General features: G+C 68.9%; 56 protein-coding genes (1 of these 56 only partly in view). 26 read left to right on the top strand and 30 right to left on the bottom strand.

Annotated features, from left to right (window positions below; translation table 11 throughout):
- Together E6A26_RS02160 and sigE are read right to left on the bottom strand one after the other, a co-directional pair.
- A protein-coding gene (locus E6A26_RS02160; RefSeq protein WP_136609555.1) for an anti-sigma factor crosses the window boundary here: on the bottom strand, positions 1-250 show its 5' portion. It extends 500 nt beyond the left edge of the window; only the first 250 of its 750 coding nucleotides appear in the window; it begins with the start codon at positions 248-250; the stop codon falls past the left edge of the window.
- A gap of 8 nt (positions 251-258) precedes the next feature.
- On the bottom strand, positions 259-876 hold the full coding sequence (gene sigE, locus E6A26_RS02155; RefSeq protein ID WP_407695356.1) for an RNA polymerase sigma factor SigE: 618 nt from the start codon (positions 874-876) through the stop codon (positions 259-261).
- Positions 877-1,074: 198 nt separating this feature from the next.
- Between sigE and E6A26_RS02150 the strand changes: the two genes are divergently transcribed.
- On the top strand, positions 1,075-1,704 hold the full coding sequence (locus E6A26_RS02150) for an O-methyltransferase (RefSeq protein ID WP_136609554.1): 630 nt from the start codon (positions 1,075-1,077) through the stop codon (positions 1,702-1,704).
- Positions 1,705-1,795: 91 nt separating this feature from the next.
- Here the strand turns inward: E6A26_RS02150 and E6A26_RS02145 are convergent, their stop codons facing one another.
- The 4 genes from E6A26_RS02145 to E6A26_RS02130 form a co-directional block, all read right to left on the bottom strand.
- On the bottom strand, positions 1,796-1,963 hold the full coding sequence (locus E6A26_RS02145; protein WP_136609553.1) for a DUF3117 domain-containing protein: 168 nt from the start codon (positions 1,961-1,963) through the stop codon (positions 1,796-1,798).
- A 146-nt stretch (positions 1,964-2,109) separates the two neighbouring features.
- Positions 2,110-3,303, bottom strand: a complete 1,194-nt coding sequence (locus E6A26_RS02140) for a hypothetical protein (RefSeq protein ID WP_136609781.1) — start codon at positions 3,301-3,303, stop codon at positions 2,110-2,112.
- Positions 3,304-3,374: 71 nt separating this feature from the next.
- Positions 3,375-3,821, bottom strand: a complete 447-nt coding sequence (locus E6A26_RS02135; RefSeq protein WP_136609552.1) for a DivIVA domain-containing protein — start codon at positions 3,819-3,821, stop codon at positions 3,375-3,377.
- Entirely contained in the window at positions 3,818-4,681 is an 864-nt protein-coding gene (locus E6A26_RS02130; protein WP_136609551.1) for an LOG family protein, read from the bottom strand. The genes E6A26_RS02135 and E6A26_RS02130 overlap by 4 nt, the downstream gene beginning before the upstream one ends.
- 94 nt (positions 4,682-4,775) lie before the next feature.
- Here E6A26_RS02130 and E6A26_RS02125 point away from each other — a divergent pair, with 94 nt between their 5' ends.
- From E6A26_RS02125 to E6A26_RS02110, 4 genes are all read left to right on the top strand, one after another.
- Positions 4,776-5,531 carry an amino acid ABC transporter ATP-binding protein gene (locus E6A26_RS02125; RefSeq protein WP_136609550.1) on the top strand — a complete coding sequence of 252 codons (756 nt, stop codon included), beginning with the start codon at positions 4,776-4,778 and terminating at the stop codon, positions 5,529-5,531.
- A 58-nt stretch (positions 5,532-5,589) separates the two neighbouring features.
- A complete protein-coding gene (locus tag E6A26_RS02120; RefSeq protein WP_136609549.1) occupies positions 5,590-6,492 on the top strand; it encodes a glutamate ABC transporter substrate-binding protein in 903 nt (300 codons plus the stop codon).
- A 69-nt stretch (positions 6,493-6,561) separates the two neighbouring features.
- Entirely contained in the window at positions 6,562-7,209 is a 648-nt protein-coding gene (locus E6A26_RS02115; protein ID WP_136609548.1) for an amino acid ABC transporter permease, read from the top strand.
- Entirely contained in the window at positions 7,206-8,081 is an 876-nt protein-coding gene (locus tag E6A26_RS02110) for an amino acid ABC transporter permease (protein WP_136609547.1), read from the top strand. The genes E6A26_RS02115 and E6A26_RS02110 overlap by 4 nt, the downstream gene beginning before the upstream one ends.
- Before the next feature lie 1,041 nt (positions 8,082-9,122).
- Here the strand turns inward: E6A26_RS02110 and dapE are convergent.
- Positions 9,123-10,247, bottom strand: coding sequence for a succinyl-diaminopimelate desuccinylase (dapE, locus tag E6A26_RS02105; RefSeq protein ID WP_407695350.1), 1,125 nt, complete (start codon positions 10,245-10,247; stop codon positions 9,123-9,125).
- Between the two features lie 67 nt (positions 10,248-10,314).
- Here dapE and dapD point away from each other — a divergent pair, with 67 nt between their 5' ends.
- Both dapD and E6A26_RS02095 read left to right on the top strand, forming a co-directional pair.
- Positions 10,315-11,334, top strand: coding sequence for a 2,3,4,5-tetrahydropyridine-2,6-dicarboxylate N-succinyltransferase (gene dapD, locus E6A26_RS02100; protein ID WP_136609545.1), 1,020 nt, complete (start codon positions 10,315-10,317; stop codon positions 11,332-11,334).
- Positions 11,335-11,415: 81 nt separating this feature from the next.
- On the top strand, positions 11,416-12,267 hold the full coding sequence (locus E6A26_RS02095; RefSeq protein ID WP_136609544.1) for a hypothetical protein: 852 nt from the start codon (positions 11,416-11,418) through the stop codon (positions 12,265-12,267).
- Positions 12,268-12,303: 36 nt separating this feature from the next.
- On the opposite strand, the gene E6A26_RS02090 is transcribed toward E6A26_RS02095, so the two are convergent.
- Positions 12,304-12,915: a hypothetical protein gene (locus tag E6A26_RS02090; RefSeq protein WP_136609543.1), complete on the bottom strand. Its 612-nt coding sequence runs from the start codon at positions 12,913-12,915 to the stop codon at positions 12,304-12,306.
- 61 nt (positions 12,916-12,976) lie between these two features.
- Complete coding sequence (locus E6A26_RS02085) at positions 12,977-13,549, bottom strand: TetR/AcrR family transcriptional regulator (RefSeq protein WP_136609542.1); 573 nt, start codon at positions 13,547-13,549, stop codon at positions 12,977-12,979.
- A 148-nt stretch (positions 13,550-13,697) separates the two neighbouring features.
- On the opposite strand from E6A26_RS02085, the gene galE reads away from it, so the two are divergent.
- Entirely contained in the window at positions 13,698-14,714 is a 1,017-nt protein-coding gene (galE, locus tag E6A26_RS02080) for a UDP-glucose 4-epimerase GalE (RefSeq protein WP_136609541.1), read from the top strand.
- A gap of 326 nt (positions 14,715-15,040) precedes the next feature.
- Here galE and E6A26_RS02075 read toward each other — a convergent pair whose 3' ends face one another.
- The 3 genes from E6A26_RS02075 to fdxA form a co-directional block, all read right to left on the bottom strand.
- A complete protein-coding gene (locus E6A26_RS02075) occupies positions 15,041-16,324 on the bottom strand; it encodes a citrate synthase (RefSeq protein WP_136609540.1) in 1,284 nt (427 codons plus the stop codon).
- Between the two features lie 146 nt (positions 16,325-16,470).
- Positions 16,471-17,583, bottom strand: coding sequence for a succinyldiaminopimelate transaminase (gene dapC, locus E6A26_RS02070; RefSeq protein ID WP_268815202.1), 1,113 nt, complete (start codon positions 17,581-17,583; stop codon positions 16,471-16,473).
- Between the two features lie 80 nt (positions 17,584-17,663).
- A complete protein-coding gene (gene fdxA / locus E6A26_RS17720) occupies positions 17,664-17,987 on the bottom strand; it encodes a ferredoxin (RefSeq protein ID WP_211128904.1) in 324 nt (107 codons plus the stop codon).
- A 178-nt stretch (positions 17,988-18,165) separates the two neighbouring features.
- On the opposite strand from fdxA, the gene E6A26_RS17820 reads away from it, so the two are divergent.
- Positions 18,166-18,483, top strand: coding sequence for a putative acetyltransferase (locus E6A26_RS17820; RefSeq protein ID WP_234864909.1), 318 nt, complete (start codon positions 18,166-18,168; stop codon positions 18,481-18,483).
- A 215-nt stretch (positions 18,484-18,698) separates the two neighbouring features.
- On the top strand, positions 18,699-19,310 hold the full coding sequence (locus E6A26_RS02060) for a hypothetical protein (RefSeq protein WP_136609538.1): 612 nt from the start codon (positions 18,699-18,701) through the stop codon (positions 19,308-19,310).
- A 24-nt stretch (positions 19,311-19,334) separates the two neighbouring features.
- On the opposite strand, the gene E6A26_RS02055 is transcribed toward E6A26_RS02060, so the two are convergent.
- Positions 19,335-20,609: an MFS transporter gene (locus tag E6A26_RS02055; RefSeq protein WP_136609537.1), complete on the bottom strand. Its 1,275-nt coding sequence runs from the start codon at positions 20,607-20,609 to the stop codon at positions 19,335-19,337.
- 58 nt (positions 20,610-20,667) lie between these two features.
- Here E6A26_RS02055 and E6A26_RS02050 point away from each other — a divergent pair, with 58 nt between their 5' ends.
- Positions 20,668-21,159: a helix-turn-helix domain-containing protein gene (locus E6A26_RS02050; protein ID WP_136609536.1), complete on the top strand. Its 492-nt coding sequence runs from the start codon at positions 20,668-20,670 to the stop codon at positions 21,157-21,159.
- 304 nt (positions 21,160-21,463) lie between these two features.
- Here the strand turns inward: E6A26_RS02050 and typA are convergent, their stop codons facing one another.
- On the bottom strand, positions 21,464-23,389 hold the full coding sequence (gene typA / locus E6A26_RS02045) for a translational GTPase TypA (RefSeq protein ID WP_136609535.1): 1,926 nt from the start codon (positions 23,387-23,389) through the stop codon (positions 21,464-21,466).
- Between the two features lie 123 nt (positions 23,390-23,512).
- Between typA and E6A26_RS02040 the strand changes: the two genes are divergently transcribed.
- Positions 23,513-24,427 (top strand): SGNH/GDSL hydrolase family protein, encoded by a 915-nt coding sequence (locus tag E6A26_RS02040; protein WP_168928650.1) that lies wholly within the window; start codon positions 23,513-23,515, stop codon positions 24,425-24,427.
- Positions 24,428-24,567: 140 nt separating this feature from the next.
- Here the strand turns inward: E6A26_RS02040 and E6A26_RS02035 are convergent, their stop codons facing one another.
- Positions 24,568-26,340, bottom strand: coding sequence for an ABC transporter ATP-binding protein (locus E6A26_RS02035; protein WP_234864963.1), 1,773 nt, complete (start codon positions 26,338-26,340; stop codon positions 24,568-24,570).
- Positions 26,341-26,500: 160 nt separating this feature from the next.
- Here E6A26_RS02035 and E6A26_RS02030 point away from each other — a divergent pair, with 160 nt between their 5' ends.
- Positions 26,501-27,127, top strand: a complete 627-nt coding sequence (locus E6A26_RS02030) for a PH domain-containing protein (protein WP_136609533.1) — start codon at positions 26,501-26,503, stop codon at positions 27,125-27,127.
- Positions 27,128-27,158: 31 nt separating this feature from the next.
- Here E6A26_RS02030 and E6A26_RS02025 read toward each other — a convergent pair whose 3' ends face one another.
- The 3 genes from E6A26_RS02025 to E6A26_RS02015 all read right to left on the bottom strand — a co-directional run bounded on the left by E6A26_RS02025 (position 27,159) and on the right by E6A26_RS02015 (position 31,877).
- Positions 27,159-28,376 carry an ABC transporter permease gene (locus E6A26_RS02025; RefSeq protein ID WP_136609532.1) on the bottom strand — a complete coding sequence of 406 codons (1,218 nt, stop codon included), beginning with the start codon at positions 28,374-28,376 and terminating at the stop codon, positions 27,159-27,161.
- 1 nt (position 28,377) lies between these two features.
- A complete protein-coding gene (locus tag E6A26_RS02020) occupies positions 28,378-29,907 on the bottom strand; it encodes an ABC transporter permease (protein WP_136609531.1) in 1,530 nt (509 codons plus the stop codon).
- A gap of 185 nt (positions 29,908-30,092) precedes the next feature.
- On the bottom strand, positions 30,093-31,877 hold the full coding sequence (locus E6A26_RS02015; RefSeq protein ID WP_136609530.1) for an ABC transporter family substrate-binding protein: 1,785 nt from the start codon (positions 31,875-31,877) through the stop codon (positions 30,093-30,095).
- Positions 31,878-32,288: 411 nt separating this feature from the next.
- On the opposite strand from E6A26_RS02015, the gene E6A26_RS02010 reads away from it, so the two are divergent.
- The gene (locus E6A26_RS02010) at positions 32,289-32,504 is read left to right on the top strand and encodes a hypothetical protein (RefSeq protein ID WP_136609529.1); all 216 of its coding nucleotides are present in this window, start codon (positions 32,289-32,291) and stop codon (positions 32,502-32,504) included.
- 55 nt (positions 32,505-32,559) lie between these two features.
- Here the strand turns inward: E6A26_RS02010 and E6A26_RS02005 are convergent, their stop codons facing one another.
- A complete protein-coding gene (locus tag E6A26_RS02005) occupies positions 32,560-33,456 on the bottom strand; it encodes an SDR family oxidoreductase (protein ID WP_136609528.1) in 897 nt (298 codons plus the stop codon).
- A 78-nt stretch (positions 33,457-33,534) separates the two neighbouring features.
- On the opposite strand from E6A26_RS02005, the gene E6A26_RS02000 reads away from it, so the two are divergent.
- Positions 33,535-34,101, top strand: a complete 567-nt coding sequence (locus E6A26_RS02000) for a TetR/AcrR family transcriptional regulator (RefSeq protein ID WP_136609527.1) — start codon at positions 33,535-33,537, stop codon at positions 34,099-34,101.
- 36 nt (positions 34,102-34,137) lie between these two features.
- On the opposite strand, the gene E6A26_RS01995 is transcribed toward E6A26_RS02000, so the two are convergent.
- Complete coding sequence (locus E6A26_RS01995) at positions 34,138-34,353, bottom strand: hypothetical protein (protein ID WP_136609526.1); 216 nt, start codon at positions 34,351-34,353, stop codon at positions 34,138-34,140.
- Between the two features lie 534 nt (positions 34,354-34,887).
- On the opposite strand from E6A26_RS01995, the gene E6A26_RS01990 reads away from it, so the two are divergent.
- The 3 genes from E6A26_RS01990 to E6A26_RS01980 are packed head-to-tail and all read left to right on the top strand — an operon-like array spanning position 34,888 to position 38,120.
- The gene (locus E6A26_RS01990) at positions 34,888-36,240 is read left to right on the top strand and encodes an extracellular solute-binding protein (RefSeq protein ID WP_136609525.1); all 1,353 of its coding nucleotides are present in this window, start codon (positions 34,888-34,890) and stop codon (positions 36,238-36,240) included.
- A 25-nt stretch (positions 36,241-36,265) separates the two neighbouring features.
- Complete coding sequence (locus tag E6A26_RS01985; protein ID WP_136609524.1) at positions 36,266-37,210, top strand: carbohydrate ABC transporter permease; 945 nt, start codon at positions 36,266-36,268, stop codon at positions 37,208-37,210.
- A 1-nt stretch (position 37,211) separates the two neighbouring features.
- Positions 37,212-38,120, top strand: coding sequence for a carbohydrate ABC transporter permease (locus E6A26_RS01980; protein ID WP_136609523.1), 909 nt, complete (start codon positions 37,212-37,214; stop codon positions 38,118-38,120).
- Positions 38,121-38,225: 105 nt separating this feature from the next.
- On the opposite strand, the gene E6A26_RS01975 is transcribed toward E6A26_RS01980, so the two are convergent.
- Positions 38,226-39,230, bottom strand: coding sequence for a LacI family DNA-binding transcriptional regulator (locus tag E6A26_RS01975; protein WP_136609522.1), 1,005 nt, complete (start codon positions 39,228-39,230; stop codon positions 38,226-38,228).
- A 278-nt stretch (positions 39,231-39,508) separates the two neighbouring features.
- Here E6A26_RS01975 and katG point away from each other — a divergent pair, with 278 nt between their 5' ends.
- Positions 39,509-41,686, top strand: coding sequence for a catalase/peroxidase HPI (gene katG, locus E6A26_RS01970; RefSeq protein ID WP_136609521.1), 2,178 nt, complete (start codon positions 39,509-39,511; stop codon positions 41,684-41,686).
- 106 nt (positions 41,687-41,792) lie between these two features.
- Here the strand turns inward: katG and E6A26_RS01965 are convergent, their stop codons facing one another.
- Genes E6A26_RS01965 through E6A26_RS01955 form a run of 3 tightly spaced genes read right to left on the bottom strand, consistent with a single transcriptional unit; the run spans position 41,793 to position 43,602 of the window.
- Positions 41,793-42,551: a hypothetical protein gene (locus E6A26_RS01965; protein ID WP_136609520.1), complete on the bottom strand. Its 759-nt coding sequence runs from the start codon at positions 42,549-42,551 to the stop codon at positions 41,793-41,795.
- Positions 42,548-42,955, bottom strand: coding sequence for a DUF6114 domain-containing protein (locus tag E6A26_RS01960; protein ID WP_234864907.1), 408 nt, complete (start codon positions 42,953-42,955; stop codon positions 42,548-42,550). The genes E6A26_RS01965 and E6A26_RS01960 overlap by 4 nt, the downstream gene beginning before the upstream one ends.
- A gap of 32 nt (positions 42,956-42,987) precedes the next feature.
- Positions 42,988-43,602: a DUF6230 family protein gene (locus E6A26_RS01955; protein WP_136609519.1), complete on the bottom strand. Its 615-nt coding sequence runs from the start codon at positions 43,600-43,602 to the stop codon at positions 42,988-42,990.
- A gap of 121 nt (positions 43,603-43,723) precedes the next feature.
- Here E6A26_RS01955 and E6A26_RS01950 point away from each other — a divergent pair, with 121 nt between their 5' ends.
- Together E6A26_RS01950 and E6A26_RS01945 are read left to right on the top strand one after the other, a co-directional pair.
- Complete coding sequence (locus E6A26_RS01950; protein ID WP_136609518.1) at positions 43,724-44,323, top strand: TetR/AcrR family transcriptional regulator; 600 nt, start codon at positions 43,724-43,726, stop codon at positions 44,321-44,323.
- 318 nt (positions 44,324-44,641) lie between these two features.
- Complete coding sequence (locus E6A26_RS01945; RefSeq protein ID WP_136609517.1) at positions 44,642-44,860, top strand: nuclear transport factor 2 family protein; 219 nt, start codon at positions 44,642-44,644, stop codon at positions 44,858-44,860.
- A gap of 341 nt (positions 44,861-45,201) precedes the next feature.
- Here the strand turns inward: E6A26_RS01945 and E6A26_RS01940 are convergent, their stop codons facing one another.
- From E6A26_RS01940 to E6A26_RS01915, 6 genes are all read right to left on the bottom strand, one after another.
- On the bottom strand, positions 45,202-45,924 hold the full coding sequence (locus E6A26_RS01940) for a mycothiol-dependent nitroreductase Rv2466c family protein (protein WP_136609516.1): 723 nt from the start codon (positions 45,922-45,924) through the stop codon (positions 45,202-45,204).
- Between the two features lie 290 nt (positions 45,925-46,214).
- The gene (locus E6A26_RS01935) at positions 46,215-46,706 is read right to left on the bottom strand and encodes a CDP-alcohol phosphatidyltransferase family protein (protein ID WP_136609515.1); all 492 of its coding nucleotides are present in this window, start codon (positions 46,704-46,706) and stop codon (positions 46,215-46,217) included.
- A gap of 294 nt (positions 46,707-47,000) precedes the next feature.
- Entirely contained in the window at positions 47,001-48,053 is a 1,053-nt protein-coding gene (gene lgt / locus E6A26_RS01930) for a prolipoprotein diacylglyceryl transferase (protein ID WP_136609514.1), read from the bottom strand.
- The gene (locus tag E6A26_RS01925) at positions 48,050-49,402 is read right to left on the bottom strand and encodes a dihydrolipoyl dehydrogenase family protein (RefSeq protein ID WP_136609513.1); all 1,353 of its coding nucleotides are present in this window, start codon (positions 49,400-49,402) and stop codon (positions 48,050-48,052) included. The genes lgt and E6A26_RS01925 overlap by 4 nt, the downstream gene beginning before the upstream one ends.
- Positions 49,403-49,404: 2 nt before the next feature.
- Positions 49,405-49,806, bottom strand: a complete 402-nt coding sequence (locus tag E6A26_RS01920) for a DUF427 domain-containing protein (RefSeq protein WP_136609512.1) — start codon at positions 49,804-49,806, stop codon at positions 49,405-49,407.
- Positions 49,807-49,958: 152 nt separating this feature from the next.
- A complete protein-coding gene (locus E6A26_RS01915; RefSeq protein WP_211128902.1) occupies positions 49,959-50,615 on the bottom strand; it encodes a class I SAM-dependent methyltransferase in 657 nt (218 codons plus the stop codon).
- Between the two features lie 86 nt (positions 50,616-50,701).
- Here E6A26_RS01915 and E6A26_RS01910 point away from each other — a divergent pair, with 86 nt between their 5' ends.
- The 5 genes from E6A26_RS01910 to E6A26_RS01890 all read left to right on the top strand — a co-directional run.
- Positions 50,702-52,060 (top strand): dihydrolipoyl dehydrogenase family protein, encoded by a 1,359-nt coding sequence (locus E6A26_RS01910; protein ID WP_136609510.1) that lies wholly within the window; start codon positions 50,702-50,704, stop codon positions 52,058-52,060.
- A gap of 113 nt (positions 52,061-52,173) precedes the next feature.
- A complete protein-coding gene (locus E6A26_RS01905) occupies positions 52,174-52,632 on the top strand; it encodes a hypothetical protein (protein WP_234864905.1) in 459 nt (152 codons plus the stop codon).
- Positions 52,629-53,420, top strand: a complete 792-nt coding sequence (locus E6A26_RS01900; RefSeq protein ID WP_234864903.1) for a Crp/Fnr family transcriptional regulator — start codon at positions 52,629-52,631, stop codon at positions 53,418-53,420. Before E6A26_RS01905 ends, E6A26_RS01900 begins: the two co-directional genes overlap by 4 nt.
- Before the next feature lie 14 nt (positions 53,421-53,434).
- Positions 53,435-53,770 (top strand): DUF427 domain-containing protein, encoded by a 336-nt coding sequence (locus E6A26_RS01895; protein ID WP_136609509.1) that lies wholly within the window; start codon positions 53,435-53,437, stop codon positions 53,768-53,770.
- Between the two features lie 67 nt (positions 53,771-53,837).
- Positions 53,838-55,404, top strand: a 1,567-nt coding sequence (locus tag E6A26_RS01890) for a radical SAM protein (protein WP_136609508.1), incomplete at its 3' end; no start/stop codon positions are given.

The raw sequence follows: 55,404 nt of genomic DNA, 5'->3' as shown, positions 1-55,404 counted from the left end.
TGAGCACGCGGGTACGGGGCGACTCAGCCTCTGCCAGCTCCGCCTCGAACGCGAGCTGGCGGGTCTGCTCGACGAGCCGCTGCGTGAGAGACGAGCTGGCTGTGGGCACCGGGGCGCCGCGGAGCGCGGCGAGATAGCGGCGTTCGGACTCGAGGGCACCACGGCACTCGGGGCACCCGGCGAGGTGCGCTGCGTCGCGCGAATGGGCCCCGGCGCCTCCGAAACCGCCCGGCCGCCGTCGTTCGTCCATGGGGCGCCTCAGCGCAGGCCCGCGACGCGGGGCAGGGACAGCCGCGGCTTGCCGGCTCCCCTCCGAGGATCGCGGTGGGCGAGCTTTTCACGCAGGAGGGTCCGTCCGCGGTGGATGCGCGAGCGCACGGTGCCGAGCTTGACTCCGAGGGCTGCCGCGACCTCGTCGTACGAGAGCCCCTCGAGATCACAGAGGACGACGGCGGCGCGGAAGTCGGGAGGAAGCTCCTCGAGCGCGGCCTGGACGTCGAGATCGAGGTTGTTCATCTCGTAGCTGCGCTCGGGGCCGGGCTCGCGGCCGGGAATGCGCGACTCGGCGTCCTCGGCGAACGCGTCGAAGCGGATCCGGTTCTTGCGGCGGGCCTGATCGAGGAAGAGGTTCGTCGTGATGCGGTGGAGCCAGCCGTCGAGCGTTCCGGGCTTGAAGTTGTCGAGCGAGCGGAAGACGCGGACGAAGACTTCCTGCGTGAGGTCTTCGGCGTCGTGCTGGTTGCCCGTCAGGCGGTAGGCGAGTCGGTAGACCTTGGCAGAGTGCTGCGCGACGACCTCTTCCCACGTCGGGGGGGTCCAGTCGGCGGGGATCGGCTCAGCTGGGATCTGGGTGGCCGCAGCGCGTTGCGAAAGCACGTCCACGCACCTCACCTTCACTGCATCGGCGGCCGCACTGTGCCGCGGGCGTCTTGCCCACCATGCAACCGCTGCGGAACCCCAGTCTGACAGGGGATTCTGGACGTTAGCTGTCATTCCGCCCACAGCGTAGCGCGGCGCGTGGCCCGTGAGGCGATAGGCTGGACGAGCACCCCGAGCCGAAAGCGTTGCACAACCATGACCGACAAGTCCACCAGCTGGGCTTATGCCGAGGGGCTTGCCGACGAGGACCGCGCAGTGGTCCGCGCGCGCGAGCGCTCCCTCGAGCTTGGCGTCTCCCCCGTCACCCCCGGCGTCGGCGCCGTGCTCACGGTGCTCGCCGCGACGTCGAAGGCCCAGGCGGTCGTGGAGGTGGGCACGGGCGCCGGGGTCTCAGGCGTGTGCCTTCTGCGCGGGCTTCCCGCCGCGTGCACGTTCACCACGATCGACACCGACATCGAGCATCTCAAGGCGGCCCGCCAGGCGTATTCGGAGGCCGGCATTCTCGCAAGCCGCGTCCGGACCATCCCTGGCCGCGCCGGCGCCGTGCTCCCCCGCCTCAATGACGCCGCGTACGATCTCGTGTTCATCGACGCGGACAAGCCCAGCACTCCCGCCTACGCGGACGAGGCGGTGCGGCTCCTGCGGCCGGGCGGCCTGCTCGTGATCAACGACGCCCTGGACCGCGATCGCGTGGCCAACCCGGCCCACCGCGAGCTCGCCACCGTGCGCCTCCGCGATCTGCATCGCCGCCTCCGCGAAGACGAAAGGCTTTCGACCGCGCTGCTGCCCACGGGCGACGGGCTCTTCCTGGCCTCCCGGCGCTGAGACGGGCTCTCCACGCGAGCAGACAAAAAAAGAAGGCCGCCCCAACGGGCAGGCCTTCTTTGTTCCGCGTGCGCTGTGGCGCCGACCGGAGCTATTCGGTCACGCCGACAAGGCATTCCTTCAGCTCGGCAGCCTCTGCGGCGTTGAGCTCGACCACGAGGCGACCGCCACCTTCGAGGGGAACCCGCATGATCAGGCTGCGACCCTCCTTGGTGACCTCCATCGGGCCGTCGCCGGTACGCGGTTTCATGGCTGCCATCAGAACATCCCCTCCAGTTGTGTGCCCGCACGAGTCTGCGGGCTGTCGGACGCACCTTTGCTCACCGAGATGATGCGAAGACCCGCCACCTTGTCCTTGCCTTTACATTATCAGCCGGGATACCGCGGGGTAGCTAAGCTGGCCGATCACGGCGGCCAGTCACCGCCGCCCGGCAGCTCCGTCCAGCCCCAGAGCCATTGGACCCACACGATCTGCAGGAGCACGAACATCGCCAGCACCGCTCCGCGATAGGCGCGCGATCTGGACAGCGCCGCCCCGGCGAGCGCAAGCGGGAAGAACGGGAGCATCAGGCGGAACGTGCTCGTCTGCGGGTACAGGAACGCGAGGAGATAGAGCGCGTAGGCCGCGCACCAGAGCCGCAGCTCCACGCCGATGAGCCTGACGTGCGCGCTCGTCAGGTAGAGGACGACGGCGGCGACGAGCACGAACGGCGCGATCGCCCCGATGACCGGCCCGAAGAGGTATCGGCCTGTGTCAAACCACGGCATGAACGGTATGAGGTCCGTGCCACGCCACACCGCCTCGGTGTCGGTGTACGCGGTCATGACCCCCGTCCCGGCCCACGCGATGGCAGGCCAGGCGAGGGCCGACGCGACCGTGGCGACCGTCAGCACGGCGAGGCGCGGAAGCTCGCCGCGCTCGGGCGGACGACGGCGGCGGGCCAGCCAGCGCACCGCGAAGAGGACCGCGAGCATCACCGCGAGCGGCACCCCGACCGGACGGGTGAGAGACGCGACGGCGACGACGGGGATCGCGAGGAGGTACCGGCGCTCGACGATCCACAGCAGGGCCCACGCGAGGAAGACGAGGCTGAGGGACTCCGCATACGGGACCTGCAGGACGGCGGATACCGGGAAGAACGCGAAGAACGCCATGCCCCACATCGACGTGCCGTGGCCCGCGAAGTGCCGGAACAGGCGGTACACCACGAGGGCGGCAGCGAAGCCCGCGGCCATCGCGACGATCTGGGCCACGAGCTGCCACTGCAGGGTCGTGACCGTCGAGAGGGCTCGGACCAGATACGGGAAAACGGGGTAGAAGGCCCACGCGTTCTCGGTGACCGTACCTGACGGCGAGCGCGGAAGGACGTGCGGGTACCCGTTGACGACGATCCGGCCGTACCACTCCGAATCCCAGATCTGGAGGAACCTGAAGTAGTCAGGCTGTGGGTCGAACCACGGGTTGGTGCCCTGCTGGAGCGCGGCCGCGGCGAAGATCGCGAACGAGACGAGGCGGGATACGCCGAAGACGAGCAGCACCTGCACCCACCACGGGCGCTGCCCGAGCCACCGGGCGAACCAGAGAGCGCCGGTCCGCATCGCTGCATGGACGCCCGACGGCGCCGCCTTGCCGGCTGGGCGGGTCACCGCGCGATCGTCGAGGCCGCCGCTCACTCAGTCGCCTCGGCCTCAGCGGCCTCGGCTTCGGTGGCCTCGGCGCTCGGCACTTCGGCTTCGGCCGCTTCGGTCTTGGGCACTTCGGCCTCGGCTTCGGCGGCCTCGGGGGCCGAGCTCCCCGGTGCGCTGGGCTCGGCCCGCGATGCCGTGCGAAGACGCGAGATCTCGGCGTCCTGCGCCGCAATCCGGTCGCGGAGCAACGCGAGCACCTCGTCGACCTGGTCCATCCGGTAGCCCCGCAGCCCGAGGGAGAAGCGGACCCGATCCACGTCCCCCGCCGTAGGGTGCTCCGGCAGGAAGACGGGCGGGAGCCCGGGTTCGGGCTCCTCGAGGCCGCCGTCGAGCGCCTCAGGCAGCGAGCGCCCGCGGTACGCCACGAGGCCGGCCCAGACCAGGCCCGCCGCGACGACGATGGCGAGGAAGACGAGGAAGAAGCTCACTCGCCGTCGGCCTTCTCGGGCGACCACACCGCTTCGGGCTCCTCGACCGCTTCCTCTTCCTCCTCCTCGGCCGAACCGAACATCCCCCCGCGCCGGTCCTGAGTGTTGGCCCGAAGCCCACTGAGCACGAGGTCCACGGCGTCCTCGGCGGTATCGGTGACCTGGATGAGGTCCATGTCTTCCGGGGAGATCATTCCCTCCGTGACGAGCGTCTCGCGGAGCCAGTCGATGAGGGGGCCCCAGAAGCTCGTGCCGACGAGCACGATCGGGAACGAGGTGACCTTCCCCGTCTGGACGAGGACCATGGCCTCGAAGAGCTCGTCGAGCGTCCCGAGGCCGCCGGGCAGCACCACGAAACCGTGGGCGTACTTGACGAACATCGTCTTGCGCGCGAAGAAGTAGCGGAAGTTGATGCCCAAATCGACCCACGGGTTGAAGCCCGTCTCGAACGGAAGCTCGATGCCGAGCCCCACGGACGTGCCCGCGCCGTCGACCGCGCCGCGGTTTGCCGCCTCCATCGAGCCGGGGCCGCCACCCGTGATGACCGCGACGCCCTCCTGGGCCAGGAGCCTTCCGATGGCGAGACCCATGTCGTAGTACCCGCTGCCCTGCTTCGTGCGGGCAGAGCCGAAGATGCTGATCGCCGGGCCGAGCTCGGCGAGCGCGCCGAAGCCCTCCACGAACTCGCTCTGAATCCTCATGACGCGCCACGGATCGGTGTGGACGAACCTGCCGGCGCCGTGCGTGTCGAGGAGGTGCTGGTCCGAAGTCCCTTGGAGCGCCTGGCGTCGGCGCAGCTCGATCGGGCCCTTCCGCCGGGAGGGGACAGGACCGTCGCGGCGCGGTGATTCCGTGGTCATGCTCATAGGCTAGCGGTCTCGCTTGAATCACGATTGTCCGGAGGCTGCTCCGACCCCCGGCCCGGGGAGCGTAATCTCCGTTACATTGGTGGGCATGACATCCGAAGCACCCTCGGGTTCACTCGTCTCTGTCCAGAGCGTGAACAAGCACTACGGCCAGCTGCACGTGCTGCAGGACATCAATCTCGACGTTCGCAAGGGCGAGGTCGTCGTCGTCATCGGCCCATCGGGGTCGGGCAAGTCGACCCTGTGCCGAGCCATCAACCGCCTCGAGACGATCGAGTCCGGCGAGATCTTCATCGATGGCAGGAAACTGCCCGAAGAGGGCTCCGAGCTCGCGCGGCTCCGCGCTGACGTCGGCATGGTCTTCCAGTCGTTCAACCTCTTCGCGCACAAGACCATCCTCGAGAACGTGACCCTCGGCCCGATCAAGGTCAAAGGCGTCGACAAGAAGACCGCGGAGAAGGACGCCATGGCGCTCCTCGAGCGCGTCGGCGTCAGCCAGCAGGCACCCAAGCTGCCGGCCCAGCTCTCGGGCGGCCAGCAGCAGCGCGTCGCGATCGCCCGCGCGCTCGCGATGAAGCCCAAGGTCATGCTCTTCGACGAGCCCACCTCGGCTCTCGACCCCGAGATGATCAACGAGGTCCTCGACGTCATGGTCGAACTCGCTCGCGACGGCATGACGATGATCGTCGTGACCCACGAGATGGGCTTCGCCCGCAAGGCCGCGGACCGCGTGGTCTTCATGGCCGACGGCCAGATTGTCGAGCAGGCGTCGCCGGAGGCGTTCTTCACGAACCCGCAGAGCAGTCGAGCCAAGGACTTCCTGTCCAAGCTGCTCACCCACTGACCCCAGCACCGACTCCCCAGGCAGGGCCTCGAGCCCTACGAGAAAGGAAATGCTGAACATGGCACTCTTCTGCACCAAGAAGGCCGCCATCACCGCCGCAACCGCGGTGCTAGCCCTCGCGCTGAGCGCGTGCGGGGGCTCTGGAGGTGGCAGTTCGTCGTCCGAGGGCACGGGGGCCTCGGCGCCGTACACCGTCGCGAGCAACGTCTCGCTCACCGGCAGCCCGACGTTCGACAAGATCAAGTCGGCCGGCAAGGTCCGCATCGGCGTCAAGCAGGACCAGCCGGGCCTTGGCTTCATGGACGCTGCGACGGGCCAGTACAGCGGCTTCGACATCGAGATCGCCAAGTGGACCGCGGCCTCCCTCGGCCTCAGTGCGGACAAGATCGAGTTCAAGCCGATCCCGTCCGCCAACCGTGAGTCGGCGATCCAGAACGGCGACATCGACTTCTACGTGGGTACGTACTCGATCACGGACTCGCGCAAGAAGCAGGTCGACTTCGCCGGCCCGTACTTCATCACTGGGCAGGGTCTGCTCGTGAAGAAGAGCAACACCACGATCAACAGCGAGAAGGACCTCGCGGGCAAGACCGTCTGCTCCGCGACGGGTTCCACCCCGCTGCAGAACATCCAGAAGAACTTCCCGCAGACCCAGACTCGACCTTTTGACACGTACTCGCAGTGCGTCGACGCCCTCAAGAACGGCCAGGTCGACGCCGTGACGACCGACCAGGCCATCCTCCTCGGCTACGCCGCGCAGGACCCGGACAACCTCAAGGTGGTCGGCCAGCCGTTCACCACGGAGAAGTACGGTGTGGGTCTCGCCAAGGGTGACACCGCGCTGCGGAAGTTCATCAACGACATGTTCACGAACGGCAAGGACACCTGGCAGAAGATCTACGATTCGACGCTCGGCAAGTCGGGCACGAAGGTCCAGCAGCCCGCCGTCGACAACTACTGACAGGCGAACGGTGGGCGGAGCGCGCGGCGCCCCGCCCACCGTGCTTTTACCTCGAAAGAAAAGGTTGAAGTGGGCACTCTCCTCAACAATCTGGACATCTTCACCATCGGGTTCAGGAACACCGTCATCCTGTTTCTCGTCTCCGGGTTCTTTTCCCTCATCTTGGGCACGCTCGTCGGTGCCATGCGCGTCTCCCCGATTCCTGCGCTCCGCACGTTCGGCACCCTGTACGTGAATGTGGTCCGCAATACGCCGCTCACTCTCGTGATGTTCTTCTTCGCGTTCGGCTATCCGAAGCTCGGCCTTCCGGAGATCGACTTCACCGTGTCGGCCATCGTGGCCCTGAGCATCTACACCGCGACCTACGTCGCCGAGGTCTTGCGGGCCGGCATCAACACGGTTCCCGTGGGGCAGGCGGAGGCCGCACGCGCGATCGGGCTTCCATTCACCCAGACCCTCACGCTCATCGTCCTCCCGCAGGCGTTCCGCTCCGTGCTCCCTCCGCTCTTCAGCGTGCTCATAGCGCTCCTCAAGAACACGACGGTCGCCGCGGGCTTCTCGGTCACCGAGGCCGGCGCGATCCGCGCCTACCTCGCTGAGCGCGGCGAGCCCGCGCTCGTCGTCCTGCTGTGGGTCGCGTTCTTCTTCGTGATCCTCGTCCTCATCCTCGCGCAGCTCCAGCGCTACTTCGAGAAGAAGTGGAAGGTGGCCCGATGAGCTCGGTTCTCTATGACGCACCTGGCGCAAAAGCCCGCGCACGGCACCGTATCTTCGGGGTGATCTCCGTTGTCGTGATCGCGGCGATCATCGGGTTCGTCGTGTGGCGCTTCGCCGAGACGGGGCAGTTCAGCGCTGCGAAGTGGCAGATCTTCACGTTTGCGCGCGTCCAGCAGACGCTGCTCCAGGCCACTGGCGCCACACTCTCGGCGTTCGGCGTCGCGGCCGTGGGCAGCCTCGCGCTCGGCCTGTTCCTCGCGGTCGGGCGCCTTTCGGACCGGCCGTGGGTGTCGACTCCGTTCCATTGGTTCACGGAGTTGTTCCGGGCGATCCCGGTCCTGATCCTCATGATGCTGCTGTACTACGGGCTGCCCCCGGCGCTCGGCGTGAAGTGGCCACCGTATACCGCCGTTGTTGTCGCCCTCATCCTCTACAACGGCTCCGTGCTCGCCGAGGTCTTCCGCGCCGGGATCGAAGCGCTCCCGAAGGGGCAGCGCGAGGCCGGCATGGCGATCGGCCTGCGGAAGTCACAGGTCATGGCGAGCATTCTGCTCCCGCAGGCGGTCCGCTCGATGCTGCCCGTAATCATCTCGCAGCTCGTCGTGACGCTCAAGGACACCGCGCTCGGCTTCATCGTGACGTACAACGAGATCCTGTTCCAGGCGAAGTTCTTCGGCTCACAGGTCCAGTACGGGACGCCGATCATTCCGTCCTCGATCGTCGCGGGCGTGCTGTACGTAGGGATGTGCCTCATCCTGTCCGGCCTCGCGAAGCTCGCGGAGCGCCAGCTCCGCCGCAGCCAACGCGTGGCTGGTCCCAGGCGAGGGGCGCCGGCACTCAGCGCGGCGCAGGGTGCCGCGGACAAGATCTAGTCTGGCCCGCCTCGTGCGGGTGCCCGTCCTTTCTGAACTTGTCCCCGAAAGGTGCACCCGAGCGGAGAAATCCTAGGCCGTGGGGCTTGGGCCCGGTTTTTCGACCGGGCCCAAGCCCTTCAGTTTTGCGGAAATTTGTTCGCTGCTTCCGCCAGTAGATGGGGTCATCGAGCGCTGGCCACGTGACTCATTCCAGGCAAGATGCCGCGACAGAACGTCTCGTCAGGGAGGTGTAGGACTTCAGGGAGGTGTAGGAAGAAAATCCTTGGCTAGGACGCTGCTCAGGCAGGCCGCTTTGCCTAGCTTTAATCCCCATGCGTTAGCCTTTTGGATAATCCTGCGCGGGCCCGAAGCGCGAGACCTTGATCGGACAACGACATCAGCGCCCATTGCCTGAGCGCGGGGACCACAGAATTTAGCGGGCATCTTTGGCTAAGATACCCGCCGAATCCACACGGCTAATTTGAGTAATTTATCCCGGCATAATCGACCAGGAGATACGGGCAGGTCGCCTGGGAAATCTGCCCAATGGCGACCCAAGGTCCGTATTCATAGGTCCGGCCGCCAAACATCTGCTGCCACACGCTCTGCTGACAGACGGCAATCGCTTGGTACGATCCCGTCCCAGAATAGCAGACTGAGTAGGCATTATTTCCGTCAACCCACGTTGAGCACGCATCTGGATACGCGTTCGCTGGGACCGCCGCAATTCCCAAGGGCAGGATTGCGAGAGCACCGATCAAGCCGACGCGCCGAAGAATTTTCATTATCCCTCCGCAACTGAGTAGTAACCGACACGGCAAATACCGAGACCGTCGAAGCGGCCTGAGTCGAGACCGGAATGTTCGCCGATGCGGCAAGGTTAACTTTAATGACCATGTCTGTCAATCGATTGGAAAATCCAATAATCATGCATGACATATATGTCAAATTTTGATTGACGTGTCTAAGAATTGCAGGTGAAGATACGTAGCCAAGGACCCGGGTGAAAGGCAGGGCCAAGGGGCCGGCCGCAGACCTGTAACCCCTGCGAGCGCTCCGCTAGTGTGCGCCCGTGAGCCAGTCGCGCATCGCGCGGAAGCACTCGCGCACGTCATCCGCTGCCACGCGCTCGTCGTCCTTGTGGGCGAGCAGAGCATCGCCGGGACCGAAGTTCACAGCAGGCACTCCGAGCTCGCTGAAGCGCGCGACGTCGGTCCAGCCGTACTTGGGCTTGGGCTCCCGGCCGACGACGGCGACGAAGGCCGCCGCAGCGGGGTGGGTGAGGCCTGGCCGCGCGCCCGAAGCGCCATCCGTGCGCACGACGTCGAATCCCTCGAGCAGGGCGCGGACGTGGGCGTCGGCCTGGTCGAGCGTCTTGTCGGGAGCGAAACGGTAGTTGATCTCAACCGTGCAGCGGTCCGGGATCACGTTCCCGGCGGTGCCGCCGTTGATCTTCACGGCGTTGAGGCTCTCTCGGTAGTGCAGCCCGTCCACCTCGACGGTGGCTGGCTCGTACTCCGCGAGGCGGGCGAGGATCGGGGCAGCCGCGTGAATCGCGTTCTTCCCCATCCAGGCCCGCGCGGAATGGGCGGCCTCCCCGGCGGTGGTCGCCTCGACGCGAAGCGTGCCGTTGCAGCCGCCCTCGACCGTGCCGTCCGTCGGCTCGAGCAGGATCGCAAAATCGCCCGCGAGGAGTTCCGGGCTCGTCCGCGCGAGCCGGCCCAGCCCGCTCTTCTCGGCCTCGACCTCCTCGTGGTCGTAGAACACGAAGGTGACGTCTCGCGTCGGGAGGGCGGCGCCGTCGTCCGCTCCGAAGAGCGCGGCGGCCAACGCGAGCTGGACGGCGACGCCGCCCTTCATGTCGGTCGCGCCGCGGCCCCACAGCGTCCCCTCCCCTGGTTCGCCGTCCCAGGACGAGGGCACCGTGCCGCGCGCGCCGGCCGTGGTGGGCAGCGGGACCGTGTCCAAGTGCCCCGCGAGGATCACGCGTTCGGCGAGGCCGAGCTCGGAGCGGGCCACGACGGCGTCGCCGTCGCGGAAGACGGCCAGGCCCGGCAGCGCTCGGAGCGCCGACTCGACGGCGTCCGCGATGGCCTGCTCCGCACCCGAGACGCTCGGGATGTCGAGCAGATCGGCGGTGAGGAGTGCCACGTCCTGGGCAATGTCGAGCGTCACGGAAGTCACCTCAGCAGCATAGTCCGGGACATGACGCCGTTCGGCTCGTGGTCGGGCCCCTCGATAGACTTGCAGCATGACTGAATCCCCCGCCGCATCCCGCTCTGCCCACGGCTTCGGCCTCGCCACGATCGCCGTCGCGCCCGGCGGCGACGGGGCCGCCGAGGCGACGGTGCTCGACGTCTGGTTCCCCGCGCCCGCGCTCGGCACCGCGGCGGAGCACCTGAGCGACGAGTCGGTCGTGGATGCTGCCCCGGGCGAGCTCGTCGCGGCCGCCCAAGCCGGCGAGGACGCCGCGCGCGGCACGCAGCTCAAGGTCGTCTTCGTGCAGATCGATCTCGATCAGGCACCGGCGGACACCGCGGACGCGTATCTGCGCCTCCACCTGCTCTCGCACCGCCTCGTGAAGCCGAACACGATCAACCTCGACGGGATCTTCGGCAAGCTCCCCAACGTGGTCTGGACGAATTTCGGTCCGTGCCTGCCTGCCGGCTTCGAGTCCACGCGCGCGCGGCTCCGCGCCCGCGGTCCCGTGACGGTGTACGGCGTCGACAAGTTCCCCCGCATGGTCGACTACGTCATCCCGTCCGGCGTGCGCATCGCGGACGCCGACCGGGTGCGCCTCGGCGCGCACCTCGCGGAGGGCACGACCGTGATGCACGAAGGATTCGTGAACTACAACGCGGGCACCCTCGGCACGTCGATGGTTGAGGGCCGCATCTCGGCGGGCGTCGTGGTGGGCGACGGTTCGGACGTAGGCGGCGGCGCGTCGATCATGGGCACGCTCTCGGGCGGCGGCAAGGAGCGCATCACGCTCGGCGAGCGCGTGCTGCTCGGCGCGAACTCGGGCGTGGGCATCTCGATCGGGGACGACTCGGTGGTCGAGGCAGGCCTCTACGTCACGGCCGGAACGCGCGTGCGGATCAGCGGCTTCAAGGACGCGTTCGGCGAGAACGCCGAGAAGGTGGTCAAGGCTGCCGAACTCTCGGGGCAGCCGAACCTCCTCTTCCGCCGCAACTCCACGAACGGCCAGGTCGAGGCGCTCCCGCGCAATGGACAGACGGTCGCGCTCAACGAGGCCCTGCACGCCAACTGACCTCTCGGACCACGACTCTCCAATCCCCGACGCCGCGCCGGGCCCGCCTCGGGTCCGGCGCGACCAGCTAGGAGCTTCCTGATGGCCAAGGCCCGCGCTGTGCGCCGGACGCTCACCCTCGTGGTGGCGCTCGTGCTCGCCGGCGTCGGTGTCTACATTGCCTCGCTCGTGATGAACCGCGGCGACGCGCCGGTCGTCGAGGGCTGCACGGCGATCGTGAACGGCACCAAGGAGAGCCTCGCGACGGACCAGACCGCGAACGCCTCGCTCATCACGGCGGTCGCCGTACGGCGGGGGCTGCCCGCCCGCGCAGCGACCATCGCGATCGCGACGGCGATGCAGGAGGCCAAGCTCCGCAACATCAACTATGGGGACCACGCAGGGCCGGATTCGCGCGGGCTCTTCCAGCAGCGGCCCTCGCAGGGCTGGGGCACCGAAGAACAGCTCATGGACCCCGTCTACGCCACGAATGCCTTCTACGACGCGCTCGTGAAGATCCCGAACTACGAGTCGCTGACCATCACGGAGGCCGCGCAGAAGGTCCAGCGCTCCGCGTACCCGGAGGCGTACTCGCAGCACGAGGACCTCGGGCGCGCGTACGCGTCCGCGCTCACGGGCAATTCTCATGCCTCCCTGGACTGCGCCCTCCGCAAGCCCGAGGCGGCAGGCGATCCCGGTGCGCTGCGCTCGGCCCTGAGCCAGGCTTACGGCGCCACCCCGGCGAGCGTGGCAGCGGGGCAGACTGTCACTGTCCGGGCGGACAACTCGCTCGCATGGTCGGTCGCCCAGTGGGCCGTCGCGAACGCGAAGGGGCTCTCGGTGGCGCGGGTCGACGTCGACGGCCAGGCCTGGGTCCGGGACGGCAACAAGGGTTGGACCGATGCCCAGACCCAGCCCGGCGTCGTCGTCATCACCCTCGCGGCGGCGCCGTAGGATCCTCGGGTCGCTCGCCGGCCCGCCCGCGCGCCGTCAGACGATCATCTCGATGACGGGCGTGAGGTAGCTCCGCAGCACCTCGGGGTCGTCCATGAGCGACTGGCTCATGATCACCTTGTCCGTGGTCACGAGCCATGCCCGCTCCTCGGCGAGAGGCAGCTCGATGATGGTGAGGCTGAAGTCCTTCGCGTCCGGGCCGACCTCGAGCTGGCAGTCGACGACAATCTCCCGCAGCACGCGCAGGTCGCCGCGCGCCCGGCGCTGTGCCTCGAGGCGCTCGTAGTCGGAGCGTCGCTCGCGCGCCCAGGTGAGGGCGGCGCCGAAGTGCGCCTGGAGGGATCGCTGGAGGGCTGGCGCCTCGCTGAACGCCTCGAAGCCGGGGGGCGAGGCCTCGGGGACCATTTCGGGGTGGTTCTCCACGAGCCCCGACCACCAGACCTCCCACTCACGCCGCAGGGCGCCAAGGCCTCCGACGTGCTGGGTCAGCTGGTGATGGTCCGACTCCCTGATCCTCGGCTGGGCGGGGGCCAGAGGAGGGAGCCCGGCTCCCACAAGCCCGGCGCTGTCCTTGAGATACAGGGCAAGCAGCATCGGGCCGGAGGTGTCCATCGTGATGCGCCACCCCGGCCCATCTGTCTGGTGCATGGTTCGACTCCTCGCGTCCAGTCGCGTCCCGCGACAGTTCGCAATCCCAGTGTATTCCGGGTCACAAAGTCGGGCTCGGCCCAATTGTCGCGGCTTGGGCGCGGACGACGGCGAGACACAGGTCCGCGTCGAGCCACCGCCCGTGCACGAGGGCATGGAGGGCGAGCCCGTCCGCGGTCGCGAGCAGGCGCTCGGCCTCGGCGACGAGCTGCTCGCGGTCCGCGCCCGGCATCGCATCGAGGACCGAGCCGCCGATGGCCGAGGCGACGCGAGCGTGCGCGGCGTCCGCGACCGGCAGCAGGGCCGGGTCCGTGCGGGCCGCGAGGCGGAACGCCGTGAAGACGCAGAGGTCGACCGCGCGCTCTTCATCGAGCGGAAGGAGTTGGCACAGCTGGGCTACGACGTCGTCCTGGGTCTCGACCCGCTCCGCCACGGCCTCGGCGACCGCGGAGAACGCGTAGACTCGCAGCTCTTCCGCGGTCTCGAAGTAGTGGCGGACTGAGCCGACCACGAGTCCGGCCTCGCCGGCCACCTCGCGGAGGGACACTCGCGCAAGCCCGTCTGCGGCCACGATCCGCTTGACGGCCTCGACGATCTCACGACGGCGCGCGGCCGCGTCGACGAATCTGGGCACCCATACTGTCTAGCACAGCTTTGCGGCCAGCCCGTGACAGCACGGCCGTGCTTCCACGTGGTGGCCCAGCCCGGAGGCCAGCGCCGGAGACCGCCCGACGAGCCCGACCGACCGCGAGGCGCGGGAGGCGCCCCCGTAGGATGGACCCATGCGAATCCTCGTGACCGGCGGCACCGGCTACATCGGCTCCCACACCGTCCTGACACTCCTCGAAGCGGGGCATGACGTCGTGGTGGTGGACAACCTGGCGAACTCGAGCCAGGAGGCTCTGCTGCGCGTGGGCGAACTCGCAGGCCGCGAGGCCGCATTCGTCAAGGCGGACATCACCGACGAGCAGGCGCTCGACGCCGTCTTCGACGAGCACTCCCCCGAGGCCGTGATCCACTTCGCGGGCCTGAAGGCCGTCGGCGAGTCCGTGACCATCCCGCTCGACTACTACTACAACAACGTGGCCGGCACGATCGCGCTCCTGCGGTCGATGGACCGCCACGATGTCCGCTCGATCGTCTTCTCCTCCTCCGCGACCGTCTACGGGGAGCACAACCCGTACCCGTACGTGGAGAAGATGGAGATCGGGGCGATGAACCCCTACGGCCGCACGAAGGAGCAGATCGAGGACATCCTGAGCGACCTCGGTGCCTCGGACAGCCGATGGCATATCGCACTCCTGCGCTACTTCAACCCGGTGGGCGCCCACCCGTCGGGCCGCATCGGCGAGGACCCGCAGGGCATCCCGAACAACCTCATGCCGTTCATCGCGCAGGTCGCCGTGGGTCGGCGCGAGAAGCTCATGGTCTTCGGCGGCGACTACGAAACGCCGGACGGGACCTGCCAGCGCGACTTCATCCACGTCGTCGACCTCGCGGAGGGCCATGCTGCCGCGCTGCGGTACCTCGAGGACCACGCCGGCGTGTTCCGGTGGAACCTCGGCTCGGGTCAGGGCACGTCGGTCCTCGAGATGCTGCGGGCCTTCGAGGCTGCCGTCGGCTCGCCGATCCCGTTCGAGATCGTGGCACGCCGCGCGGGCGATCTGCCCGCGTTCTGGGCCGACCCCTCCTCCGCTCTGGCCGACCTCGGCTGGTCCACCACGAGGACCGTGGCACAGATGTGCGAGGACCACTGGCGGTGGCAGAAGAACAACCCGATGGGCTACGCAACCGCCTAGCCCGTCTCGGGTACAGATAACCCCGCCCATCACCATCTCGGGTACAGATAACCCCGCCCATCACCATCTCGGGTACAGATAACCCCGCCCATCACCATCTCGGGTACAGATAATCGCGTCCCGCACCATCTCGGGTACGCGAATTCTTCTGCACAAGACGAACGACGCCGGCCCTCACCTTCATCGCGAAGGCGAGGGCCGGCGTCGTCGTACCCGGAATGATCTCAGGTGAGATTATCCGTACCCGAAACCATCAGGGAGGCGATTATCTGTACCCGAAACGCTCAGGGAGGGGATTATCTGTACCCGAGACGGATGGGGGTGGGCTAGCGGACCGGGTAGTCCCGCTCCGGCTCGCCGATGTAGAGCTGCCGCGGGCGGCCGATCTTGGTCTGCGGGTCCTTGATCATCTCGCGCCACTGGGCGATCCAGCCGGGGAGCCGGCCGATCGCGAAGAGGACCGTGAACATCTTCTCGGGGAAGCCCATCGCCTTGTAGATGAGGCCCGTGTAGAAGTCCACGTTCGGGTACAGCTTGCGCTGGATGAAGTAGTCGTCCGCAAGGGCCTTCTCCTCGAGCCGCATTGCGATGTCGAGGAGCTCGTCGTTGCCGCCGAGCTTGCCGAGGATCTCGTGCGCCGTCGCCTTGATGATCTTGGCGCGCGGATCGTAGTTCTTGTAGACGCGGTGCCCAAAGCCCATGAGCCGGACGCCGTCTTCCTTGTTCTTGACCTTCTCCATGTAGTCCTCGGGCTTGATGCCTTCGGCCTGGATGCGGCGGAGCATGTTGAGCACGGCCTCGTTCGCGCCGCCGTGGAGAGGGCCGAACAGCGCGTTGATGCCCGCGGAGACGGACGCGAACATGTTCGCGTTCGCGGAGCCCACGAGGCGCACGGTCGAGGTCGAGCAGTTCTGCTCGTGGTCCGCGTGGAGGACGAGCAGAAGGTCAAGCGCCTTGACCACCAGCGGGTCCATCTCGTACGGCTCGGCCGGCAGGCCGAAGCAAAGCCGCAGGAAGTTCTCCACGAGGTTCATGGAGTTGTCCGGGTACAGCAGCGCCTGCCCGATGGACTTCTTGTGCGCGTACGCCGCGATCACGGGAAGCTTCGCCATGAGGCGAATCGTCGAGAGCTCGACCTGCTCCTCGTTGAACGGGTCCAACGAGTCCTGGTAGAAGGTCGAGAGGGCGGACACCGCAGAGGACAGCACCGGCATCGGGTGCGCGTCCCGCGGGAAGCCCGCGAAGAAGCTCTTGAGTTCCTCGTGGAGCAGCGTGTGGCGCCGGATCTTCTGGTCGAACTCGTCGAGCTGGGTGGGCGTCGGCAGGTTGCCGTAGATGAGGAGGTAGGAGACCTCCAGGAAGCTCGAGTGCTGGGCCAGCTGCTCGATCGGGTAGCCGCGGTAGCGGAGGATGCCCTCGTCGCCGTCGATGAATGTGATGGACGAGGTGGTCGCCGCCGTGTTCATGAAGCCGGGGTCGAACGTGACCGCCCCCGTCGCCTTCAGAAGCTTCGACACGTCGTAGCCGTCGTTGCCTTCGACCGCGGCAATGCGGGGAAGGGTCAGCTCCCCGCCGTCATGGCGCAGGGTGGCACCGTTCTTCTCAGTCATGGTTCCCCTTACATGGGTAAGCTCGCAACAGTCCAAAACTACTCCCGAGGGCGCGCCGCCGACTAATCGGTACGCCCCGTCCCGCCGATCCCGGCGGACCTGAGAGGCCGCCGCGCCGGAGCGCGGCGGCCCGTGCGCGCGGCGCGCTAGGACTGCGTGAGGCGTTCGACGGCGGCGTCCACACGCTCGTCGGTGCCGGTGAGGGCCACGCGGACGAAGCCCTTGCCATCGTCGCCGTAGAACACGCCGGGGCCCACGACGATGCCCCGCTCGGCTAGGCGCCCCACCGTATCCCAGGTGTCCTCACCCGCGGTCGACCACAGGTAGAGGCCCGCCTCCGAGTGGCTGATCCGCAGACCGAACTCCTCGAGCGCGGGCACGAGCCGTTCCCGCCGGGAGCGGTAGCGGTCCTTCTGCGCCTCGACGTGGGTGTCGTCGCCGAGGGCCACTCGCATGGCCTCCTGCACGGGGTACGGCATGATCATGCCCGCGTGCTTGCGGCTGTTGACGAGGTTCGGCATGAGCTCGGGCGCGCCCGCCACGAACGCGGCGCGGTATCCCGCGAGGTTGGACTGCTTGCTGAGCGAGTACACGCTCAGGAGCCGCGTGAAGTCGCCGCCGCTCACGCGCGGGTCGAGGACGGACGGCACGGCGTCGCCGCCCCGCTGCACGTCCCAGTCGCCCCAGCCCAGCTCTGCGTAGCACTCGTCGGACGCGACGAGGGCGCCCAAGCCGCGGGCGTCGTCGACGACGGTGCGCAGCTCCTCGACGCCGCGGACGGCGCCGGTCGGGTTCGCGGGCGAGTTGAGCCAGACGAGGCGGACGCGCGCGCGGGTTGCGGCGTCGAGCTCCTCGAGGCTGTCCGCCGCGACGGCCGTCGCGCCGGAGAGCCGCGCGCCGATGTCGTAGGTGGGGTAAGCGACGCGCGGGCGGACTACAACGTCCCCCGGGCCGAGGCCCAACAGGAACGGAAGCCAGGCCACGAGTTCCTTCGAGCCGATTGTCGGCATGACGGCCTGCTCATCGAGGCCCTCGACCCCGCGGCGCCGGGCGAACCAGTCGACCACGGCCTGCCGGACGCCCGGCGTGCCGTGCACGGTGGGGTAGCCCGGAGCGTCCGCGGCGGCGCGGAGCGCGTCCTGGACGAGCTCCGGGGTGGGGTCGACGGGGGTCCCGATCGAGAGGTTGACGACTCCCCCGGGGTGCTGCCTTGCCCTCTCGAGGTACGGCGCCATCGCCTCCCACGGGTAGTCGGGCAGATCGAGGCCGAACGCGCGCTCCGTGTCGAGGCCGGCCCAGGTCTCGCGGGCCTCCGCCGCGCCGCTGCCGCTCTGCACGCTCAGTCTTGGTTCTGCGGCGGCAGGGCGGACACAAGGGGGTGGTCCTTGCCCGTATTGCCCAGCTTCGCAGCGCCACCCGGCGAGCCGAGGTCGTCGAAGAACTCGACGTTGGCCTTGTAGTAGTCGGACCACTCGTCGGGGACGTCGTCCTCGTAGTAGATCGCCTCGACGGGGCAGACCGGCTCGCACGCGCCGCAGTCGACGCATTCGTCGGGGTGGATGTAGAGGGACCGCTCGCCTTCGTAGATGCAGTCGACCGGGCACTCCTCGACGCAGGCCTTGTCCTTCACATCCACGCACGGCTGCGCGATCACGTATGTCACTGCTGCACACCTTCTGACGAATTTCGCTGATAGACCTGTCCGCCCTGAGTCGTGCCGGCCGGACGAACCCATTATCGCCCCGCTCGCACACGCCAATCCACACGGCCCGACCTGGGGCGCGTCGCATAGCACCCGGGTTCGTCATACGGCGTAGCATCGGCCGACCTACCATGGACGCGTGCCCATTCCGGATCAGCCCCTCACGCCCGGCACCCCTGGAGGCCCCGCGGAGGCCGCGGGCCAAGCAGAGTCCGCAGCCGGCACCAATCCCGCAGCGGCTGCCCTCGCCTCGCTCGCGGTGGGCACCCGCGTCGTCGTGCGCCACCGCATCGACGGCGGGTTCACCGACGCACTCGGGGAACTCGTCGCGCTGACCGACGCGGAGGCAACCATCCGCACCCGGCGCGGAGACGCCGTCGTCCGTCTCGAGGCGATCGTCGCCGCCAAGCCGGTACCCCCGCCGCCGGCGCGCCGTCACACGGTGTCAGGGAAGTAGGAGCACGCTTCGCTTGTGTGATTAACATCGCTCGGGCTAGGATTTATCCATCGAGATGATTTATTGGCACTCGGGGCAGCTTTGCCCCGGCGTGCCAGGCAGCGGAAGCCCTCGAGGTGCCCCGCGTGCGCTGCTGCTGGGAGGCAGGCAACGACATCGAAGTCAGACGCCCGACGTCAAGAGTCCCACCCCACACACCAAAGCAGAGCCCAGCCATGTCCATCAGAGAGCGGCTCGTGGCGTTAAGCCCGGCCACCAAGCACCAGTCCCCCGTCCATCAGGCCCCTGTCCAGCCGGCGCTTGTCCAGCCGGCGCCGCCTGTCCAGCCGATCCCGTCCTACACAGTCCGGGAGATCCTGCCCCAGGATCGGCGACAGCGAGTCCCGCGCTTCTCGGCCCTCGCCGCATCGCTCGTCGAGCGTGGCCTGCTCGTCGAGGCGACCGAGGACTTCCTCGGGCGCGCCGGCGCGACCGCCATCCACGCCGGCGCGCGTTTCGGCGCCGTCCTCGAACTCGTCGTGCGGACAGCCGACGGCGCCCTCCAGCGCGGCCGCCAGACGCTCTGGACCGTCCAGTCCGCCGAATGCCAGATCCTCGCCGACCGCACGGGCCGCGCCGCCGCGGCCCTCACGCTCACAGCTCCCCCGCTCTCGCTCATCCTCGGCCTCATTCCCGCGGATCCGGGGACGGAGATCGCGCTCGTGCGCGCCTCGTGGTCCGAACTCCTGGTGAGCGACGTCGAGCACGGCGTCACGAATCGTGTCCCCGGCTCGTGGACGGTCTTCGAGGCACCCGCAGGCCGCGGGCCCGCCCCGGCCGTGGCCTGACAGCCAATCAGCGCGGGCGTGGCCTCATTCCCCCTCCGCGTCCGGCAGCCTCCGGAGGCGGAAGAACGGGCCGACGGCCACCGGGACGCAGGAGAGCACCGCGCCCGCGACGCCGACCCACAGCGTCGGGGCCACCCCGATCCGCTCGCCGAGCCAGCCGCCCAGCAGGCTCCCGATCGGCATGACGCCCCACACGACGCACCGGATCGACGCGTTCATGCGGCCGAGCAGGCGCGGCGGGCACACGCGCTGCCGCATGCTCACCTGCATGACGTTGTAGACGATGACACCGAAGCTCATCAGGAACTCGCCCGCGCTCAGCAGGACGAGCGCGAGCGGGCCCGGCCCGGCGGCGAGCGCGAGCGGAAAGAGGACGACGGCGGCGCTGCCCACCAGGAGCCCGAGCGGCAGGAGTGGGCCCTCGCCGATCCACGCCGCGAGGCGTGGGCTCGCGAGCGCCCCGATGATCCCGCCCACCGACCCGATGGAGAGGATGACGCCGAGGCCCACCGGCCCGAAGTCGAGCTCGCGCAGGATGACGATCGGCATGAGCACGTACGTGATCGCAGAGAAGAGGTTGGCCGTCGCCGTGCTCGCGACGATGCGGCGAATGAGCGAGTGGTGGATCACGAAGCCCGCCCCGTCGCGGATCTCGCGGAGAAGGCTGCTCCCCTCGACGCGCTCCGGCCTCGTCTCGGAGTCCCGCACGCGGGTGAGGCACAGCGCCGAGACGAGGTAGCCGCCGGCCTCCCCCGCGAAGAGCACGGGCGCGCTCACGAGCGTCAGCAGGAAGCCGCCCAGGGCAGGGCCACCGAGCCGCGAGACTTGGGCGGTGGCCTCGAGCTTGCCGTTCGCGTCCGCGACGAGCTCGCGGTCCACGAGCAGCGGGATGTAACTCTGATACGCGACATCGAAGAACACCGTGGCCACCCCGACCACTGCCGCCACGAGGAACAGGTGCCACATCTCGAGCCGGCCGGACCACCACAGGACCGGGACGGCGAGCATCGCCGCCATGCGCACGAGGTCCGCGCGGATCATGGTGCGGCGCTTGAGCCACCGGTCCACCCAGGCCCCCGCGGGAAGCCCCACCACGAGGAACGCGGCCATCGACGCCGCGTTGAGCACGCCGAGGTCCATCTCCCCCGCGCCGAGCAGGCTCACGGCGAGGACCGGGAGCGCGAGCTGGCCGAGCTGGACACCCACCTGGCTCACTCCCTGGCCGGTCCAGAACGCGAGGAACGAGGGGCGCCGGATGAGCGGTGTCACCGTGCTGCGCTCCGCGGAGGGAAGTGGCATGCCGTCAGTGTGCGCGAGTGATTGGGAACTGTCAATCACTCGCGGGTACAGTGGTTCCATGTCCGAGTCCGACGAGGCCGCCAAGGGCCGTGCGCTCAGCTCTCCCCTGCGGCTGCGCATCCTGCGGCTGTGCCTCCATCACGCGCGCAGCAACAAGGAAATCGCGGACCTCCTCGGGCTCAATCCCGCGTCGACGCTGCACCACGTGAGGACGCTCGTGGCCACCGGCTTCCTCGAGCCGCAGGCCGAGCGGCGCGGACGGCGCGGCTCGCGCGAGGTCCCTTACCTCGCAACCCGTCGCTCGTGGGGCCAGCACGTCGACGACGTCGCCCCGATCCTCATCGAGACCTTCGTCCAGGAGACCGCTGCGCTCCCGCCCGAGGACATCGAGGTGTGGCGCCTTGGCCTCAAGCTCAACGAGGACCATCGTCAGGCCATGATCGCCAAGCTCCGCGCGGTCATCGACGAGTACGCCGCGCTGCCGAGCGACCCGGACGGCCGCGCGACCTCGCTCATGATCGCCCATCACCAGGACCCGAGCGCCGACTGACAGGGGTGGGCACCCGCCGTCGTCCGTTCTCTTCTGGCGCTCTCTGCTGCCGGAGCGTTGCGCGGTGCTCAGGATCGGGCGCGCGGCCGGCTGGCGCCACCGCTGTGCCATCGCGACCTCGTTTCGGCCTCCTCAGTCGCGACATGCCGCGCGACGCGCCGCCGTGGGCCGGGTCGTGCGCCGAAACAAGGTCGGGACGGGACGCGCGACAACGGGAAGAGCGGACGACGGCGGGTGGGCACCCGCCGTCGTCCGCTCTCCTGGGAGTCGCTGTTTTGGCTCAGCGACCCCCAGCTATTGCGTCCTAGGAGCGCGAGCGCGACCGGCTGGCCTTGAGGCGCTCGTTGGCGTCGAGGATCACCTTGCGGATGCGGATGTCCTCCGGCGTGATCTCCACGCACTCGTCCTCGCGCGCGAACTCGAGGGACTCCTCGAGCGTGAGGGTGCGCGGCGGCGTGAGGCCCTCGAAGTTGTCCGCGGTCGAAGAGCGCATGTTGGTGAGCTTCTTCTCCTTGGTGATGTTCACGTCCATGTCGTCCGCGCGCGAGTTCTCGCCCACGATCATGCCCTCGTAGACCTCGGCGGTGGGCTGGACGAAGAACGTCCCGCGCTCCTGGAGGTTGATCATGGCGAACGGCGTCGCCACGCCCGCGCGGTCAGCGATGAGCGAGCCGTTGGTGCGGTACTCGATCTCGCCGGCCCACGGCTCGTAGCCCTCGGAGATCGAGGACGCGATGCCCGCGCCGCGGGTGTCCGTGAGGAACTTCGTGCGGAAGCCGATGAGTCCGCGCGACGGGACGATGAACTCCATGCGGACCCAGCCGGTGCCATGGTTCGACATGTTGGTCATGCGGCCCTTGCGGGCGGCGAGCAGCTGCGTCACGGCGCCGAGGTACTCCTCGGGGACGTCGATCGTCATGTGCTCCATGGGCTCGTGCACGTGTCCGTCGACGCGCTTGGTGACGACCTGCGGCTTGCCGACCGTGAGCTCGAAGCCCTCGCGGCGCATCTGCTCGACGAGGATGGCGAGCGCGAGCTCACCGCGGCCCTGGACCTCCCAGGCGTCGGGGCGCTCGGTCGGAAGGACGCGGATCGAGACGTTGCCGATGAGCTCCTTGTCGAGGCGGTCCTTGACCTGGCGCGCGGTGACCTTCGCGCCCTTCACGCGGCCCGCGAGCGGGGACGTGTTGATGCCGATGGTCATGGAGATGGCCGGGTCGTCGACCGTGATGAGCGGGAGCGGCTGCGGGTTGTCGACGTCCGTGAGCGTCTCACCGATCGTGATGTCCTCGATGCCGGCGACGGCGACGATCTCGCCCGGGCCGGCGGACTCGGCGGTCACGCGCTCGAGCGCCTTCGTGGCGAGGAGCTCGGTGATCTTGACCGTCTTGATCGAGCCGTCGTGGCGGGCCCACGCGACCTGCTGGCCCTTGCGGAGCGTGCCGTTGTAGATGCGCAGGAGCGCGAGGCGACCAAGGAACGGCGACGCGTCGAGGTTCGTCACGTGGGCCTGGAGGACGCCCGCGGGGTCGTACGTCGGCGCGGGGATGTGCTTGATGATCGTCTCGAAGAGCGGCTCGAGGTTCTCATTCTCCGGCACGGTCCCGTCCGCGGGCTGCTCGAGCGACGACGCGCCCGCGCGGGCGGCGGCGTACACGACCGGGACGTCGAGGACCTTGTCGAGGTCGAGGTCGGGAACTTCATCCGCGAGGTCCGAGGCGAGGCCCAGGAGGAGGTCCATGGTCTCGTGGACCACCTCGTCGATGCGCGCATCGGGCCGGTCGGTCTTGTTGACCACGAGGATCACGGGCTTGTGCGCGGCGAGGGCCTTGCGGAGAACGAAGCGCGTCTGCGGGAGCGGGCCCTCGGACGCGTCGACGAGGAGCACCACGCCGTCGACCATCGAAAGGCCGCGCTCGACCTCGCCGCCGAAGTCGGCGTGGCCGGGGGTGTCGATGACGTTGATGAGGATGCCGCCGGGCTCGCCGACCTCCGCCGCCGCAGGACCGCCGTAGAGGACGGTCGTGTTCTTGGCGAGGATCGTGATGCCCTTCTCGCGCTCGAGGTCGCCGGAGTCCATGACGCGGTCCTCGACCGCGCTGTGCGCGGCGAACGAGTTGGTCTGCTTGAGCATCGCGTCGACGAGGGTCGTCTTGCCATGGTCGACGTGCGCCACGATGGCAACGTTGCGGAGGTCGGTACGGAACGCGGTGGACACAGTTTCAGTCATTCGCTTCGGGCTCGATTCGGTGGTTCGCGAGGATCCGGCGCCTGGCAAAGCTCGAACGGCTGGAGGCACAACGGAACAGACCCTCTTGAGGGCCAGCGTTTCCATTTTACGATGGATCCACGAGTGCCGAATCCCGTGGAGGGCCGGATGGACCTGAGCAGCCCACTCGGCCCGCGAATCGCGCGGGCCGTCGCCCCGTTTTCCTGCGCCCGGCGCGCGGCGCCGGCGGCTGTCCTCCTCGCGGTCCTTACCGCGACCGGGTGCGCGGCCCCGACGGCCGGGACGGCGGCGGGCGACCACGCGCCGTCGTCCGCTCCCACGCGCCAGGATCCGACGCCGGGCATCGTGCCGCTCGCCCTCAGCACGAGCCTGCCCAAGGGGTTCAGCAGCGCGTCCCCGGACCAGCTCCCGCTCGGCTCCGTCTACTTCAACCCGTCAGACGGGCGTCGCGAGGTCGTGCTCGGGAGCCTCGCGCGGACCGCCGTGCTCATCGGCGACTCCCAGTCCGAGCCGACGGACAGCTGGGTGCGGCGCGGCCTCGAGCAGGCCGGCTACACGGTCTATTTCGCGGGCCGCGGCGGGACCGGCTTCACGGTGTCGAACCCGCCCGTGCACGACTACGTCGACGCGCTCCGCCTCGGCGACTGGCTCCTCCCCCACGGAAGGCCCGGCCTCGTCGTGGTCCAGGGCGGCGGCAACGACGCGTCGCGAGGCTCCACGGACGCGGCGATCGTGAACGGCGAGGCTTCGCTCCTGAAGGAGCTAGCGCGCAGCTATCCCTCCGCCAAGACGCTTGTGATCGGCACCCTCGCGAAGTCAGCGGCCGACGGCGGCGGGCGGCGTCCCGAGGTCGATGCCCTCCTCGGGCGCACGTCGGCGCAGCTCGGCGTGCCGTTCATTGCCTGCGGCGACTGGATCTCGCGGTACGGCCTCGCGGACCTGCTCGCGGACGGCGTCCACCTCAAGCCCGCCGGCAAGGCGCGCCTCGCGCCCGTGCTGGCTGCGGCCGTCGCGGCGAAGGGGCTCAGCCTCAGCTGAACCCCTTCGTGTGGCGGCGCTTCGGTTCCGGAGCGAAGTCCCCTTAGTGCTTGAGAAGTCATCTTGAGGGTGACTCTTTCCGCGTGAAGGGGACTTCCCGCGGAGGCGACGCCTGAGAGCTGCCGCCGCCGAAGTGCCGGCTACTCGATGCCGCTCGCGAGCAGGAGCTCGCGCAGCTCGCGGCGCTCGCGCTGCTTCTCCGGGTCCGGGAGGGGGACGGCCGCGAGGAGCCGCTGCGTGTAAGCCTCCTGCGGGTTGCGCAGGATCTGGTCGCGCGAGCCCTGCTCCACGATCTTGCCGCGCTGCATGACGCAGATGTGGTCGGCGAGCACGTCGATCACGGCGAGGTCGTGCGTCACGAACAGGGCCGCGAAGCCGAGCTCCTTCTGGAGCGCCTGGAACAGCTCGAGGACCTTGGCCTGGACCGAGACGTCGAGCGCGGACGTCGGCTCGTCGGCGACCATGAGCTTCGGCTTGAGCGAGAGCGCGCGGGCAATGCCGACGCGCTGCTTCTGGCCGCCGGAGAGCTCGTGCGGGTAGCGGTTTCGGTAAGCCCGCGGCAGCTCGACCTGGTCGAGGAGCGTCTCGACCCGCTTCTGCAGGTCTGCCCCCTTCGCGACCCCTGCGAGGAACATCGGCTCGCCGATCGACTCGCCGATGGGGAGACGCGGGTTGAGCGAGGACGAGGGATCCTGGAACACCATGCCGACCGAGCGGCGGACGTCGTGGAGCTCCTTCGAGTTCTTCTTGAGGGTCGAGATCTCGCGACCGCCGACCTTGAGCGAGCCCTCGGCGACCGGGAGGAGGCCCACGGCGGCACGGCCGATCGTCGTCTTGCCCGAACCGGACTCGCCCACGAGGCCGACCACCTGGCCGGGGTACACGACGAGGTTCGCGCCCTCGACGGCCCGGAAGGCCGGAACGCGGCCCTGCTTGGGGTACTCGATCGCCACGTCCTTGAGCTCCAGGACGGGCGTGCCCCGACGCTCGACCGCGGCCTCGGCCTGGGCCAGCGCTTCGAGGTTCTCCTTCTCGCGCTCGGCGAGCTCCGAGATCTCGACCGCCTCGAGCTCCGCGTGCGTGGCGGCTGCGAGTGCCGCCGTGATGTCGACCTCGGACTCCGACTCGGAGCCCTGGCCGAGGTGCGGCACGGCGGCAAGCAGGGCCTGGGTGTACTCGTGCTTCGGGTCGTGGAAGATCTGCTCGGCGGTGCCCGACTCGACGATGACGCCACGGCGCATGACCGCGATGCGGTCGGCGAGGTCGGCGACCACGCCCATGTCGTGCGTGATGAGGATGACGGCGCTGTTGAGCTTGTCCTTCAGGTGGCGCATCAGGTCGAGGATTTCGGCCTGGACGGTCACGTCGAGCGCGGTCGTGGGCTCATCGGCGATGAGGAGCTTCGGATCGCACGAGAGCGACTGGGCGATCATGGCGCGCTGACGCTGGCCGCCCGAGAGCTGGTGCGGATAGGACTTGAAAGCCTTCTCCGGGTCGGGGAGCTCGACGAGTTCGAGCATCTTGATCGCGCGGGCCTTCGCCTCGTCCGGGGAGACCGGATTGTGGAGGCGAATCGTCTCGATGATCTGGTTGCCGATCGTGTAGACGGGGTTGAGCGCCGTCATCGGCTCCTGGAAGATCACGGCGACGTCGTTGCCGCGGACCCGGCGGATCGCCGTGCGATCCTTGCCGAGAAGCTCCTGACCCGCGAGCTTCACGCTGCCGGCGACGCGGCTGTTCGAGGGCAGGAGGCCGAGGAGGGCCATCGAGCTCGCGGACTTGCCCGAGCCGGACTCGCCGACGATGGCGAGGACCTCGCCTGCGCGCACCTCGTAATTGAGGTTGATCGCCGCCGGGACCCACTCCTTCTCGACGCCGAAATCGACGCTCAGGTCCTTGACCTCGAGCACCATCTGGCCCTTGACCAGATCGCCCCCGATGCCACCGCCCTTCGCGGGCCGGCGCGACTTTCCTGCCATGCCGAGGTTCTCAGTCATCCTCTGCTCTTCCTTCCGTGCACCGCCCCCGCCGGGCGCTTTGGCCCCCGGGGCGGAATCCTGAATTATGGGTGGCATGAGCGCTCTGCAGCATGCCGGTCCCGTCGACGTCTTCAAGGCCCGCAGCAACAAGGCGCTGGCCATTCTCCTGTGGGCGCTTGCCGCGTTCGGGACCGTGGTCACCGTGGCCCAGACCGGCTTCGCGGGGCTCCGCTTCTCGGCACCCCTCGTGCTCATGGCGTTCGCCGGCTGGGCGCTCTTCTGGCGCCCCGCCGTCGTGGTGAGCGATTCCGGCGTCGAGCTCGTCAACCCCCTGCGCCGCATCGGCGTGCCGTGGGAGGCGCTCGCCTACGTGGACACGAAGTACGCGCTCACGCTCGTGACGGAATCCGGCCGCTTCTCGTCCTGGGCGGCCCCGGCGCCCGGCGTCCTCGGAGCGCGCCATGCGCGCCCCGAGAACATCAGGGGCCTCCCAGCCAGCGCCTACGGCCCGTCGCAGTCCGTCCGCCCCGGCGACCTCCCGCAGACCGTCTCCGGCCAGGCCGCCCTTCTGGTGCGCCGCCGCTGGGCGGAGCAGGTGGAGCGCGGCGCCGTCACCGGCGGGCAGGCTGGCGAGACGCCCGTTCTGCGCGGAGCGGCGTGGGGCATTCTCGCGGTTGCCCTCGTGCTCGTTGCCGCGACCATCGTGACGCTCACCGCCTGACCGGCGGGCCGGAGCTGCCCAGCGGATCACCTCAGGCGGTCCCGCCCTTGCCATCCTCGGCGCGCTCCGGCGCACCGCCGAATGCCTCGGTGTCCGGGACCTCCGAGGTCACCGAGCTCACGGTCGTACCGACCTCGAGGGAGGGCTCGGCTGCAGGGGAAGCGCCAGCGGCAACGGCACTGCCGTGCGCCCCGCGGCTCTTGGCCTTCTTGGCATTGAACTTCTTCTGGCGCGGATCGAACGCATCGCGCAGGCCGTCGCCGATGAAGTTGATGCTGAGGCAGATGAGCACGATGAACAGGCCCGGCCACCAGAAGAGCCACGGACGCGTGGCGAACGCCTCCTGGTTCTGCGAGATGAGGAGGCCCAGCGAGGTGTCCGGGGCCTTCACGCCGACGCCGAGGTAGCTCAGCGCCGTCTCGAGCAGGATCGCCGAGGACATGATGAGCGTGCCGTTGACGATCACGACGCCGATGGCGTTCGGCAGGATGTGCTTGAAGATGATCCGGAAGTTCGACGCGCCGGAAATGCGGGCCGCGTCGACGAACTCCCGCTCGCGCAGCGAGAGGAACTCGCCGCGGACGAGGCGGGCGAGAGACACCCAGAGCACGAGGCCCAGGAAGATGCCGAGGACCACCACGCCGTTGCTTGCGGCGAACTGCGCGAACCACGTGCCGGAGTCACGGCGGCCGGCCGTCTGCGACATCACGGCCGCGAGGAGCAGCACGGGAATGATGATGATGATGTCGGTCAGGCGCATGAGGACCGTCTCGACCCAACCGCGGAAGTAGCCCGCGAGCGAGCCGACGACGACGCCGATGACCCCGGCGACGATGCCGATGATGAGCATGACGACGATCGACTGCTGCGCGCCACGCATCGTCATCGCGAAGAGGTCGCGACCGATCCGGTCCTGTCCGAAGGGGTGGTCGCCGAAGCTGAACGGTGCCAACGTCCACGTCGGGACGCCCTCGTTGACGAGCGGCGTGACCTGGTCGTGCTGGTACTTCCACCAGCCGGGGAACGGGCCCCACCCCTCGGACGAGAACGCGAGGAGGAAGATCATCGCGAAGACCACGAGACCGATGAGGGCGCCCGAGTGGCCGAAGAAGCGCTTCCGGACGATCTGGCCGAGGCTCAGGCCCTTGGTCTCGAGGACCGGCTCGATGCCTGCGGCCGGCGCGGCGGTCGCTGCTCCCGAGGCTGTGGGCGCAGCGGTCACGTCTTGCTGCTGAGACTGCTGGCTCATGTCACTTCACCCTAACGCGCGGGTCGAGTGCGGAGTAGATCAGGTCCGCAACGAGATTGAAGAAGAGGGCTGTGATGGCGACGCACAGGAACACGCCCATCACCGGGTTCGGGTCGACGTGCGAGATCCCGTCGAGGAACATGAAGCCCATGCCGTGCACCGAGAACACGGTCTCGGTGATGACGGCGCCGCCGATGAGCTGGCCGATGTCGAGGGCGACGACGGTCGAGATCGGAATGAGCGCGTTGCGGAAGGCATGCCGCATGACCACGGACCGCTCGCTCACGCCCTTGGCGCGCGCGGTGCGGATGTAGTCCATGTTCATGACCTCGAGCATCGACGAGCGCGTGTAGCGGGTGTAGCTCGCGAGCGAGATCAGGACGAGGGCCACGGTCGGCAGGATGAGGTGCGTGAACGTGTCGATGCCGGAAGACCAGAAGTCGGCCTGGAGGTTCGGCGTGCCAGCACCGATCGTCGCAATGGGACGACCGCGCACCAGGCCGTTGTCGAAGTAGGCCGGCCACGACTGCATGAAGCGGTCGAGCATGATGAGGGCACCGACGATGAAGGCCGTGATGCCGCCTGCGCGCATCCCCTGGCTCCGGTCGTAGCCGCCCCAGAAGTAGCCCACCGCGATGCCCACGGCCACGGTCACCACGGCGAGGATGACGATCATGAGCGGCGTGGCGAGGTTGAGCAGCGGCTGCATCGGGAAGTAGGCCGCGACACCGATGACGACGGTCGTGAGGGCTGCGTAGAGGGCGCGGCGGTTCTGCAGACCGGCCGTGAGGACCGTGACCCCGAACGCGATGCCGACGCCGGCGATGAGGATGACGCCCAGACCGAGCCCCGGGAAGCGGAACCACTGCGTGATGCTCGCGACCTCGAGGACGAGGGTCACGAAGGCGAACACGATCGCCCCGATGATGAGCCGCCGGCGGACCGAGCCGGCCGAGACGACCCCGGCGATGATCCCGACCACGATTCCGACGCCGAGGGCCGTCGCAATCGGGATGTCCGGGTGCGCCAGGAAGTTGTTGAAGCCGATGGCGCCGTACTCCTTGAGCAGGACGGCGACCCAGAAGATCGGCAGCGAGAAGAACAGGAACGCCAGGAACGTCACGCCGTAGTCGAGCGCGCTGTACTGGCGCAGAGCGGTGATGATGCCGAGGGCGACGCCCACGAGGATGGCCAGGATGGTTGCACCCGTGACCAGGGTCAGGGTCTGCACGAGGGCTTGGCCCAGTGCTTGCGTCACCGGCTGGCCGGCCAGGTTCTTGCCGAGATCGCAGTGGCCCGCGAAGCAGCCGGCGGCTCCACCGAGCCACTTGAAGTAGCGGATAGGGGCCGGCGTCGCCAGATCCAGGAGCTGGGAGCGGGCCTGCATGAGCTGCGCGGCGTTGGGTTGATTACTGGCGCGGAATTCCTCGAGCGGATCTCCGGACAGCGCAGTCAGGTTGTACACCAGGAACGACGCGCCGAGGAGGATCAATGCTGCGGTGATGAGGCGCCGGACGACGTATGTCACCATGTTTCGTTGTACCTCTAAAAGTCAGCTGTCCGAAAGGTGTCCGGACAGCTCGTCAGGGGGCCTAGGGCTTGCCCGCGGTCGGCGGGGGCCTACGGCGGGGTGGCGGGTTATGCCGAGGGCGCTGAGAAGCGCCGGAACCCAATTGCTCGGTCCCGGCGCTTCTCAGCATCAGAACTCAGGGAGAACTAGGACTTTGCAGCCCACTCCCAGTAGTTCCACCACACGCCGCTGCTGTTCGGCATGTACTTTACGCCCGTCACGCGGTCGCTGAAGGCTTCCACGCCCACCGCCTGGAAGAGCGGCACGCCGTAGGACGCGCCCCAGATCTTCTGGTCGATCTGCTTCTCGAGGTCAACCTGCTTGCTCTGGTCCGTGGTCTGGACGAGCTGCGACATAAGCGCGTCCGCCGCCGGATCGGAGAACTTGTTGAAGTTCGAGCCGTTGCCCGTCTTGAAGATCTGCGGGACGCCCGAGACGCCGACGCCCGGGTTGATCCAGCCGAAGATCGAGGCATCGTAGCCGCCCTTGCCGAGCGCCTTGCCCCAGTCAGACTTGCCGAGGCCGCCGTCGACGATCTTGAAGCCAGCCTTCGCCGCGTTTGCCGCGATGAGGGTGTAGGCGTCAACACGGTTGGGGTTGTCCTTGTTGTACATGATCCGAATGGTCGGAGTCTTGCCAGCGAGGAGCTGCTTCGCCTTGTCGATGTTGACCTGCTGGTAGTCGGCAGAACCGTTGTTCTTGACCGAGTCCGCGTACGGAGCCTGGTCCGGAACGAAGATCTGCGAGTCGAGCGGCTTCGCGTTCGGGTCCATCTGCTTGATGATCTTGTCCACGATGTCCTGGCGGGGAACCGTGAGCATGAACGCCGTGCGGACGTCCTTGTCGGCCAGCGGGCCGTAGAAGTTCAGGTCGAGGTGGTCATAGGAGAGCTGGTGACCCTGGTTCACCGTCACGCCCGGGATCGCCTTGAGCTGCTGGATCGTGTCCGAGGAAGCCTGCGGGGCGATGATGTCTGCCTCGCCGTTCTTGAGCGCCTGAATCTGCGCCGGAGCAGAACCGATGTAGCGGATCGTGATCTGATCGAGGTTCGCGGTCGGGCCCCAGTTGAAGTCCTTGTTGCGAACGAGCGTCATGGACTGGTCAGCGACCATGTCCTTGACCACGTACGGGCCGTTCGAGAGGAAGAGGCTCGTGTCAGACGGGAGCGTCTTCGTGTCGAAGCCCGTGTTGTAGAAGTCAGCGGCCTTCTTGAGCGTCTCGTTGGCCGGCTGCTGGTTGCTCGGATCGCCCTTCTTCATGCCCTTCATGAGGTCGAAGAGTGCCTTGGCGTCAGCGAGGCCGGCCTTCTTGGCGACCACGTGGGCCGGGACGTCGATCGTGCCGTTGTTGCCGCCGATCGCGGTCTCCCAGTCGGCGAACGGCTTGGTGTACGTCAGGGTAAACGTCTTGCCATCCGACGAGACATCCGGGAAATTGGTGTTGTTGAGGCCGGTCGGGTCGCCAGCCGTGGAGAAGTACGCCGTGCCCTTCTTGCCATCGGGGCTCGCGTCATCGAAGTACGAGGAGCTCGCTGCCCAGTTAAGCGCGATGTCGTACGCCGTGACGGGGGTGCCGTCAGACCACTTGACGCCGTCGTTCAACGTGTACTTGACGGTCAGCGGGTTGTCCGACGTCTTCTCGTAGTGGCCGAACTTCTCGTTGTGGACAATCTTGAGCGAATTGTCGACGTAGTAGAAGCCCCAGTGGGTGGCGTAGCTGATCTTGGAGTTGATGTCCGTGTTGCCGTCCGCAGTGTTCGAGTTGAACGTGTTGAACGCGTTCACCTCGACAACAGTGGCACTGCCGCCCTGCTTTGCAGCCGAGCCGCTCGACGATGGTGACGTCGACCCGCCCTGGGTTGCGCAGGCGCTGAGGGCAAGCACGGCAGCTGCCGCAATCCCCACCGCCTTGGAAATACGCCCGAAACGCATTCCGCCTCCTTGGTTCCATGAGTGTAGTGCCGGAGAAATCCGGCCGGACGGCCCTCCCCCAGACACAGGGACGTGGCGCGCCTCACATGTCACACAGCCTACGCACAGCGCGGGGCAGCTGGCTACGAAAGCTCCGTTTCAGATTAAGGTTGTTATCGAGCTGCAACATATCTTTCAGATCGGGCACGAACAGGGTCCAGTGATTGGGAGATACCAATCACTGGACCCTTGCGATTCCGCCGCCTACCCAGCGGTATGCCGCCGTCGTCAATCGCTCCCCTGCGCAGCAGCGAAAGGCGCGGGCCCGGTGCGACGCGAGCCCTCCCAGTACTTTGTCAACTTGGGTTGACCATCCAAGAGGCCGAGACGTACGATGTCAACCAGTGTTGACAATCGACGAAGGCGTGATCCATGGAGGTTGACGACGTGCTCAAGATCGTCCAGGCGACCGGCGACGACGATCCGCGCGAGGCGCTCGCCGCGGCCCGGGAACTCCGACGCGCGGCCGACCGGACCGAGGCGGCAGTGGTTCGCCGTGCGCGCATCCAGGGGCTGAACTGGGCGGAGATTGCCCAGAGTCTCGGCGTGACGCGCCAGGCCGTGCACAAGAAGTACGGCCGGCACTAACGGGTGGAGCCAACGGACGGCCGGCGCTGACGGCCGGGCTGACGCCCTTCGTGTCCTACGGGGTCCCGTAGGCGCCGGTCGAGATGTCCTCGAGCAGGCCCTGGTGGGTCGGGGCCCATTCGAGCCGCTCGCGAGTGAGCTGGCTGGAGGCGGGGATGTCGAGGCCGAGCAGGGCCGCGAGCCACCCGAAATGCTCTTGCGCCGCCTCCGGCCCGACCGACTCCGTGGGCACGGCGAAATGACGCCCGATGGCTGCCGCGATATCGCGCGTGGCGATGCCCTCCTCGCCGACGGCGTGGACGACGGCGCCGGGCTCGGCCCGCTCGAAGGCGAGCCGGACGAGGTGCGCGGCATCCGCGCGATGGACGGCCGGCCACCGGTTGGTGCCGTCCCCGAGGTAGGCCGCGACGCCGCGCTCCCGTGCGGCGCGGGCGATGACTGCTGTGAATCCCTTGTCCCCCGGCCCGTGGACGGTCGGTGCGAAGCGGACCGCGACGGAGCGGACGCCTCTCTCGGCAAAGGAGAGCGCGAGGTGCTCGCTCCCGCCGCGCGCAGACTCCGGCGCGATGTTCGGAGCCGCGTCCTCCTCGGTGGCGGTACGGCCAACAGCGAGCCCTGCGACCCCGGAAGCGATGACCAACGGCCGGCCCGAGCCGACGAGCGCTCCGCCGAGGGTCTCGACGGCCGCCCGCTCGGTGCGCCCGGCCCCCGCGAAATCGCTGAAGTCGTGGTTGAACGCGAGGTGGATGACGCCGTCCGCCTCCTCGGCTCCCGAACGGAGGCTTTCGAGATCATCCAGACCGCCCGGCAGCGGCTTGACCCCAGCCGCCGCGAGCGCGTGGGCCGACGCGTCCGAACGGGCCAGCCCGACGACCTCGTGACCGGCGGTGAGCAGCTCGGGGACGACGGCGGATCCGATCCAACCTGAGGCCCCGGTCATGAAGATGCGCATGAGAACTCCCTTCGATGTCAGTTACTGACATGAGTGTAGCGATGATGTCACTCTCTGTCATCACCTAGACTGGTCAGCATGGGTCGTTGGGAACCGGATGCCGCTGGACGGCTGCTCGAAGCCGCACTGGAGCTCTTCTCCGAGCGAGGGTACGAGCAGACGACCGTCGCCGACATCGCGCAGAAGGCCGGAGTGACCGAGCGCACCTTCTTCCGCTACTACGCGGACAAGCGAGAGGTCCTCTTCGGCGGCGGAACCGAGCTCGAAGCCACCGTCGTGGCGAGCATCGCGGCCGCGCCGTCGTCTGCGGCACCGCTCGAGGCAGTCGTCGCCGCCATCTCCGCGATCGGCCTCCTGCTCGACGAGCGGCGCGAGTTCGCCCGCCGTCGCGCGGCGGTCATCGCGTCGAACGCGAGCCTGCAGGAACGAGAGCTGCTCAAACTCGCGGCGCTCAGCACGGCCGCGTCGTCAGCGCTCAGGGATCGCGGCGCCGGAGCGGCCGAGGCCGCGCTCGCCGCAGAGACGGGAATGGCGCTCTTCAAGGTCAGCTTCGAACGGTGGGTCGCCAGCCCGAGCGCGCGGAGCATCGCGGACTATGTCAAGGAGGCCGCGAGGGAGCTCACGGCACTTGCAGCCAAGCTCTGAAGTCTGACGGGCCGTGTTGCGGTCCGCGCGGCAGACCTACCAGTTCTCGATCGACCGGAGCAGGAGCGCCCTCTCGTGGCCGTCGAGGTCCGACGACGAGAGAGCGCACGCATAGTTGGTGCACTGCGGATTGATCGGCACCCATCGGGGCCCGTCGTCGTCGGTTGGCGCCTCGTTCTCCCACGCGACCCTCACCTGGGACTTGCACAGCGGGCATGGAAGCGGCCGATAGCCGGTCGGGATGGTCGTCATCTCTCCCCCACTCACCCTCGCATGCCCCTCGCCAGCACGCGCCCGCCATACGGGTCGCCGCGACCGCGGTGACTCGGCCCGTGGCGTCGTGCTTTGCGGGCCTCGTGCGCTGCGGGGCGCCGGTCCGCGTCGTTGCGAACCGGTTCTGTCCACCATATAGCTGCATATGAGAAGTGGGATAGGAAAACAATCGATATGGTCTCGCCCCCGCCTCAGGGCGGCCTACCGGGCGAAGACGCCGACGAGGACTCGGACGCGCGAACACTGACCAATGTGGGACCGGTCACACAAACCCTTGTCCATCCGATTACAACGATGTAGCTTGAGCCTCGGATCACACCGAAGTGGTCTCGCCGAGCCAGGCGGTGGTCATCACATCCGCAAGGAGCCGTGAATGAAGCTACCCATGTCGTCCCCCACTCTCGCCCAGATGGTGTCAAGGGTTCCCCATGGCCAAGGACCTCGTTCTGGGCGGGGCGCCCTCCATAGCCCGCCGCCCGGCTCACTGGCCGTCGCAGAGCGGAGCCGCGCGAAATGACCGATTTCCCGGAAGCCGGGCTGCGCCGTCGTACGCTGCTCCGCGGCGTGCTCGCAGGCGCCGCCGCCCTCGGAGCGGCTCCCCTGCTGAGCGGATGCGATTCCCCGGTCGCGGCAGGGCTCGCCCGCACTCAGCTCGACCGCTCGACCGTGACGTTCTGGAACCTCTTCGGCGGCGGCGACGGGGCCCGGCTCAAGACCATGCTCGACAAGTACTCGCAGGACCACGGATCCGGTTCGCTCACGGCCTCGACGTTCGCGTGGGGAGATCCGTACTACACGAAGCTCACGCTCGCGACGGTGGGAGGACAGCCGCCTGACGTCGCCGTCTCGCACCTGACGCGCATGCAGAATCTCGCGGAAGCCGATCTCCTGACCCCGATCACCGACGAGATGCTCGCGGGCGCCGGCCTCGCGGCGTCGGACTTCAACCAGAACGCGTGGGCCAACCAGAAGCGCGGCGGACAGAACTACGCGATCCCGCTCGACACCCACCCGTTCGTCCTCTTCTACAACGTGGACGTATGCCAGAAGGCCGGGCTGATCGACGGCAACGGCCAGCTCAAGCCGATCCAGGGCATTGACCAGTGGGAAGCGGCGCTCGACGCCGCCAAGAAGGCGACGGGTTCATACGCGGTCGCGTCCGCAAGCGTCGGCGACTTCGCGACGCCGTGGCGCTTCTTCCAGACCCTGTATTCGCAGATGGCCGGCAACACGCCATTCCTCGGGGACAGCGGCCGCAGCATCACGGTCAACCAGGACCTCGCGCGCAAGGCTCTCACCTACATCCAGCGGATGAGCACGCAGGGGTGGCTGGCTCCGACGAGCGACTACGCGGGCGCGGAGGGGCTCATGTTCACCGGCAAGGCCGCGTTCTATCTCGAGGGCGAATGGGAGCTCACGACCGCTCAGGCGGTCAAGGGACTCAAGTTCGGCATGGCGCCGTTCCCGCCGCTCTTCGACAACAAGGCAGCCCAGGCGGACTCCCACACGTTCGTCCTCCCCAAGAAGGACCGGAGCCCCGAGGAGACCCAGCGCGCCATGGGCTTCATCGCAGCCATGCTCAAGCAGAGCATGACGTGGGCTCAGGGCGGCCACATTCCGGCGTATCTCCCGACGCTGAACAGCAGCGAGTACCAGAGGCTCGAGCCGCAGGCCAGCTATTCAGAGGTGGCCCAGTACACGCACTACGACGCCCTCGCCTGGTATTCGGGATCGGGATCCGTCTTCGAGAACATCGTCGGGGCGCAGATCGCCCTCGTCCAGCAGCACCTCGCGTCCCCAGACGCGGCGCTCTCCAGCATCACCTCCCAGCTCTCTCCGTACCTGAACGCAGCGAACCCGCTGTGACGAGCCGAACCACCGGAGAACTCTCATGACCACACTCACCACCCCTAGGATCAACGTCGCGAGGCCCGGCTCAGCGAAGCGCGGGGCCCCGCAAGCGCGGCCCCGCCAGAGCCGGCCGGCGTGGCTGTTCCTCGCGCCGTTCGCGATCGTCTACCTCGTGTTCCTCATCGGCCCGACGCTCTACATGCTCGTCGCGAGCCTGTTCAACACGAGCCTCGTCAAGTCTGGCTTCGGCAGCTTCGCCGGCCTGGCCAATTACGGGGAGATGCTGACTCGGCCCGACTTCTGGGCCGCCATGTGGCACACCGTCCAGTTCACGCTCTACACCACGCCGCCGCTGGTCATCCTCGGCTTCGTCATGGCGGTGCTCACCAATCGGGTCGGCCGCGGGCAGTGGTTCTTCCGCCTGGCCTTCTTCGTCCCGTTCATCCTTCCGTCCGCCTCGATCGCGCTCATCTGGCAGTTCATCTTCACGCCGAACACCGGCCTGCTCAACGGGCTGCAGGCCCTGCTGGGTCTCGCCCCCACCGCCGTCCTCGCCAACCCGGCGTGGGCCATGGTCGGGGTCGCGGCCGCCACCGTCTGGTGGACGATCGGGTTCAACTTCATCCTCTATCTGGCCGCTCTCCAGGACATCCCCCGCGAGCTCTACGAGGCCGCCGCGGTGGACGGGGCGAGCCCCTGGCAGCAGATTCGATTCATCACCATCCCGCTGCTGGGCAGGACGACCACCCTCGTCGTCCTCCTGCAGATCATCGCCAGTCTCAAGATCTTCGATCAGGTCTATCTCATGACGAGCGGAGGCCCCGGGCAGTCCACCCAGGTGGCCCTGACGTTCATCGCGAACACGGCCTTCACGAGCGATCGCGTGGGCGCCGCCTCCGCGGCTTCGGTTCTTCTGTTCATCGTGATCCTGCTCATCGCCGCGGCGCGGGAGCTCTTCACGCGCGCCCAAGACAGGAAGGCGTGACATGGCCACGCTTCAGACAACCCGGAACAACCGCTTCATCACGGCCGCCGCCTCCGGCCCTGTGCGCTCGAAGGCCCAGCAGGCGAAGGACGCGCGCGGATTCCGAATCGCCTCGGCGATCGTGCTCGGCCTCCTCGCCCTGCTCTGGCTCCTGCCGACGCTGTGGGCCATCAAGACGTCGCTCTCGTCTAACGCGACGGCCTCGCTCGGAGCGCCCGCGATCCTCGCGGACACCCAACTCACGAATCACTCCTATTCCGTGCTCCTGGGATCGGGCGATCTCTGGAACTGGTACCTGGCGAGCGCGATCACGTCGTCGCTCACCGTCATCCTCACGGTGGTCTTCGCCTCGATGGCGGCGTATCCCCTGTCTCGCATGCAGTTCCGCGGACGCACGGTCGTGTTCCTTCTGGTGGTCGCCGGCATCATGGTTCCGACGCAGGTCCTTGTGGTCCCGGTCTTCCGCGAGCTCGCCGCGATGGGGCTGCTCAACACCTATTGGTCGGTCATCCTCCCGCAGGTGCCGGCCGTCGTCGCGGTCTTCATCTTCAAGCAGTTCTTCGACGGGATTCCCCGGGAGCTCGAGGAGGCGGCAAGGGTCGACGGCGCGAGCTACTGGCGGGTCTACTGGTCCGTCATCATGCCGCTTTCACGCCCGGTGGTCTCCGCCGTCGGAATCCTCACGTTCGTGACGGTCTGGAACAACCTCATCCTTCCGCTCTTCACCCTGTCGAACCCGAAGCTCATGACGATCCCCGTGGGGCTGGCCACTGTCCAGGGCTCGTACGGGCAGCGGCTCGCCGACATCCAGGCCTCCGCCATCCTGGGCGCCCTGCCGCTCGTCATCATCTACTTCTTCCTGCAGCGGCGCATCGTCGAGGGCGTCGCGGGAACCGGGCTCAAGGGCTAGCGCTCGGCCGGCGTCGCTTGGGCGCGGCATGCCTTTCACGGGGGGAGGCATGCCGCGCCCTCGGCTTCCCACGTGCCGCGCGCCTCCACGCATCGCGGCGCTGCGTCAGGCGGAGTCGCGCACGATGAGCGCGGGCGCCACGGGCTCGGCAAATCTCAGCTCGCCGCCGTCCACGAGGGCCACGAGGCGGGACACCGCGCGTCGGCCCAACTCGCCGAAATCCTGGCGGACGGTCGTGAGGGGCGGGGCGAAGAAGGCGGCTTCCGGAATGTCGTCAAAACCGACGACGGCGAGGTCCCCCGGAACGCGGCGACCGGCGAGGCGCGCGGCGTGCAAGATCCCGAGCGCCATCTGGTCGTTGGACGAGAACACTGCGGTGATGCTGGGGTCCGCGAGCTTTTCCGCCGCGATCTCGGCGCCGGAGGCCGCCGTCCAGTCGCCCTCGCGCGAGACCACGGCCTCGGCGCCGCAGGCTTCCACCTCGAAGAGGAAGCCCGCGCGGCGGGCCCGTGCCTCGGCCCAGTCGAGCGGCCCGCAGACGTGGAGGATCTTCCGGTGGCCCTTCTCCACCAGATGGCGGGCAGCCAGCCGCGCTCCCTGCACCTGATCCACGAACAGGCCAGCCTCCTCCCCCGTGCCAGCGCCGTGCAGTTCGACCGTCGGGATCCCGAGGGAAAGCGAGGCCATCACATCCTGGACTCGCTGCTGCGGCGCAATGACCACGATGCCGTCCACGGACTGGTCGACAAGGTGCTCCAAGGCCTTGAGGATCTCATCCCTCGTCGGGGCGGCTGCGTGGGCCACCGTGACGAAATAGCCCGCGTCCCGGGCCGCGTTCTCCACGGCATCCAGGCTCGAGGCCGGCCCGTACAGCGCCGACGCGGACGAGGCCAGGACGCCAATGGTCCGGGACCGCGAGGTGGTCAGCATCCGCGCTGCCCGGTTCGGCCTGAATCGCAGCTCCGCCATCGCGGCCATGACCCGCTCGCGCGTCTCCGGCCGGATGCTCGGCGAATCGTTGAGCACGCGCGAGACCGTCTGCCGCGAGACGCCGGCGGCGGCCGCAACTTCGCGGACGCCGGGGGCGCGGGACTCGGGAGGCTGGGTCACACAGTCACTCTAGAGCGATCCCCGGGGTGGCGCGGTGACCAGCTCGGCCGGGGCCGCGCCGTCGTCCGCTGCGGCGAGCTGATCGCATCGGTGGGGCGGCGCCGTCGTTCGTCACGTCGTTCTTAACAATGGGGCGGTTGGGGGCGCCCCCCTCGGAGTTCACCCAGATTTCCTCCGATTTATTTTGACTTACTCAAAATAACTGTTTAAATGAGTGGCGAGCGCCTCGCCGTCTGACCGCCGGGGCGACCGACAACCCCCACCCCGGAAGGAATACCGTGTCTGAGAGCACCATTTCCAAGTGCCCGGTAGCCCACAGCCCCCGTGTGCACCCGACCCAGGGCGTCGCCAACCATGAATGGTGGCCCAACAAGCTCAACCTGAAGATCCTTGCCAAGAACCCGGCGGTGGCCAACCCGCTGGGCGAGGATTTCGACTACGCCGAGGCATTCGGCGCCCTGGATCTGGACGCGGTCAAGGCTGACCTCGCGCAGGCCATGACGGATTCCAAGGACTGGTGGCCGGCTGACTTCGGCCACTACGGGCCGTTCATGATCCGCATGGCATGGCACTCCGCCGGAACCTACCGCTCCCACGACGGCCGCGGCGGTGGCGGGGCCGGGCAGCAGCGCTTCGCGCCGCTCAACTCGTGGCCCGACAACGGCAGCCTCGACAAGGCGCGCCGCCTCCTGTGGCCCGTCAAGAAGAAGTACGGCCAGTCCATCTCATGGGCCGACCTCATGATCCTCGCGGGCAACGTGGCCCTCGAGACCATGGGCTTCAAGACGTTCGGCTTCGCCGGCGGCCGCCCGGACGTGTGGGAAGCGGACGACGACGTGTACTGGGGTCCCGAGAAGGTGTGGCTCGACGACGAGCGCTACACCGGCGACCGCGACCTCGAAGCCCCCCTCGCCGCGGTCCAGATGGGCCTCATCTACGTCAACCCGGAAGGCCCCAACGGGAGCCCGGACCCGCTCTCGTCCGCGCGCGACATCCGCGAGACGTTCCGCCGCATGGGCATGAACGACGAGGAGACCGTGGCCCTGATCGTCGGCGGCCACACCTTCGGCAAGACCCACGGCGCCCACCCCGCCGACAAGCTCGGCCCCGATCCCGAAACCGCCCCGCTCGAGGCGCAGGGCCTCGGCTGGAAGAACGGCTACGGAACGGGCCACGGCGGCGACACCCTCACCTCGGGCGTCGAGGTCACCTGGACGTACCACCCCACCCGCTGGGACAACGAGTTCCTCCACATCCTGTTCGCGTACGAATGGGAGCTCATGGAGTCCCCGGCGGGCGCCAAGCAGTGGCGCCCCAAGGACAACGGCGGGGCGGACCTTGTTCCGGAGGCGCACGCCGGCTCCGGCACCCGCGAGCCGCGCATGCTCACGAGCGATCTCGCCCTGCGCGTCGACCCCGCGTACGAGGCGATCTCGCGCCGCTTCAAGGATGACCTCGGCGCGCTGGAGGAAGCCTTCAGCCGCGCCTGGTTCAAGCTGACCCACCGCGACATGGGCCCGAAGGCCCGGTACCTCGGCAAGGAGGTCCCCGCCGAGGACCTGATCTGGCAGGATCCGCTCCCCGCCGCGCCGGAGCACACCATCGGCGCGGCCGAGATCGCCGTGCTGAAGGAGAAGATCTCCGCCTCGGGCCTGTCCGTCGAGGACCTCGTCTCCACGGCATGGAAGGCGGCGGCCTCGTTCCGAGGCTCCGACAAGCGCGGCGGCGCCAACGGCGGCCGCATTCGCCTCGAGCCGCAGGTCAGCTGGTCCGTGAACCGGCCGGAGAAGCTCAAGCCCGTGATCGCCGTGCTCGAGGGGATCGTCGCGGACTTCAACGCCTCCTCGGCGGTCAAGGTCTCCTTCGCCGACGTCGTGGTCCTCGCCGGCGGCGTCGGAGTCGAGCAGGCCGCACTGGCCGCCGGCCACGACGTCACGGTGCCGTTCACACCTGGCCGCGTGGACGCGACCCAGGAGCAGACCAGCACGGAGCAGTTCGCGTGGCTCGAGCCCGTGGCCGACGGCTTCCGCAATCATGACAGCGGCTTCCTGAAGCTGCCCAGCGAGTACCTTCTCATCGACCGGGCGAACTTGCTGAAGCTGTCTGCGCCCGAGATGACGGTCCTGGTGGGCGGGCTCCGAGTTCTCGGCAACAACTGGGACGGCTCGCAGCTCGGTGTCTTCACCGACCGCCCGGGCGCGCTGAGCAACGACTTCTTCGTCAACCTGCTCGAGCTCGGCCTCGAGTGGATCCCCGACGCCGCCGAGAAGACTTACACCACCTCGGACGGCCGCTGGACGGGCAGCCGGGTGGACCTGGTCTTCGGCTCGAACTCCGAGCTGCGCGCCCTTGCCGAGGTCTATGCCTCGGACGACGCGCAGGAGAAGTTCGTGGCCGACTTCGTGAAGGCGTGGGTCAAGGTCATGGACAACGACCGCTTCGAGCTGAAGAAGTAGGGCCGCAAGACTAGGCCCCGGGCCAGCCCAGCTCGGTTCCAGTCTGTACACGCCAGTGGCCGCCATCCCCGCGGGGATGGCGGCCACTGGCGGTCCCGCAGGAAGGCTAGGGCTGAACGATCCGCTGGTCGGTGTTCGTGTAGGTGATCGAGTCTGCCGTGGCCCCGACGAGGCCCATCGTGACTCTGAGGAGGCCGGGCGCGACGTCGTCGAGGGGTGGAGGCGTGTCGGTGCCGAGCGTCAGGCTGCGCCCGTCGGAGGTCGTGCCGGTGACGGACCCCAAGTAGACGCTGACGTGCCCGCTGAGCACCATCTTGTCCGCGGATGTGACGAGGCCGGGGCCGTTGGGCTGCCGCACGGTGAGGGTAAACCCGTTGATGGTGATCGACTCGGCCGTGATCTTCAGGGCGCGTTGGCCGCTGCCGTCGGCGGTCGGCACGGTCACGATGCTGACCGAGCTGAGGCCCGTGAAGGACAGGCTCTGGGAGCCCATCGAGGCCGGCGTCTTGGTGAAGACCGGCGTTCCGCTGTCCCGGGGCGCCGCCACCGGGGCGGTGGATTTCGGATCGGGGGTCGCGGTGGGGTCCGGGCTCGCCGTCGAGCCGACGCCCGGGACCGCCGGGGCGGTGGGGTTGGAACCGAGGTCCGGCAGCTGAGTGCCGGGCACCGTGGGGAGCGGCCCGGGGGCTGGTCCCTGGGTGGGAGTGCCCGGTCCCGGCGTCGAGGTCGGGCAGGAGACCAGCACCGGCACGCACAGGGCGGTGGGCGCGCTTTCGGGGGCCCGCGCGGCTCCCAGAGTGAAGGGCAGCGCGAGGATCGAGCCGGTCAGGACGGCGGCCACGGCGCGGGCTCGGCGCGCGTTCACTCCGCCCTCTTTCCTCGCTTGGCCCCCGACGGGCCCATCCACGCGACGACCAGGACTCCGCCGACCCCGGACAGGAGCATGCCGACGATGAAACCGCCCATGTTCACGCCGACCAGGGAGTAGATGGCCACCACGACGGTGAGGATTCCATAGAACACGTGGTGGGCCGGCATGGTGACCGACAGGATTCCCAACAACACCAGCACGATCGGGATGACCGTGGCCTGAAGCCCTTCGATCCCGAGCTGGATGTGCAGGTGGCCGAGATCGAGCTGCCCCGAGAAGAACATCTCCACCCCGCCGAGGGCGGCCAGCAGGCCGCCGACGAACGGCCGCCCGCGGCGCCAGTCGCGGAACGCGGCCGCCCGTCCGGGCGCTGTGGCGCTCCGGGACTGCATGGGCATGCCGTCTTCCGTGGTTGTCGACGCGCGGCGGCTCAGAAGCATCCCTGGGACCCATCCGTCAGCTGCATGCTCATCCCGGTCAGGGTGAACACCGAGGCCTGCGTGCTCCAGGCCGTCTGCTGCAGGTTCGTGATCGAAATGCTGCCGGAATCCTGCGCGAAGTCACCGGCGGAGCCCTTCGCCGCCGTGTTGACCGTCGAGGCGTCCACACCGATGCGGATGTTGCCGAAGGCCGCGTCTCCCTTCAGCCCGGTCATCCCGATCTGCAGGTCGGAGGCCGTGGCGGGGTTGCCGCCGCCGCCGGCCTTGATGAGCACGCCAACCTTGCCCAGCGGAGTCTCCGTGACCACGGCCTGGCACAGGTCGGAGAGGGTGGCGCTTTTGATGTTGGCGATCGCCACGGGGTGGTCCTTGCCTTCGGTGTCCTTGGCGACGCCGGCGTACTGGGAGAACCCGGTTCCGTCGAGCTTGGAGGCACCGATCTGGAACTGGCTGCCGGACACGGCGAAGGAGACGGGCACCGCTCCCTCGGCGACGCCGCCCATCAGAAGTGAGGCGACAAGGGCCGAGGGCACGGCGACGAGGATGATGCGGCCTGCGTGAGACGCGCGCATCCTGCGGACACGCTGCGAGACGGGGAACTTCATTGATCCTCCTGGAACAGGGCCCGCCCCGAGCGGCGGGAACTGGGTTCGAAGATACCGAGCCTGTTGACCGCTAGTCAATAGGCGTCCGTGCAGCGTCCCGCCAATCAGTAGACTTTCTGCTGTGTCCGAACCGCAACGCGCCCGCCTCAGCCCCCAGGACCGAAGGGCACAGCTCATCGCGGTCGGAGTGAACTTCCTGACCGACCACGCGCTGGACGAGCTGACCATGGACGAGCTCGCCCGCCGGGCGGGCGTTTCGCGCCCGCTGGTGTTCCACTACTTCGAGACCCGGCAGGGCATGCACCGCGCGGTGGTCACGACGGCGCGGGACAGCCTGCTCGTCGCGAGCGTTCCCCGCCAAGACCTCGCGCCGCGCGAGCGAATCCGGGACACACTTCTGAGGATCACCGAGTTCGTGCAGGAGCACCGCGGAACTTTCTACTCGTTGGTCAGGGGCACGGCCAGCGGCGACCCCGCGGTGCGGAGGATCGTGGACGAGTCGCGGGAGCTGAATGCCGAGCGTCTGTCCGATTCCTTCATCGAACTCGGCCTCGAGGACACCACCCTGCTGCGCGTCGCACTGCGGTCCTGGGTCGCGTTCGCCGAGGAGACCCTGATCAGCCTGGCGATCGAGCGGGAGACGAGCGCCGACGATGTCGTGCGGTTCCTGGAGGCGTCCCTGCATGGCATGGTCAACTCCATCTCTGACCAGCGGATCTGAGGCCTGGGCGCGGGGCGCGCGGCATTCTTGCCGCGAGCCCTCTTGAAGCGTCTGGGCGGCCCCTAGACGTTGAAGCGGAACTCCACCACGTTCCGTAATGAAAAAACGTCACCGGCTAGAGGAAGACCAACCGGACATCCGCCATCCGACTCGTCCCACCCCTTGCGCCAGGCCCGGGACGTTCAGCGCCTGCCGCTGGGGTCCTTGGTCCCTAGCGCCGCAGTCTCCTGCCCGGGACGAGGACTGGGCGAGGATCTGGGGCCCTCCTGCGGACAGGGCTGGCCGGATCCGGCCGCACCCCGAGTGAAAGGCACCATCATGGAGGATCAGGGCCCTTCGCGGGCGGCCGTCATACGCCGGCTCTACGAGCTCTTCGATCAGGGCAGCCTCGTCGAGGCCGCCGAGCTGTTCGCCCTTGACGCTGTCTGGCGGATCCCCGGGACCAGCGCGATCTCCGGGGTCTACACGGGCAGGGAGGAGATCACCAGTGTCGGGCCCAAGATGGCCGCCCTCTCCAACGGCACGGTCCATGTGTAGGGGGACCGGGTCCTTGGCGGTTGCTCGGCCCGACGTTCCACGGACGGACACGATCGCGGTACACCCCACGGTCCGTTCGCTCGAGAGCCGGGGCCACCGGGCTCCGGGCTGTCCGGCCGGCCGTGCCGGGGCCCCGGCTCCGGCTCCGGGCACAGCAGCCCGCGTCCTCGCTGACTGCGCCTGCCAGCGACAGGCGTACGAAGGGCACTCGATGGCCAGGACGATCGAGAGCAACGCGCTGTATGCCCTACCGGTGAAGGGTCCCCAGAGGGCCAGTCTGCCGACGAGGAAGTCGACGGCGGTCACAGCTGGGACCCAACCCGGTCCGCAGGCGGGGCCCGTCAGCGCCTGAGCTTTCGGCTGCCGCCGTGCCAGTCCTCCTCCATGCCCGCTTCCCCGGGCGCGACGCCGAAGCTGCGCAGCTGCGGCCGCTCCCGCAGACTGCGCTTGAGCTCGGCAAAGCCCGGGAACGACGCGAGTCCGACGACGTGGTCCCACAGGAGGACCGCGTCCGCCTCGGCGGGCAGTCGGCTGATCACAGGCCCGAAGAACGCCGTGCCCTCGGGTGGGCGGAAATGGACGATCGGCGTGCCGACGTCCTTCCCGGTGAGGGAGAGCGCCCGGTCGGTCTCGGCACGCAGCTCCGCGTCCCAGCCCGTGTCCTCCAGCGCCTCGGCCAGGTCCACCGGCAGTCCGGCCTCGGCCAGCAGCGGTTCGACGAAGGCCCGGCTGCCCCGTTCGGCCGGGTCCAGGCCCTCCGAGTCCTCGGCATCGAACACCTGGGCGCCGATGGCCTCGTACAGGGGCCCCACGACAGCGGCCCCATGCTCGGCACGGGCCCGCGCGGCCACCCGGAGCAGCCGCAGGCCGGACGTGTGTCCGGCCTCGTACCCGGGCGGGAACTGGCTCTCGTAGTCGATATGGGCATTGAGCATCCGCAGCGAGATGAACCGCCAGTTCACGGTGTAGCCGCGCTGGCGCGCTACGCTGCGCACCCATTTGCTCGTCAGCCACGCGAACGGGCACACCGGGTCGAAGTAGTAGTCGATGTCAGGTCCGGCCATTCCGATTCTCCTCTTCCTTCTCTCATCCTCTTTTGGCACTGCCGCAACCGGATCCCCCAGCTCCCGCGCTGGCATCCGGGCATGGTCCGCTTCTGCGCTCTTGGCTACCGTGATCCCGCACCCCTGGCCCGGGCACGGGCAGCGGCACTGTTCGCCTTCAATGGGGGCCCTGCCGTCCCTTTCCTTGGTGAATGCTCGTTCGCAGGCTGCTGGTCGTGAAGGACACTCCTGCCCTCATGCAGGGGCCGGGCGTTGGTGCCTGTTCTCCTCCTTCCCGGAGAGTGCGGCCGTCAACCCGCTCCTCGTGTGCCGCATGCCTTCTCGGTGCTCTTCGGACCGCAGAAGCCCGTTCGGTCCAGATCTCTGCGGGCCGCGATGGCCGGCCTCAGGAGAGCCCTCGCTGCGAGCAGGACCTGGAGGGCGGCCGCGGGACGGATCCAAGGTGAGCGCGGCACGTCCTTCATCGCCGCACCGGCGAAGCTCGACACGACGACCGCCGCAATTGGGCCGGCCCAGACGACCGCGGCCGCGAGCCGCAGGAATGTGCTGGGCTCGTGCTGTGCGGCGTGCCAATTCCATACCGCGGCGTCGGCGATGAAGTCTGCATCGCGGCCGAAGGGAGTCTGGGTCGCGGTGGCGCGGGAGATGCGTCCGTCCAGGAAATCTGTGGCGAGGGCGGCGATCGGCAGCAGGGGGCCGAGGCGGTCCTGCAGTGCGGGGAGGTTCGCCCGGATGAGGGTGAGGATGTTCGCGGGCCCGAGCGTGCGCCGGTCCTCGAGCATGCCCAGGTGCGTGACAGTCAGCGCCCAGCTTGCAGCGACCCAGTGCCGGCGGCGTGGAGGGGCGGCACGGGCGAACGCCCAATGCAGGGCGGTCGCCTCGGCCAGTGCGGGGGCGTGACGGATCGCCTCGCTGGCCGAGCGCAGCGTGGCCCTTCCGAGGAACCGGGCCCACGCTGCCGGGGTCCAGCCTTCGTCTCGGAGTCCGCGGAGGACCGGTCCGTGGCGGCGCGGCTGGAGGACCGGGGGTGCTCCAGCCGCCCGGGGAGACGCTTCGTGCGGGGTGCGGAAGCGTGCTCAGGCGATGGTGTCATGGGCCCGACGCCCGTCTGGACCGTCAGTTCCATGGATCGCGGGTTCTCGTCGTTCGGGTGCGGTCCTCCCTGTAGAGGTGGCTGCCTCCCGCTGGGGTGCCCCGCCCGGCGCTCGGGACTGGTCTGGGCCGGGGGCGCCTCCTGCAGTTCCGGCGCTTGGGCCCCGCCGGGCCGGGCCGGGCCCGCCCCGTCGGGCCCTGAGGATGATGAGGACGAACGCGACGGCGCCACCGAGGAAGCCCAGCCCGGAGACCCAGGTGTTCACTCGGAGGCCGAGGATGAGGTTGGCGTAGTCGGAGCGCATGAGCTCGATCACGGAGCGGCCGGCGGTGTAGACCATGACGTAGAGGGCGAACTCGGCCCCGCGCGGGGGCCGGAACCGGCGGGCGGCGACGATGATGGCGAAACCGCCGGCCGTCGTCCAGAGGGCCTCGTAGAGGAAGGTCGGCTGGAAGTAGCCCAGGACGACCGGGGTGCCGTCCGGGCCGACGGCGGCTGCGCCGGTGGAGGGGTCCATCTGGTGGATCTGCAGGCCCCACGGGAGGGTGGTGGGGTCGCCGTAGAGCTCGTTGTTGAACCAGTTCCCGAGTCGGCCGAGGGCCTGTGCGAAGAGCAGCCCGGGGGCCACGGCGTCGGCGAACATCGGCAGGCTGGCGTTCACACGGCGGCAGCCGATCCACGCGCCGAGCCCGCCGAGGGCGACGGCTCCCCAGATCCCCAGGCCGCCGTCCCAGACCGCGAACGCGTTCCACGGGTTCCTGCCGGGGGCGAAGTAGAGCTCGGGGTCGGTGATGACGTGGTAGATGCGTCCGCCGACGATGCCGAAGGGGATGGCCCACAGCGCGATGTCGAGCACCTGTCCGGGCTTGCCGCCACCCTGGACCCAGCGGCGGGAAGTGAGCCAGAGCGCCACGGCGATGCCTGCGAGGATGCACAGCGCGTAGAAGTGGATCGCGAGGGGGCCGAGCCTGATGGCATCGACCGTCGGCGAGGGGAGGTAGACGGGGACGGCGAGGGCGTGGGGTCCGGTGGTCACGGGAGCTGTCCGAGGGCGTCCTCGACGGCGCGGTGGAAGGTGGGATAGGCGTAGATCATCTCCCGCAGGCGCTGGATGGGGGTGCGCTCGTGGACGGCGAGGGTGAGCATGGAGAGGACTTCCCCACCGGTGGGCCCGGCGGAGGTGGCCCCGACGAGGATGCCCCGGCCGGTGTCGGCGACGAGCTTGATGAGGCCCTGGTTGCCGGCCTTGTGGATCCAGCCGCGTGCTGAGGAGGGGACCTGGGCGATCGCGGTCGCGACGGGGAGCCCCTTCTCGCGGGCTTGGCGTTCGGTGAGGCCGACGGCGCCGACTTCGGGGTCGGTGAAGGTCACCCGGGGCACGGCATGGTACTCGGCCGCCGACTGCTCGCCGAGGATGTGGTCTGCGGCGATCCGGGCCTGGTACATGGACATGTGGGTGAAGGCGCCGTGCCCGGTGATGTCTCCGATGGCGTAGACGCCCTCGGCGATGCGCAGGTGCTCGTCGGTGGGGACGGTACGGGCGCCCGTGTCGAGGCCGAGTGAGGCCAGGCCGAGGGCGTCGAGGTCGGTGCGGCGGCCGGTGGCGACCAGCAGCCGCTGGGCGGTGTAGGCCCGGCCGCCGGCCTCGACGGTGAACGTGGTCCCGTCGTGGTCGATGCGCTCGGCCCTGGTGCCGGTGTGGACGCCGATCCCTTCGCCGGTCAGCACGTCCTCGATCAGCCCGCTGGCTTCGGGCTCTTCGGCGGGCAGGAGCCTGTCGAGGGCTTCGATGACCTCGACGCGGGTGCCGAAACGGGCGAACGCCTGGGCGAGTTCGAGGCCGATGGGCCCTCCGCCGAGGACGATCAGGGATTCGGGGGCTTCGGTGGCGGCGATGGCCTCGCGGTTGGTCCAGTACGGGGTGCCGGCCAGGCCGGGGATGGGCGGGACCGCGGGGTCGGTGCCGGTGTTGAGCAGGATCGCCCGGGAGGCGTGGAAGTCGCGTCCGTCGACCCGGACGGTTCGGGGGCCGGTGATGCGGGCGGTGCCACGGACGAAGCGGCCGCCGGCCTTCTCGAAGCGTTCGACGGCGACGGTGTCGTCCCAGTCGTCGGTGGCCTCGTCGCGGATGCGCCGGGCGACGGGGGCGAAGTCCGGAGCGACTTGGACTGTGCCGGCCAGCTCGGGGACCCGGTGGGCCTCGGCGAGGGAGTCGGCGGCGCGGATCATCATCTTGGACGGGATGCACCCGTAGTAGGGGCATTCGCCTCCGACGAGGTTCTTCTCGATCCCGACCACGGACAGTCCTGCCTGTGCCAGCCGGGCGGCGGCGGACTCCCCGCCGGGGCCCATGCCGATGACGATGACGTCTGCATGCTCTGCCATGCTCAGTTCCCTCCGTTGGCGTCCGCCGGCTGGGCGCCGGCGCGTCCGAGCAGCCGGCCCAGCAGGCCCTTGGCCTGGGCCCCATCCTCGGGCACGTGCTTTCCTGCCTCCACGACATGCACGCCTTTCCAGAAGGCGATGTGGTCCTTGATCTGGTCGGCGGCTGGGCTGGGCTCGGGGTAGTGCCAGGCGGCGTCGCGGTTGGTGCGCCCGTTGACCTCGATGCTGTAGTAGTTGGCGGTGCCCTTCCAGGGGCAGACAGTGGTGTGGGTGCTGGGGCGGAGGTGCTCAGTGTTGACCGACTCGGGTGGGAAGTACTGGTTGCCCTCGATCTGGACGGTGCGGTCGGATTCGGCCAGCACCGCTCCGTTCCATACGGCCTGGTAGGTCCTGTTCGGGCTCATCGTCTCGCTCCTTCTGCCAACGTTTCTGGCGTGTCGGTCCTGCGGCTCTGCCTGCGGGTCTTGGGCCGAACGTACGGCTCGGCGTGCCGGTGGTCTGTGATCTGCATTGCAGAGCGGGGCTCCCGCTCATGGTGGAGTGGTCGGAGTGGGACTCACCCCCGCAGCGGCCCTGTTCTGAGCGGTTTTCCGGTGCGGACCTGGATGTGTCCTCCGCGCAGCGAGGAGGCATGGGTGTCCGGAGAGTCGTGTTCGAGGAGGGTCCAGGGATGGGCTGAAGGATCGGAGCCGCCGAGGCGGCAGACGAGGGACGCCAAGGGCGCCAAGGCCGCGGCGGTGCCGGTGGGCAGCTGCATGTCCACGACCGCGACCCTGGTCCCCGGCCCGCACAGGGCCAGGATCCTTTCCCAGGCCGCCGCCGGGGGCCGGGCCACGGAGAGCACATAGGTGGCCAGGACAGCGTCAACATCCGGCGCGGCCTCGTGGACGAGGCTGGCGAGGTCGGCCGGGCCCACCGCGGTGAGGTCTGCGTGGACGAGGTGGACGTTCGTCCAACCATTCCGCCGGATCCGGTGGCGGCCCTGGCCGAGCATCGCGGTGCTGGCGTCGAGGCCCACGATCCGGCCCGACGGGCCGACCGCGGCTTCGAGGTGCGCGAAGTTCAGGCCCGTCCCGCAGCCGGCGTCCACGACCGTCTGCCCGGGTCGCAATTCCAGCCCGGTGATGCCGGCCAGGCGCCCGGGCCGGTAGACGGGCTCGCAGGCGAACAGGTCGTAGACGGGTGCAAAGGACTGGTAGCGGTCGGCGGCCACAGGGCCATCGTTGCATCCCTGTGCCATCGTGGGCAGGGCACAGGCAGGATGAGCGGCGCGGAAGGGCTTGACGAGGAGGGGACCGAATGGCTGATTTCGATCTGGTGGTCGTCGGCGGCGGCTCGGCAGGGCTGGTCGGGGCGCAGGCCGCGGCCCGGCTGGGGGCGCGGGTGGCCCTGGTCGAGGAGGCCCGTACCGGCGGGGAGTGCCTCTACACCGGGTGCGTGCCCTCCAAGGCGCTCATCGCAGCGGCCCGCGACGGGGACGGCTTCGAGGAGGCGATGGCCAGGCTGAGGGCCGCGGTCGCCGCGATCGCCCCGCACGACTCCCCGCAGGCACTGGAGGCCGCCGGGGTGCGGGTGCTGCACGGGCACGCGGTTTTGGACCCGGACGGGGGCGTGCGGGTGGACGGGCGTCCCGTGCCCTCCCGGTCGGTGCTCCTGGCCACCGGGGCCTCCCCGGCCGTTCCAGCCCTGGCGGGACTGGAGCCCGCCGAGGTCCTCACGAGCGAGACGGTCTGGTCCCTCGACCGGCTCCCGGACAGGCTCGCCGTCGTGGGCGGCGGCCCGGTGGGGTGCGAGCTCGCGCAGGCCTTCGCCCGCCTCGGCGCCGAGGTCACGGCCGTCGCCTCCTCGCCCAGGCTGCTGCCCGGGGAGGACCCCGACGCCTCCGCCATGGTCCGGGCGGCACTGGAGGCCGACGGGGTGCGCGTGATCACCGGCAGCGGCGCCATGGCCGCCGCCCGCAACGCTGCGGGCCGGTCCCTGCTCACCGCCCACGGCGAACGCGTGCCCTTCACCCGTCTGCTCGCCGCGACGGGCAAGGACCCCCGAACCCACGGGATGGGCCTGGTCGAGGCGGGGATCCGCCTCGACGACCAGGGCCACATCCTCACGGACACGTCCCTGCGGACCGCCAACCCCCGAGTGTGGGCGGCCGGGGACGCCACCGCCAGGAGCCATCACACCCACACCGCCGGCGTCCACGCCGCGATCGCCGCAGCCAACGCCGTGCTGGGCACCCGCCGGCGCGTCAGCCCCGTGCCCGGGCCGAGGGTGACGTTCACCGCCCCGGAGGTCGCCGCCGTCGGCCAGCCCACCGTGCCCGGGGCCCCGCGCACGGTCACCGTCCCGCACACCCGCGTGGACCGGGCCGTCGCCGACGCCGACACCGCTGGGTTCACCCGGATCGTCCTGGACCGTGCAGGACGGGTCATCGGGGGCACGATCGTCGGCCCGCGGGCCGGAGAGACCCTCGGCGAGCTGTCCCTGGCGGTGCACGCCCGGCTCAGGGCCGCGGAGCTGGCCAGCACCGTGCACGCCTACCCCACCCACAGCGACGGCCTCTGGGCCGCAGCCATCCAGGAACAGCTGCGGCCACTGGCCTCCCCGCTGCCGCGGGCCGCGCTCCGGCTCCTGCTGGCCCTGCGGAGGGCACTGCGGTGAAGGGAGCCGCAGCGCTGCTGCCCGGTGTGTGCACCGGTTCACAGAACACCCCCGCCAGCGGCCGTAGCGTCAGGGCTGTCAGCACAACCTTGAACCGAAAGGCGGTCCTTGAAATGTCCGCAGCCCAGCCTGTTCCGCACGCAGCATCCCACAGCCGCACAGCCCTGGCCCGCAGGGCAGCCGCCGGGGCCCTCGGGGGCCTGGCCGGCGGGGTGGTGTTCGGCATGCTCATGGCGATGATGGGCATGCTCACCACCATCGCCTCCATGGTCGGGTCCCACTCCTCGTCGGTCGGCTTCGGCGTCCACCTGATGATCTCGGTCGTCTACGGCCTGGTCCTGACCCTGTTCTTCGGCCGCTTCCTGCACTCGTACGGCAGGGGCAGCCTCACGGGCCTGGTCTACGGGGTGGTCCTGTGGATCATCGGCCCGCTGCTGGCAATGCCGATGATGCTCGGGATGCCCGTCCTCGCCCTGAACGCGACGGCTATGCTCTCGCTCATGGGACACCTCGTCTACGGGATCATCCTGGCCCTGGTCGCCGTGGCGGTGGTCCGGAAGGCGCACGCGTGAACGAGGACTGCGGCGACGAGGTCGCCTCCGGTGCCGCCAGGGCCGTGCCCTGGTCCCCGCAGGCACGCGAGAGCGACCCGCTGGACGCCCTCCTGGCCGACGGCGGGGCGTTCGCCTGCCTGAACGAGGTCGACCTCTTCGTCGACCTGTCCGCAGCGGAGATCCGCGAGATGGACATGATGGCCCCCGCGAGGCTGTTCCGCCGCGGCGAGCTGCTCTACAGCCAGGCCCAGCCCGTCAAGGCCCTGTTCATCCTCAAGACCGGCCGGGTGCGCGTCTTCCGGGTGACCGAGGACGGCAAGGCCCTGACCATGGCCATCCTGGAGCCCGGCGCCGTGTTCGGCGAGATGGTCCTGGTCGGCCAGCGCATGTACGACAGCTACGCGGAGGCCATCGAGGACGCCATGGTCTGCCAGCTCGGAGTGGACGACGTCGAGCGATTCCTGCTCTCTGACCCGCGCATCGCCGTGCGCATCTCCCGGCTCCTGGGCGAACGCGTCGCCGAGCTCGAAGGCCGCCTGTCCGACCTGGCGCTGCGGCCGCTGCCGGCCCGGGTCGCCTCCACCCTGCTCGGCATGGCCCAATGGCCCTCCTCGTCCCGGTTCGGGCGCGCCCCCACGATCAGGCTCACCCACGAGCAGGTCGCAGGGCTGCTGGGGGCCACCCGCGAGGCCACGAGCAAGATCCTCTCCGAGTTCGCCTCCCGCGGCCTGATCCGCCAGGGCCGCGGACGCATCACCCTCACCGACCCCGCCCGCCTCAGAGCCATCGCCCGCGGCACCGCATGAGAGGAGAGGACGCCATGGCACCCGCCGCCCACGGATCCGGCGCTCACCCCACCGTCACCGCCTGGTACGGGGACACCTGCATCGCCCGCTCCGACCAGACCGTCTACCTGGAGGGCAACCACTACTTCCCTCCCGACTCGATCCGGCCCGGCACCCTCGCCGGCAGCTGGCTGCGGACCCTGTGCCCCTGGAAGGGCATCGCCCGCTACCACCACGCCGAGGTCTACGGCATCAGTGTCCGCAACGCGGCGTGGTCCTACCCCCACCCGTCCCCGCTCGCGCGCCGGATCAAGGGCATGATCGCCTTCGAGCAGGGCACCGGCATCACCATTCGGGAAGAGCACCGATGAGGGGACCGCAGCCGGGCGCCCTCCCGGACCACGACTGGACCACGACCTGGTTAGGAACCCTCGCCGCATGAGCATCGAACGCACAACCCGCAACGAAGTCTTCGTCGAGTACACCAAGAGCATCTGCCCGGTCTGCAAGGCCGTCCTCGACGCGGAGGTGAACATCCGGGACTCGAAGGTCTACCTGCGCAAGCGCTGCCGCGAGCACGGCCAGTTCGAGGCCCTCGTCTACAGCGACGCCGACGCCTACCTCTCCTCGGCCAAGTACAACAAGCCCGGCACCCTGCCCCTGGCCACCCAGACCGAGATCGCCGAGGGGTGCCCGAGCGACTGCGGACTCTGCCCGGCCCACAAGCAGCACGCCTGCCTGGGCATCATCGAGGTCAACACCAACTGCAACCTCGACTGCCCCATCTGCTTCGCCGACTCCGGCCACCAGCCCGACGGCTACTCCATCACCCCCGAGCAGTGCGCCACCATGCTCGACGCCTTCGTCGCAGCCGAGGGCGAGCCCGAGGTCGTCATGCTCTCCGGCGGGGAGCCGACCATCCACAAGGACATCCTGGCCTTCATCGACCTCGCCCAGGAACGGCCCATCCGCACCGTCACCCTGAACACCAACGGCATCCGCCTCGCGACCGACAGGGCATTCGTCAAAGCCCTCGGAGAGCGCAACCGCAGGCCCGGCAAGACGGTCAGCGTCTACCTGCAGTTCGACGGCTTCGACGAGTCCACCCACTTGGCCCTGCGCGGGAAGAACCTCCTCGAGCGCAAGCGCCGCGCCCTGGACCACTGCGCCGAGGAGGGCATCCCCGTGACCCTCGTCGCCGCCGTCGAACGCGGCCTGAACGAACACGAGGTCGGGGACATCGTCCGGTTCGGCATCGAGCACCCCGCCGTGCGCTCGGTCGCGTTCCAGCCGATCACCCACTCCGGCCGCCACCACGAGTTCGACCCCCTGAACCGGCTCACCAATCCCGATGTGATCCGGCTCGTCGCCGAGCAGTGCCCGGACTGGTTCACCCCTGCGGACTTCTTCCCCGTCCCGTGCTGCTTCCCCACCTGCCGCTCCATCACCTACCTCCTCGTCGACAGGACCGAGGAGGGCACCACCGTGGTGCCGATCCCGCGCCTGATCGACCTCGACGAGTACATGGACTACGTCACCAACCGCGTCCTGCCCGACCCGGACGTCCGCACCGCACTGGAAGCCCTCTGGAGCGCCTCCGCGAGCATAGGCTCCGACACCACGGCTCGTAGCCTTCAGGCCACCGCAGCCGAACTCGAATGCGCCAGCTGCGGCATCGACCTGCCGGCCGCAGCGCAGGATCTCGGAGACAAGGCGTTCATGATCGTCGTCCAGGACTTCCAGGACCCCTACACCCTCAACGTCAAGCAGCTCATGAAGTGCTGCGTCGAGGAGATCACCCCCGACGGGCGGCTCATCCCCTTCTGCGCCTACAACTCCGTCGGCTACCGCGAGCAGGTCCGCGCCCAGATGTCCGGCGTCCCGGTGGCGGACGTCGCCCCCAACGCCGCCGGCATCCAGCACCTCCTCGCCCCGACCCCGTACGGCTCCAAGACAGCGGCCGACGGCGGGCACCCGGCCCCCGACGGGACGATGCCGGAGCGCA

The sequence above is a fragment of the Sinomonas albida genome (assembly GCF_004919045.1).
Lineage (GTDB): Bacteria > Actinomycetota > Actinomycetes > Actinomycetales > Micrococcaceae > Sinomonas > Sinomonas albida.
This window is presented reverse-complemented; position numbering and strand designations above follow the sequence as displayed.

Excerpts from the sequence above, each read along its gene's own strand:
- E6A26_RS02150 (WP_136609554.1), top strand. The coding sequence starts at position 1,075 with ATGACCGACAAGTCCACCAGCTGGGCTTATGCCGAGGGGCTTGCCGAC.
- E6A26_RS02145 (WP_136609553.1), bottom strand. The coding sequence starts at position 1,963 with ATGGCAGCCATGAAACCGCGTACCGGCGACGGCCCGATGGAGGTCACC.
- E6A26_RS02140 (WP_136609781.1), bottom strand. The coding sequence starts at position 3,303 with ATGCGGACCGGCGCTCTCTGGTTCGCCCGGTGGCTCGGGCAGCGCCCG.
- E6A26_RS02130 (WP_136609551.1), bottom strand. The coding sequence starts at position 4,681 with ATGACCACGGAATCACCGCGCCGCGACGGTCCTGTCCCCTCCCGGCGG.
- E6A26_RS02125 (WP_136609550.1), top strand. The coding sequence starts at position 4,776 with ATGACATCCGAAGCACCCTCGGGTTCACTCGTCTCTGTCCAGAGCGTG.
- E6A26_RS02120 (WP_136609549.1), top strand. The coding sequence starts at position 5,590 with ATGGCACTCTTCTGCACCAAGAAGGCCGCCATCACCGCCGCAACCGCG.
- E6A26_RS02110 (WP_136609547.1), top strand. The coding sequence starts at position 7,206 with ATGAGCTCGGTTCTCTATGACGCACCTGGCGCAAAAGCCCGCGCACGG.
- dapD (WP_136609545.1), top strand. The coding sequence starts at position 10,315 with ATGACTGAATCCCCCGCCGCATCCCGCTCTGCCCACGGCTTCGGCCTC.
- E6A26_RS02095 (WP_136609544.1), top strand. The coding sequence starts at position 11,416 with ATGGCCAAGGCCCGCGCTGTGCGCCGGACGCTCACCCTCGTGGTGGCG.
- E6A26_RS02090 (WP_136609543.1), bottom strand. The coding sequence starts at position 12,915 with ATGCACCAGACAGATGGGCCGGGGTGGCGCATCACGATGGACACCTCC.
- galE (WP_136609541.1), top strand. The coding sequence starts at position 13,698 with ATGCGAATCCTCGTGACCGGCGGCACCGGCTACATCGGCTCCCACACC.
- E6A26_RS02075 (WP_136609540.1), bottom strand. The coding sequence starts at position 16,324 with ATGACTGAGAAGAACGGTGCCACCCTGCGCCATGACGGCGGGGAGCTG.
- E6A26_RS02060 (WP_136609538.1), top strand. The coding sequence starts at position 18,699 with ATGTCCATCAGAGAGCGGCTCGTGGCGTTAAGCCCGGCCACCAAGCAC.
- E6A26_RS02055 (WP_136609537.1), bottom strand. The coding sequence starts at position 20,609 with ATGCCACTTCCCTCCGCGGAGCGCAGCACGGTGACACCGCTCATCCGG.
- E6A26_RS02050 (WP_136609536.1), top strand. The coding sequence starts at position 20,668 with ATGTCCGAGTCCGACGAGGCCGCCAAGGGCCGTGCGCTCAGCTCTCCC.
- typA (WP_136609535.1), bottom strand. The coding sequence starts at position 23,389 with ATGACTGAAACTGTGTCCACCGCGTTCCGTACCGACCTCCGCAACGTT.
- E6A26_RS02035 (WP_234864963.1), bottom strand. The coding sequence starts at position 26,340 with ATGGTGCTCGAGGTCAAGGACCTGAGCGTCGATTTCGGCGTCGAGAAG.
- E6A26_RS02030 (WP_136609533.1), top strand. The coding sequence starts at position 26,501 with ATGAGCGCTCTGCAGCATGCCGGTCCCGTCGACGTCTTCAAGGCCCGC.
- E6A26_RS02025 (WP_136609532.1), bottom strand. The coding sequence starts at position 28,376 with ATGAGCCAGCAGTCTCAGCAGCAAGACGTGACCGCTGCGCCCACAGCC.
- E6A26_RS02020 (WP_136609531.1), bottom strand. The coding sequence starts at position 29,907 with ATGGTGACATACGTCGTCCGGCGCCTCATCACCGCAGCATTGATCCTC.
- E6A26_RS02015 (WP_136609530.1), bottom strand. The coding sequence starts at position 31,877 with ATGCGTTTCGGGCGTATTTCCAAGGCGGTGGGGATTGCGGCAGCTGCC.
- E6A26_RS02010 (WP_136609529.1), top strand. The coding sequence starts at position 32,289 with ATGGAGGTTGACGACGTGCTCAAGATCGTCCAGGCGACCGGCGACGAC.
- E6A26_RS02005 (WP_136609528.1), bottom strand. The coding sequence starts at position 33,456 with ATGCGCATCTTCATGACCGGGGCCTCAGGTTGGATCGGATCCGCCGTC.
- E6A26_RS02000 (WP_136609527.1), top strand. The coding sequence starts at position 33,535 with ATGGGTCGTTGGGAACCGGATGCCGCTGGACGGCTGCTCGAAGCCGCA.
- E6A26_RS01995 (WP_136609526.1), bottom strand. The coding sequence starts at position 34,353 with ATGACGACCATCCCGACCGGCTATCGGCCGCTTCCATGCCCGCTGTGC.
- E6A26_RS01990 (WP_136609525.1), top strand. The coding sequence starts at position 34,888 with ATGACCGATTTCCCGGAAGCCGGGCTGCGCCGTCGTACGCTGCTCCGC.
- E6A26_RS01985 (WP_136609524.1), top strand. The coding sequence starts at position 36,266 with ATGACCACACTCACCACCCCTAGGATCAACGTCGCGAGGCCCGGCTCA.
- E6A26_RS01980 (WP_136609523.1), top strand. The coding sequence starts at position 37,212 with ATGGCCACGCTTCAGACAACCCGGAACAACCGCTTCATCACGGCCGCC.
- E6A26_RS01960 (WP_234864907.1), bottom strand. The coding sequence starts at position 42,955 with ATGCCCATGCAGTCCCGGAGCGCCACAGCGCCCGGACGGGCGGCCGCG.
- E6A26_RS01955 (WP_136609519.1), bottom strand. The coding sequence starts at position 43,602 with ATGAAGTTCCCCGTCTCGCAGCGTGTCCGCAGGATGCGCGCGTCTCAC.
- E6A26_RS01945 (WP_136609517.1), top strand. The coding sequence starts at position 44,642 with ATGGAGGATCAGGGCCCTTCGCGGGCGGCCGTCATACGCCGGCTCTAC.
- E6A26_RS01940 (WP_136609516.1), bottom strand. The coding sequence starts at position 45,924 with ATGGCCGGACCTGACATCGACTACTACTTCGACCCGGTGTGCCCGTTC.
- E6A26_RS01935 (WP_136609515.1), bottom strand. The coding sequence starts at position 46,706 with ATGCTCGAGGACCGGCGCACGCTCGGGCCCGCGAACATCCTCACCCTC.
- E6A26_RS01925 (WP_136609513.1), bottom strand. The coding sequence starts at position 49,402 with ATGGCAGAGCATGCAGACGTCATCGTCATCGGCATGGGCCCCGGCGGG.
- E6A26_RS01920 (WP_136609512.1), bottom strand. The coding sequence starts at position 49,806 with ATGAGCCCGAACAGGACCTACCAGGCCGTATGGAACGGAGCGGTGCTG.
- E6A26_RS01910 (WP_136609510.1), top strand. The coding sequence starts at position 50,702 with ATGGCTGATTTCGATCTGGTGGTCGTCGGCGGCGGCTCGGCAGGGCTG.
- E6A26_RS01905 (WP_234864905.1), top strand. The coding sequence starts at position 52,174 with ATGTCCGCAGCCCAGCCTGTTCCGCACGCAGCATCCCACAGCCGCACA.
- E6A26_RS01895 (WP_136609509.1), top strand. The coding sequence starts at position 53,435 with ATGGCACCCGCCGCCCACGGATCCGGCGCTCACCCCACCGTCACCGCC.